Source organism: Pseudaminobacter soli (ex Zhang et al. 2022), assembly GCF_014595955.1.
Taxonomy (GTDB): Bacteria; Pseudomonadota; Alphaproteobacteria; order Rhizobiales; family Rhizobiaceae; genus Kumtagia; species Kumtagia pseudosoli.
Genome location: NZ_JABVCF010000005.1, coordinates 1 through 57,671, shown reverse-complemented (window position 1 = coordinate 57,671; position 57,671 = coordinate 1). Strand labels below are relative to the sequence as shown.

General features: G+C 63.5%; 47 protein-coding genes, 1 pseudogene and 1 riboswitch (1 of these 49 running past the window's edge). Of the genes and pseudogenes, 13 read left to right on the top strand and 35 right to left on the bottom strand.

What is annotated here, in order from left to right; all coding sequences use genetic code 11:
* From HUI96_RS10740 to HUI96_RS10725, 5 genes and pseudogenes are all read right to left on the bottom strand, one after another.
* Positions 1 to 422, bottom strand: the 5' end (the start) of a protein-coding gene (locus HUI96_RS10740; RefSeq protein WP_337918268.1) for an aminotransferase class III-fold pyridoxal phosphate-dependent enzyme. It extends 877 nt beyond the left edge of the window; the window shows 422 of its 1,299 coding nt (coding positions 1-422); it begins with the start codon at positions 420 to 422; the stop codon falls past the left edge of the window.
* An 8-nt stretch (positions 423 to 430) separates the two neighbouring features.
* Positions 431 to 2,551 (bottom strand): ABC transporter permease, encoded by a 2,121-nt coding sequence (locus HUI96_RS10735; RefSeq protein ID WP_188254923.1) that lies wholly within the window; start codon positions 2,549 to 2,551, stop codon positions 431 to 433.
* Positions 2,551 to 2,862 (bottom strand): TOBE domain-containing protein, encoded by a 312-nt coding sequence (locus HUI96_RS29360; RefSeq protein ID WP_237684075.1) that lies wholly within the window; start codon positions 2,860 to 2,862, stop codon positions 2,551 to 2,553. The genes HUI96_RS10735 and HUI96_RS29360 overlap by 1 nt, the downstream gene beginning before the upstream one ends.
* A pseudogene (locus HUI96_RS10730) lies at positions 2,846 to 3,660 on the bottom strand (ABC transporter ATP-binding protein). The gene HUI96_RS29360 and the pseudogene HUI96_RS10730 overlap by 17 nt, the downstream one beginning before the upstream one ends.
* Entirely contained in the window at positions 3,660 to 4,631 is a 972-nt protein-coding gene (locus tag HUI96_RS10725; RefSeq protein ID WP_237684074.1) for an extracellular solute-binding protein, read from the bottom strand. Before HUI96_RS10725 ends, HUI96_RS10730 begins: the two are co-directional and overlap by 1 nt.
* Positions 4,632 to 4,729: 98 nt before the next feature.
* Between HUI96_RS10725 and HUI96_RS10720 the strand changes: the two genes are divergently transcribed.
* Positions 4,730 to 5,596, top strand: coding sequence for a LysR substrate-binding domain-containing protein (locus HUI96_RS10720; protein ID WP_188254651.1), 867 nt, complete (start codon positions 4,730 to 4,732; stop codon positions 5,594 to 5,596).
* Between the two features lie 291 nt (positions 5,597 to 5,887).
* Here HUI96_RS10720 and HUI96_RS10715 read toward each other — a convergent pair whose 3' ends face one another.
* From HUI96_RS10715 to HUI96_RS10680, 8 genes are all read right to left on the bottom strand, one after another.
* On the bottom strand, positions 5,888 to 7,006 hold the full coding sequence (locus HUI96_RS10715) for a redoxin domain-containing protein (protein WP_188254650.1): 1,119 nt from the start codon (positions 7,004 to 7,006) through the stop codon (positions 5,888 to 5,890).
* A 76-nt stretch (positions 7,007 to 7,082) separates the two neighbouring features.
* A complete protein-coding gene (locus HUI96_RS10710; RefSeq protein ID WP_188254649.1) occupies positions 7,083 to 8,372 on the bottom strand; it encodes an epoxide hydrolase family protein in 1,290 nt (429 codons plus the stop codon).
* 982 nt (positions 8,373 to 9,354) lie between these two features.
* Positions 9,355 to 10,650 carry an efflux RND transporter periplasmic adaptor subunit gene (locus tag HUI96_RS10705; RefSeq protein WP_188254648.1) on the bottom strand — a complete coding sequence of 432 codons (1,296 nt, stop codon included), beginning with the start codon at positions 10,648 to 10,650 and terminating at the stop codon, positions 9,355 to 9,357.
* On the bottom strand, positions 10,643 to 13,822 hold the full coding sequence (locus tag HUI96_RS10700; RefSeq protein ID WP_188254647.1) for an efflux RND transporter permease subunit: 3,180 nt from the start codon (positions 13,820 to 13,822) through the stop codon (positions 10,643 to 10,645). Before HUI96_RS10700 ends, HUI96_RS10705 begins: the two co-directional genes overlap by 8 nt.
* Positions 13,823 to 14,535: 713 nt before the next feature.
* Entirely contained in the window at positions 14,536 to 15,573 is a 1,038-nt protein-coding gene (locus HUI96_RS10695) for a Gfo/Idh/MocA family protein (protein ID WP_188254646.1), read from the bottom strand.
* Positions 15,570 to 16,610: a Gfo/Idh/MocA family protein gene (locus tag HUI96_RS10690; protein ID WP_188254645.1), complete on the bottom strand. Its 1,041-nt coding sequence runs from the start codon at positions 16,608 to 16,610 to the stop codon at positions 15,570 to 15,572. Before HUI96_RS10690 ends, HUI96_RS10695 begins: the two co-directional genes overlap by 4 nt.
* Before the next feature lie 36 nt (positions 16,611 to 16,646).
* A complete protein-coding gene (locus HUI96_RS10685) occupies positions 16,647 to 18,524 on the bottom strand; it encodes a TRAP transporter large permease subunit (RefSeq protein ID WP_188254644.1) in 1,878 nt (625 codons plus the stop codon).
* A gap of 13 nt (positions 18,525 to 18,537) precedes the next feature.
* Positions 18,538 to 19,572 carry a TRAP transporter substrate-binding protein gene (locus HUI96_RS10680; protein ID WP_188254643.1) on the bottom strand — a complete coding sequence of 345 codons (1,035 nt, stop codon included), beginning with the start codon at positions 19,570 to 19,572 and terminating at the stop codon, positions 18,538 to 18,540.
* Between the two features lie 114 nt (positions 19,573 to 19,686).
* On the opposite strand from HUI96_RS10680, the gene HUI96_RS10675 reads away from it, so the two are divergent.
* The gene (locus HUI96_RS10675) at positions 19,687 to 20,406 is read left to right on the top strand and encodes a GntR family transcriptional regulator (protein ID WP_188254642.1); all 720 of its coding nucleotides are present in this window, start codon (positions 19,687 to 19,689) and stop codon (positions 20,404 to 20,406) included.
* A 365-nt stretch (positions 20,407 to 20,771) separates the two neighbouring features.
* Here HUI96_RS10675 and HUI96_RS10670 read toward each other — a convergent pair whose 3' ends face one another.
* From HUI96_RS10670 to HUI96_RS10645, 7 genes are all read right to left on the bottom strand, one after another.
* Positions 20,772 to 21,509 (bottom strand): ABC transporter ATP-binding protein, encoded by a 738-nt coding sequence (locus HUI96_RS10670; RefSeq protein WP_188254641.1) that lies wholly within the window; start codon positions 21,507 to 21,509, stop codon positions 20,772 to 20,774.
* A complete protein-coding gene (locus HUI96_RS10665) occupies positions 21,509 to 22,258 on the bottom strand; it encodes an ABC transporter ATP-binding protein (protein WP_188254640.1) in 750 nt (249 codons plus the stop codon). The genes HUI96_RS10670 and HUI96_RS10665 overlap by 1 nt, the downstream gene beginning before the upstream one ends.
* Positions 22,255 to 23,235 carry a branched-chain amino acid ABC transporter permease gene (locus HUI96_RS10660; RefSeq protein ID WP_188254639.1) on the bottom strand — a complete coding sequence of 327 codons (981 nt, stop codon included), beginning with the start codon at positions 23,233 to 23,235 and terminating at the stop codon, positions 22,255 to 22,257. Before HUI96_RS10660 ends, HUI96_RS10665 begins: the two co-directional genes overlap by 4 nt.
* Complete coding sequence (locus tag HUI96_RS10655; protein WP_188254638.1) at positions 23,235 to 24,113, bottom strand: branched-chain amino acid ABC transporter permease; 879 nt, start codon at positions 24,111 to 24,113, stop codon at positions 23,235 to 23,237. Before HUI96_RS10655 ends, HUI96_RS10660 begins: the two co-directional genes overlap by 1 nt.
* A 70-nt stretch (positions 24,114 to 24,183) precedes the next feature.
* Positions 24,184 to 25,320 carry an ABC transporter substrate-binding protein gene (locus tag HUI96_RS10650; RefSeq protein ID WP_188254637.1) on the bottom strand — a complete coding sequence of 379 codons (1,137 nt, stop codon included), beginning with the start codon at positions 25,318 to 25,320 and terminating at the stop codon, positions 24,184 to 24,186.
* Between the two features lie 345 nt (positions 25,321 to 25,665).
* Positions 25,666 to 25,791, bottom strand: coding sequence for a hypothetical protein (locus HUI96_RS29860; protein ID WP_273033170.1), 126 nt, complete (start codon positions 25,789 to 25,791; stop codon positions 25,666 to 25,668).
* A 222-nt stretch (positions 25,792 to 26,013) separates the two neighbouring features.
* On the bottom strand, positions 26,014 to 26,313 hold the full coding sequence (locus HUI96_RS10645; RefSeq protein ID WP_188254636.1) for a hypothetical protein: 300 nt from the start codon (positions 26,311 to 26,313) through the stop codon (positions 26,014 to 26,016).
* A 318-nt stretch (positions 26,314 to 26,631) separates the two neighbouring features.
* Between HUI96_RS10645 and HUI96_RS10640 the strand changes: the two genes are divergently transcribed.
* From HUI96_RS10640 to HUI96_RS30045, 10 genes are all read left to right on the top strand, one after another.
* Positions 26,632 to 27,552: a LysR substrate-binding domain-containing protein gene (locus HUI96_RS10640; protein WP_188254635.1), complete on the top strand. Its 921-nt coding sequence runs from the start codon at positions 26,632 to 26,634 to the stop codon at positions 27,550 to 27,552.
* Between the two features lie 154 nt (positions 27,553 to 27,706).
* Complete coding sequence (locus HUI96_RS10635; RefSeq protein ID WP_188254634.1) at positions 27,707 to 29,869, top strand: acetate--CoA ligase family protein; 2,163 nt, start codon at positions 27,707 to 27,709, stop codon at positions 29,867 to 29,869.
* Entirely contained in the window at positions 29,866 to 31,035 is a 1,170-nt protein-coding gene (locus tag HUI96_RS10630) for an acyl-CoA dehydrogenase family protein (protein ID WP_188254633.1), read from the top strand. The genes HUI96_RS10635 and HUI96_RS10630 overlap by 4 nt, the downstream gene beginning before the upstream one ends.
* A gap of 95 nt (positions 31,036 to 31,130) precedes the next feature.
* The gene (locus HUI96_RS10625; RefSeq protein WP_337918267.1) at positions 31,131 to 31,913 is read left to right on the top strand and encodes an ABC transporter permease; all 783 of its coding nucleotides are present in this window, start codon (positions 31,131 to 31,133) and stop codon (positions 31,911 to 31,913) included.
* Positions 31,910 to 32,710, top strand: a complete 801-nt coding sequence (locus HUI96_RS10620; protein WP_188254632.1) for an ABC transporter permease — start codon at positions 31,910 to 31,912, stop codon at positions 32,708 to 32,710. The genes HUI96_RS10625 and HUI96_RS10620 overlap by 4 nt, the downstream gene beginning before the upstream one ends.
* Positions 32,707 to 33,777, top strand: coding sequence for an ABC transporter ATP-binding protein (locus HUI96_RS10615; RefSeq protein WP_188254631.1), 1,071 nt, complete (start codon positions 32,707 to 32,709; stop codon positions 33,775 to 33,777). Before HUI96_RS10620 ends, HUI96_RS10615 begins: the two co-directional genes overlap by 4 nt.
* A 19-nt stretch (positions 33,778 to 33,796) precedes the next feature.
* Positions 33,797 to 34,852 carry an ABC transporter substrate-binding protein gene (locus HUI96_RS10610; RefSeq protein ID WP_188254630.1) on the top strand — a complete coding sequence of 352 codons (1,056 nt, stop codon included), beginning with the start codon at positions 33,797 to 33,799 and terminating at the stop codon, positions 34,850 to 34,852.
* Between the two features lie 76 nt (positions 34,853 to 34,928).
* The gene (locus HUI96_RS10605; protein ID WP_188254629.1) at positions 34,929 to 36,224 is read left to right on the top strand and encodes an NAD(P)/FAD-dependent oxidoreductase; all 1,296 of its coding nucleotides are present in this window, start codon (positions 34,929 to 34,931) and stop codon (positions 36,222 to 36,224) included.
* Positions 36,225 to 36,244: 20 nt separating this feature from the next.
* Entirely contained in the window at positions 36,245 to 36,604 is a 360-nt protein-coding gene (locus HUI96_RS10600; RefSeq protein ID WP_188254628.1) for a cupin domain-containing protein, read from the top strand.
* Positions 36,605 to 36,610: 6 nt separating this feature from the next.
* A complete protein-coding gene (locus HUI96_RS30045) occupies positions 36,611 to 38,569 on the top strand; it encodes an FAD-dependent oxidoreductase (RefSeq protein WP_188254627.1) in 1,959 nt (652 codons plus the stop codon).
* 302 nt (positions 38,570 to 38,871) lie between these two features.
* On the opposite strand, the gene HUI96_RS10590 is transcribed toward HUI96_RS30045, so the two are convergent.
* Together HUI96_RS10590 and HUI96_RS10585 are read right to left on the bottom strand one after the other, a co-directional pair.
* Positions 38,872 to 39,225 (bottom strand): c-type cytochrome, encoded by a 354-nt coding sequence (locus HUI96_RS10590; protein WP_188254626.1) that lies wholly within the window; start codon positions 39,223 to 39,225, stop codon positions 38,872 to 38,874.
* A gap of 84 nt (positions 39,226 to 39,309) precedes the next feature.
* Positions 39,310 to 40,566, bottom strand: coding sequence for a PQQ-dependent sugar dehydrogenase (locus HUI96_RS10585; protein WP_188254625.1), 1,257 nt, complete (start codon positions 40,564 to 40,566; stop codon positions 39,310 to 39,312).
* A 624-nt stretch (positions 40,567 to 41,190) separates the two neighbouring features.
* Here HUI96_RS10585 and HUI96_RS10580 point away from each other — a divergent pair.
* Complete coding sequence (locus tag HUI96_RS10580) at positions 41,191 to 41,559, top strand: hypothetical protein (RefSeq protein ID WP_188254624.1); 369 nt, start codon at positions 41,191 to 41,193, stop codon at positions 41,557 to 41,559.
* A gap of 107 nt (positions 41,560 to 41,666) precedes the next feature.
* Here the strand turns inward: HUI96_RS10580 and eutH are convergent, their stop codons facing one another.
* The 13 genes from eutH to HUI96_RS10525 all read right to left on the bottom strand — a co-directional run bounded on the left by eutH (position 41,667) and on the right by HUI96_RS10525 (position 56,485).
* Complete coding sequence (eutH, locus tag HUI96_RS10575; protein WP_188254623.1) at positions 41,667 to 42,893, bottom strand: ethanolamine utilization protein EutH; 1,227 nt, start codon at positions 42,891 to 42,893, stop codon at positions 41,667 to 41,669.
* 107 nt (positions 42,894 to 43,000) lie between these two features.
* Positions 43,001 to 45,460: a GcvT family protein gene (locus tag HUI96_RS10570; RefSeq protein ID WP_237684072.1), complete on the bottom strand. Its 2,460-nt coding sequence runs from the start codon at positions 45,458 to 45,460 to the stop codon at positions 43,001 to 43,003.
* Entirely contained in the window at positions 45,457 to 46,368 is a 912-nt protein-coding gene (locus tag HUI96_RS29350) for a phosphotransferase family protein (RefSeq protein WP_237684071.1), read from the bottom strand. Before HUI96_RS29350 ends, HUI96_RS10570 begins: the two co-directional genes overlap by 4 nt.
* A gap of 303 nt (positions 46,369 to 46,671) precedes the next feature.
* Positions 46,672 to 47,895 (bottom strand): NtaA/DmoA family FMN-dependent monooxygenase, encoded by a 1,224-nt coding sequence (locus HUI96_RS10565; RefSeq protein ID WP_188254621.1) that lies wholly within the window; start codon positions 47,893 to 47,895, stop codon positions 46,672 to 46,674.
* Between the two features lie 19 nt (positions 47,896 to 47,914).
* Positions 47,915 to 48,934 carry an ABC transporter substrate-binding protein gene (locus HUI96_RS10560; protein WP_188254620.1) on the bottom strand — a complete coding sequence of 340 codons (1,020 nt, stop codon included), beginning with the start codon at positions 48,932 to 48,934 and terminating at the stop codon, positions 47,915 to 47,917.
* Entirely contained in the window at positions 48,931 to 49,695 is a 765-nt protein-coding gene (locus HUI96_RS10555) for an ABC transporter ATP-binding protein (protein WP_188254619.1), read from the bottom strand. Before HUI96_RS10555 ends, HUI96_RS10560 begins: the two co-directional genes overlap by 4 nt.
* Positions 49,692 to 50,471: an ABC transporter permease gene (locus tag HUI96_RS10550; RefSeq protein ID WP_188254618.1), complete on the bottom strand. Its 780-nt coding sequence runs from the start codon at positions 50,469 to 50,471 to the stop codon at positions 49,692 to 49,694. The genes HUI96_RS10555 and HUI96_RS10550 overlap by 4 nt, the downstream gene beginning before the upstream one ends.
* Before the next feature lie 28 nt (positions 50,472 to 50,499).
* Complete coding sequence (locus HUI96_RS10545) at positions 50,500 to 51,108, bottom strand: YkoF family thiamine/hydroxymethylpyrimidine-binding protein (RefSeq protein WP_188254617.1); 609 nt, start codon at positions 51,106 to 51,108, stop codon at positions 50,500 to 50,502.
* Positions 51,099 to 51,211, bottom strand: a riboswitch (TPP riboswitch). Its footprint overlaps the gene before it by 10 nt.
* A gap of 263 nt (positions 51,212 to 51,474) precedes the next feature.
* Positions 51,475 to 52,863, bottom strand: coding sequence for a peptidase domain-containing ABC transporter (locus HUI96_RS10540; RefSeq protein ID WP_237684070.1), 1,389 nt, complete (start codon positions 52,861 to 52,863; stop codon positions 51,475 to 51,477).
* The gene (locus HUI96_RS29345) at positions 52,832 to 53,350 is read right to left on the bottom strand and encodes a cysteine peptidase family C39 domain-containing protein (RefSeq protein WP_237684069.1); all 519 of its coding nucleotides are present in this window, start codon (positions 53,348 to 53,350) and stop codon (positions 52,832 to 52,834) included. Before HUI96_RS29345 ends, HUI96_RS10540 begins: the two co-directional genes overlap by 32 nt.
* A 41-nt stretch (positions 53,351 to 53,391) precedes the next feature.
* Entirely contained in the window at positions 53,392 to 54,096 is a 705-nt protein-coding gene (locus HUI96_RS10535; protein ID WP_188254616.1) for an HlyD family efflux transporter periplasmic adaptor subunit, read from the bottom strand.
* Between the two features lie 58 nt (positions 54,097 to 54,154).
* Positions 54,155 to 54,412, bottom strand: coding sequence for a hypothetical protein (locus HUI96_RS10530; RefSeq protein WP_188254615.1), 258 nt, complete (start codon positions 54,410 to 54,412; stop codon positions 54,155 to 54,157).
* A gap of 915 nt (positions 54,413 to 55,327) precedes the next feature.
* The gene (locus tag HUI96_RS10525; protein WP_188254614.1) at positions 55,328 to 56,485 is read right to left on the bottom strand and encodes a helix-turn-helix transcriptional regulator; all 1,158 of its coding nucleotides are present in this window, start codon (positions 56,483 to 56,485) and stop codon (positions 55,328 to 55,330) included.
* Positions 56,486 to 57,671: the final 1,186 nt, after the last annotated feature.

Genomic DNA, 57,671 nt, shown 5'->3' with positions numbered 1-57,671 from the left:
GCGCCGAATCCGTGGCCGTGATACGAGCCTTCCAGCGAGATCGTTTCATGGCGGCCGGTGGCGACACGCGCCAGCTTCAGCGCAATTTCGATCGCGTCGGATCCTCCGGTTGCGAAGAGCACCTTGGCCGGGGCGCCGGGCCAGCGCGCCAGCAGCTTCTCGGCCAGCGCGACGGCGGGCTCGTTGGTGAAGCGGCGTGGCGAAAAAGGCAGCGTCTCCAATTGCCGTTTCAGGGCCGCCACCACCTCGGGGTGCCGGTGGCCTATGTGATGGACGGTATTGCCGTGCAGGTCGATGAAGCGCCGGCCGTCCATGTCCTCAAGCCATATGCCTTGGGCCCCACGCAACGCAGAGATACATGGGCTCGAGCTCTCCTGATGAAAGAAGGCTGCGGCATCGCGATCGACGAGGTTGTTTGTCACGGTCTTGCTCACCGATGGTTCATGGAAAAGCGAGGAAGCGGCGACCAGCGCCGCAGGGAAAGGCGGCGGCTGACGAGGCCTTTGCGCTTTTCGATCAGCCAGGCGAGGCCCATGGCCGCGATCGCGAAAGCCAGCAGCACGAGGCTCTTGGCGGCGGCGTAGCCATATTCGCCCGAGTTGGCGTGGTTGAAGATGGCGACCGACGCCAGCTTGTGGTTGCCCGAGACCAGGAAGATCACCGACGACAAGGTGGTTAGTGCGTCGATGAAGACGTAAAGCATTCCGAGCAGCAGAGCCGGCAGCAGCATTGGCAACGTGACGCGCACGAAACGCGTCACCAGCCCGGCGCCCAGGCTTTCGGCCGCCTCATCGACGGATCGGTCCAGGCGCTGCAATGCCGCGCGCGCAGCGAGCACGCCGACGAAGACATTGGCGAACAGGATGTTGAGCACGAGAATGGCTGACGTACCGGTGAGTGAAAGGCTGCCGATGCCCAACGGGAGGTTGAAGGCGACGATATAGCCGATGCCGAAGATGATGCCGGGCAGGATCGCAGGCACCAGCGCCAGAAAGACGATGAGATTGGCGCCCGGCGGCCGCAGGCGCTCCACGACATAGGCGATTACTATGGCGAACAGCCCGCCAAGCGGCCCGGCGATGGCCGCGAGACGCACGCTGTCCCAGACGACGTCCAGCCCGCGCTCCGAACTGCCGTAGCCAGTGCCGGCGAGCCCGACATTGACGCCGGCGTTGGTGAAGTAGCCGAGGGTCAGGCTCCAGTCGACGCCCCAGACGCGGGTGATCGCGCCGAGCGCCATTGTGCCGTAGATCGCGAAGATCAGGGCGACGACCGTTCCGGCGATCGAGGTCAGCGCGATGCGCCAGGACCGCGGCATGGAAAGCTCGGAGCGACTGCTGGCGCTGGTGCTGGAATAGCCCTTGCGGCGGCCAAACATCTCAAGCCCGAGGTAGAGGAGGAAGGAGGGAATGATGAGCCAGACGCACAAGGCGGCCGCCAGCGGCGTGTTCCGATAGGCCGTGATCTCGTCGTAGACAACACCGGCAAGCACTGGTGTGTCCCGGCCGAGGATCAGCGGATTGCCGAAATCCGTCAGGCTCATGATGAAGACGAGCACGACGGCGCGCTTGAAGGCCGGCAGGGCCAGCGGCAGCGTCACATGGCGGAAGGTCAGAAAATGATTGGCGCCAAGGCCGGCGGCGGCCTCATCGATGCGGCCGTCCTGCCTGCGCATGACGTTGTCGAAAATGATCAGCGTCGCCGGGACGAAGGACAGGACCTGCGCGAGAGCGACACCGAAGAAGCCGTAGAGATTGGTTTCGTCAGCGTTGATGAGCCCGAGGCCCTGATCGAGCAAGGTGTGCGTCACCATCCCGCGCCGGCCGAACAGCATGATCGTCGCGGTGGCGATCAGGACCGGCGGTGCGACCAGCGGCATCAGGAACGCTACCCGCATTGCGGACGGCCACGGGATTCCCCCGCAATTGATGCCGTAGGCGAGAGCGAAGGCCAGCGGCACGGTGAAGATCACCGAAAAACCCGCGAGCACCAGGCTGTTTACGGCGGCGTTTCGCAGGTACGAATCCTGAAACGGCTTGAGGTAGTGGTCGAGGTCCCAACGGTCGTCCGTACCGTTGCGCAAGGTGTCGAAGGCTTGCTGGCCAAGCTGATCCTTGACCTTGAACGCCAGCGCGGTCCGCTTGTGAAGCATCACATGCGCGATTGCGTAGTTGTCCTCGATGGCGGCCCGTAGCTCAGCCGGAAGGCCCGCCATAGCGGCCTCCATCGCCTTGGCCTGCTCGGAATAGGCGGCGCCTCGGTCCCATGCGATCGTGACCTCGGCGAGATCGAACGCAGCGGCCGTCGCCTCGACGCGCTCGGCCTCGGTCGCACTATCGACCCATCGTTGAACCGTGCTGTCCCTCTCGCTCGAGGGCAACGCTGCGAGGGCTTCCGTCGTGACCGCCTTGAGGCGCGCTGGCGGCATCGGCCCGGAAATGACGAAGCTCTCCAGGAGAACCATGCCGATCGGAACGGCGATGAAAATCGCCAGAAGCAGCGCAACGACGCCGGTTATGACCGCGCGCGGCAACTGGCGAATCAAGCGCATCACGGCAGGTTCTCGCCGGCGATGATCACGGCGCGCTGCGCGTCGGGCTTGAGCGAGACCGTCATGCCCCGCGCCCAGAGGTGACCGGCCTCGTGCGAGGGCCGGTCCACGATCACGATGCGCCCGGACGCGAGCTTTATGGTCAGGCGGACGACAGGACCGAGAAAGGTGGTCGTCTCAATGCGGCCGGCAAGGCCGCCGACCCCCTGCGCAACCCCGATGTGCTCGGGCCGGTAGAGGATGGTTATGGTCTCACCAGGCGCCAAGTGGGGCTTCAGGACCGGCGGCCAGAACTCACCCGACGCGTCCAATCCCGCCTGCAACCACGCGCCCTTCGACGAGATTGGAGCTCCCTATGAACTGGGCTACGAACCAGGATCGCGGACCATGGTAAATTTCCGCCGGGGTCCCGATCTGTTCGATGCGCCCGTTGCGCATCACAGCCACCCGGTCCGACATCGCCAGGGCTTCCTCCTGGTCGTGCGTCACGTACAGCGTGGTGATGCCGAGTCTGTCGACGATTGCGCGCAGCTCATTGCGGAGCTTTACGCGGATGCGCGCATCCAGTGCCGACATCGGCTCGTCGAGCAAAAGAACTTCCGGATCGCAAGCCAATGCACGCGCCAGCGCCACGCGCTGTTGCTGGCCGCCCGAGAGTTCATGCGGATATCGGTCGAGCAACCCGTCGATCTCGGCGAGTTGCGCAAGCTCGGCCACCCGCCGCCCGCGTTCCTTCCGGTCCCGTGAGCCTATAGTGAGCGCGAAGCCGATGTTGTCGGCGACCGTCTTCGTCGGGAACAGCGCGTAGGACTGGAATACGAAGCCCATGCGGCGGCGCGCCGGCGGCATGTCGGTAACGTCCTGTTCCGCCGCATGACGCGCCCGCCGTCAGGCTGGGCGAAGCCGGCGATGATCCTGAGCAGCGTGGTCTTGCCGCACCCGGAATCGCCGAGCAGGGTGACGAATTCGCCCTTTGCGAGTTCAAGCGTCACGTCATCGACCGCACGACCCTTGCCATAGGCCTTGACGACATTGCGAACCGCCAGATGCGGCCGGCTCTCGACAGGAGCCGGCTGCGACGGTGCAAGTCGAAAAGCAGCGTCCGCCATCACTGCTTCAGGATGCGGATGGCGAACTCGCGCTTGAAGTCCGACATGTCGACCGGCCGGCGCATCTGCCACAGGGTGATCTCCTTGAGATCGACAAGGCCGTAGCCGGGCGCGGCCGTAGCGCCAACGACCTTGCCCAGAACCGCGGCCGCATCCTCGCTGGCCATGAAGTCGAGGAAGATCTTGGCTTCAGCCGGGTTGGGGCCGCCCGCGACCAGGCCGCCGCCTTCCGTCACGTTGGGCGTGATGCGGCCGTAGACGATCTCAACGGGCTTGCCGGAGGATTTGGTCTCGAAACAGGTGGTGTCGAAGGTCAGGCCGATCGACACTTCGCCCGCGCCCGCCATGGCCGCGCCGCCCGAGCCGCCATCCGAATATTGATAGACGTTCTCGTTCAGGTTCTCGACGAACGGCCAGCCGAATGCATCGACGAAGGTCGACAGAATTGCCCCGCCCGTCCCGGACTTGAGGGGCGACGGCAGAGCGACCTCCTTACTGTACACCGGCTTGATCAGGTCTTCCCATGTGGCGGGCATGGGCAATTGCTTCTCCGCCAATCGGTCCTTGTTGACGACCATGCACATGGTGGTGGCGAAATACTTGTTGTAGAAGACGTCGGGATCGCGGAACTCGGGGGCGATCTTGGAGTCCTTGGGCTCGTAGGGCTCGAACACGCCGGCCTGCTTGAGTTGTTCGAGCGCGAAGTTGTTGACGAGATAGACCACGTCCGCCTGCGGCTTGCCCTTCTCCGCAATGGCGCGCTCGGCGGTTGGACCGGTTGAACCGGAGACGAACTTCACTTCGATGTCCGGGTGCTTCTCCTTGAAGGCGGCGACCAGCGCGCTGTTGACGCTGTCGGAGGCGTTGTAGAGGACGACCTCCCCGGCAAGGGAGGTGCCGCTCGCCAATGTGACCGCGGTGGCAGCCAGGACGGCGAGCCGCCCCATGTTAACGATCGAATGGGTAGACATGAAAAACTCCGAGCCTGCGGGAACTTCGATGCTATAAGTTTCGCTAAAGCGTGTGACGCCCGTATGAACGTGAACTTATGCCGTTGCGGAACATCGCCATGAACCTCGCCCAACTCCGCGCCTTCCATGCCGTCGCCAGCCATCGGACCTTCTCTGCCGCCGCGCAGGCGCTGGGGGTGAGCCAGCCGGCCATCACTCAGCACGTGAAATCGCTGGAGGACGCGGTCGGGACCAGGCTTTTCGTTCGCACGGCCGGCGGGGTGGAACTGACGCCCGATGCGCTCGACCTGCTACCGCAGGTCAGGCAGGTCATCCTCATGCTGGACGACATTGCGGCGCGGGTGGACGGGGCGCGCAGCTTGACTGTCGGCCACCTGGCGATCGGGCTATGTGCGCCCTACGTGGCCATGCCCATCCTGGAGCGGTTTACCGCGGCCCATCCGGGTGTGCGGCTCGACGTGCGGCTGGAAAACTCCAGCAGCCTGCTGGACCTCGTCGCGCAAAATCGTGTCGACGTCGCCATCGTGACCATGCCGACGCCACACCCGGATTTCGCCTGCGATCTGCTTGTCTGCCAGCAGGTGCAAATCCTCGTGCACGACGGACACCCATGGTGGGACCGCAGTCACATCAACGCTCACGAGCTTCTCGGCCAGCACCTCGTGACACGCGAGGCCGGTTCGATGACACGTCAACTGTTCGAGACGGCTCTGGCGAGCCATGCAATCGAAGTACCACCGCATCTGGTTCTCGGCAGCCGGGAGGCCGTCAAGGAGGCCGTGGCGGCAAGGATCGGCATCGGGATCGTGCTCGATCAGGAATTGGGACGCGATCCGCGACTGCGTGCCGTCCCCATCTCCGATGTCCGGACTACGGCAGGAGAATATCTCGTCGCCCGGCCGGAAGCTCGGAGCCTGGGTGCCGTGGCCGCGTTTGCCGCAATGGCGCAGGTGGTGTCTCCTTGAATACATCGAGCGGCTGGGCCATCGACGGGGCCTGCCTCGGCATAACCGACATTGAGCACGCCGGCGTTCACCTGCTTCAGCGGCCCAAATGACGCACCGGAACCGGCCGTAGCCGGCTGCGTCGGCTGTCCAGGGGCCGCTTGGGCATTGGCGGATGCTATTCTCGCAAGCTGTACGGCCGCGATTGTCGCTGCAGCATCACCGAAGAAGCGGCGCCGGCGGCGGTCGATCACTTAGGCAGTCTGCGACGTGTCCATTTTGCTGTCCTCCCAACCTCTGCGGACTCGTGACTCAGCCAAAAGTGAAGGCGAATACCTCCACGCCAGGGTCGAGAAACTCGATCTCGAAGTCGCGGTCGCCGATGGGCAACGGCTGACGGACCAACTGATAAAGGCGCTGCTCGCCTGCAGAGCCGACGCCGCGTTCGTCGACGTCCGTTCCGTGCGCCGGACCTGGCGGCTTCCCGTCGATCAGCACGCGGTATCGCACGGGGGCTCCTGACGCTGCCGGGCCCATGACCAGATTGAGATCGCGGGCGTGGAAGCGGTAGGCGATCGTCCCGTCTGGCTTGTTCAGCCGGCCGGCGTCCTTCCTCACCGTCCAGTCACCCGACAGGCCCCAGCCGTTCAGCCGCAGGTGTGAAGGCAGGTCGTAGATGGCCGGCTTGTCCGTGATCGTTCCGCCGGCCGAGGCGAAATTCTCGGCTTTCGCGTAGCCTACATAGCTTTCCGGGGACATCAGGTCGCGCCAGTCGGCGGCTACTTCCGGCCCCTCCGGATCCACCATCACCGGAGCCCGGTCGAAGCCATCGGCCCCGGCCTCCTTCAGCAAAGCCTGGATGACCATCTCGGATTGCTCGTACGCGCCCTCGCCGAGGTAGCTATGCCGCAGACGGCCTTCGGCATCGATGAAGTAGAGCGCCGGCCAGGCTTCGTTGTCGAAGCCGTTCCATACGAGCTGGTCGCTGTCGACGGCGACCGGATAATCAATCCCCATCTCCTTCACGGCGGTGCGGACATTGTCGACGTTCTTCTCGAACTCGAATTCCGGCGAATGCACGCCGATGACCACCAGCCCCTTGTCCCTATACTTGTCAGCCCACGCCCGGACGTAAGGGAGCGTTCGGCGCCAGTTGACGCAGGTCAGAGTCCAGAAATCGACCAGCACGACCTTGCCGCGCAGATCGGATGCGGTCAGGGGCGGCGAGTTGATCCACGCGTTGGCACGATCGAGGGAAGTCAGTTCTGACTGGCTGTCAGCCGGGCCGCCGAACAGCCCGTGCAGGAACGGCACTCGTAGCCATGTGGCCGGCGGCGGCTGCGGAGCCTCGGTCCCGGCCGCGTGGCCCGGGATCGGAGCGCTGACCGCCGCAGCGAGCGTCACGGCGAGAAGGACGTTGTTCAAGTCCATCGAGAAACCCCTTCTGCTAACGAGGTGCTGCGCCTGTGCGGAAGCCCGGCGGTTGAGCTCCCCAGTTGCGGATCGCTCAGTGCAACGGGCGGAAGGCCGTCCGGACCTCCTCCACGAACAACTGCGGTTGCTCCCAGGCCGCGAAATGCCCGCCTTTGGGGAGCCTGTTGTAGTGGATGAGGTTGGGGTAGGCGCGCTCCGTCCAGCTTTTCGGAGCGGCGTAGATCTCGTCCGGGAAGACGCTAACGGCAGTTGGGAGCTTCACCCCCTTGGGCGCGAAGAAGGCCAGCTTGCTTTCCCAGTACAGGCGGGCCGAGGAGAGGGCCGTGTTCGTCAGCCAGTAGAGGGTGACGTTGTCCAGGATGTCGTCGCGCGACAGTCCCTCGGGCTGCCCATCGAAGACGCGGGCGATCATCTCCTGGCTGCGCGCGTCGTGGTCGAGCATCCAGGCGGCCAAGCCGACGGGTGAATCCGTGATCGCGTAGAGCGTCTGTGGCCGGTTCGCCATCTCGCTGGCGTAGCCCAGGCCGTGCTTGTAGAAGAAATCCAACTGGTCCCAGGCATGCCGCTCGTCAGGGGACAGGCCCGAGGGCGGCGGCTCGCCGAATTGAAGCGCCTTGGCGATATCGGCCGGGATCGTCGCCGGCATGTTGGTGTGGATGCCCACCAGTCCCGGAGGCGCCTGCAGGGCCATCTGCTCGGTGACCGCATTCCCCCAGTCGCCGCCTTGCGCGACATAGCGCGAGTAGCCGAGGCGTCTCATCAACTCGGCCCAGGCGCGTGCGACGTGTTGAGGGTCCCAGCCGGTCGCGGTCGGCTTGCCCGAGAACCCGTAGCCCGGCAGGGACGGGATCACCAGATGGAACGCGTCCGAGGCGCTGGCGCCGTGAGCGGTCGGATTGGTCAGCGACTCGACGATCTTCAATTGCTCGAGAACCGAGCCAGGCCACCCATGCGTGACGATGACCGGCAGAGCGTTTTCCTGCCCCGACCGGACGTGGATGAAATGGATGGGCAGGCCGTCGATTTCGGTCATGAACTGCGGAAGCGCGTTCAGTCTCGCCTCGGCCTTGCGCCAGTCGTGATCCGATAGCCAATAGCTCGCAAGCTGCTGCATCGTAGCGAGTTGTACGCCTTGGGATGCGTCCTTCACTGTTTCCCGGTCGGGCCAGCGGGTGGCGGCGACGCGGCGGCGAAGATCGATGAGGTCCTCTTCTGGAAAGCTTATGGTGAATGGCCGGATCGAACTTGCCGCGGTTGCGGAGGATGCCGTACCGGCGACCATCAGACTGGCGGCTCCGGCTCCGGCACCGGCGGCTGCGGCAAGCACTTCGCGCCGCGTGGGTGAAAGGGAGATGGAGGTCATTATGCACTCCTTTCCTGGCGCATCTCCCTCTCTCGCAAGCATAATTCTGAATGGATGGAACTCGCGCGGAGCTACGGTTTCAAGCGCCGTCGGCTCAAGTTTCGAGCGGTTCCTGCACTTCGAAGCTCAGTCAGGCGGTATTGCCGCCAGCATTCCTGACCCTGCCCGCACCATGTCTGCGGCCGTTTTCAATGCAGCGGCCGGGCATATTCGAACCGGCGGGAGCCGACCCAGGAAAGCGGCTTCTGGCGCGGGTTTGGTGCGACACACCGCTCCCGTCAGAGCAGAGGCCGGGGCGTATGGGTCAGCAAGTAAGCCGTTTGGTCAGCAAGGCATGTACATGCCGCGTCCAGTGCCGTCGTCATGTCCGCCCATCCAGCACAGGCGGCGCGGCATTGCCCTACCAACTGCATGGCGTCGGGCCTGGCCTGAGGGTGGTCTCAGGCCGTACGTTCCATTGATACCGCCACCGCGATAGACCCTATATGGACCGCCCTGATAAGGACCTCCCTGCTGATTTTGTACCTGGATGACGACCGCCTGCCCGTCTGACGCAAGCAGGGGATTTGAAGCTTGGCCGTCGGGGGGACCACTCAGTGGTGCAGCAGTTCCGCTGCCTGCAAATGCCGCGAGCACGCCAAGCGCCATAACGCCGGCGCGTGTGAGGTTCGAGTAATGCGTTGCCATGATGGATCTCCAGTAGCAAGGTGAAACCTGCCAGTCCTGGACGCCCCCGCCAGGGAACACTATTGCACCGAATACATCCCCGCGCTTGATCCATGTCATTTCCGGCGGACTCCCGCGTGCACGACAACCCTGTTTACTCGGCTGGGCCTCAGCGTCATCCCAATGTCCGCAGAGAGCCACGTCGAGCGGCCTCAAGACTAGCCCGAGTGCGCGCCCCATGCTTCCACCGCTCCTTCTGAGGTGCGTCTTCGGATCGTAAGGAAATCGCGGTCGCGGATCTGAGCGTGTGCAAGACTCAGCCTTTCTGCGCAGGCGTGTCGGTGCGCAGTTGCACCTTGCCTCCGTCGACGAGCGTCACGGGCGGATTGAGGATCACCTGTTCGCCAGCCTTGACCCCGCTATCCACTTCCACGCGCGTGCCATAGTCGCGGGTCTCGCGCACCTTGCGGAACTCCGCCTTTCCATCACTGACGACCGCGACCTGCAGGCCGTTGCTGTTGAAGATGATGGCCTCGGCCGGCACCAGGAATGTCGGTGCCTTCCGCGGCACCTTGAGCTCGATCACGCAGTAGACTCCCGGAGGAAGCGCTCCGTCCGGGTTGGGAAGATCGATCTCGGTGAGCAGCGTGCGCGTCCCGCTCTGAAGCGCATCGCTGATCCGGGTAACCTTGCCTGAGAAGTCGCGGTCCGGAAGCTCGGGTACGTGCACACTTGCGTCAATGCCCGGGGCCACGCCGAAGGCCGCATCCTGGGGCACGAAAACAAAGACCCGGATGATCGCATTCTGCATGACCTCGAACAGGAACGTGCCGCTGGTGGTATTGCCCTGCACGAAGCTGCCGACGTCGACATTGCGCTGGGTGACAACGCCGTCGAACGGCGCAACCACGCGGGCATATTCTCGATTTTGGCGGAGCACCCTGAGTTGGTTCTCTTGCGCCGCGACATTGGCCTTTGCGACGCCGACCGCGGCCTCCTGCGACTTGAGGTTCTGGGAGTCGATCGTCCCCTGCTGCTGGGTCAACCAGCCCTTTTCGACCAAAGGCTGGTCGCGATTCCAGGTCACCTGGGCGAGATCCCGGTTGGCCTGGACCTGCTCGAGAGCCGCGTTGAGCTGATTGAGCAGCGCCTCGTTCTGCGAGATCTGGTCGTCCAACTCGGGGACGGATAGCTCCGCAAGCAGATCTCCGGCCTTGACGCGATCGCCGATGTCGACATTGCGCTTTGCGATATAGCCGCTCGCCCGGGCATAAATCCCTGTCGTTGCGAAGGCGGCTGTCGTTCCCGGCAAGCTGACCGAAACAATGCCTGGATTAGCTTCTACCGTCGCGACGCGGACGCTCGGTACCAGACCGCGTTGCTGCTCCGCCGTTGCCGTCACCTGCTGCTCCCGCTGATAGTAGCGCCATGCGCCAAAGGCGATCGCGCCCGCGAGCAGCAGGAGCGCAACAAGCGCCAGCAGGCGTCCGCCCCAGCGACGGCGCGCCTTCGGGCGCGATGCCGTCACGAACTCCGCATTCGGGTCGGCGGGTCGATCGTCCTGAAGATCGCGGATGGGAACATCGTCCCGGTGGGCACGCACGTCATTCATCGGGGAGTTCCTTGAAGACGCCGTATGACGTGACGCCATCATTGCGCTTGCGCAGCACGGCGAACAGATAGGGCACGATGAGCAGTGTCGTAGGGGTGGCGAAGAGCAGCCCCCCGATCACCGCGCGCGCCAGAGCCGCATTCTGCTCCTCGCCGGGGCCGCCGATCGCCATCGGGATCATGCCGACGATCATCGCCGCCGCTGTCATCAGCACCGGCCGGATTCGCGTGTAACCCGCGTCGATAGCTGCCCGGGATGCGGGTCTGCCGGCCAGTTGCTGCTCGCGCGCGAACGTGACAAGCAGAATGGAGTTGGCCGAGGCCACCCCGACCGCCATGATCGCCCCCATCAAGGACGGAACGCTCAACGTCGTGCCGGTGACGAACAGCATCGTGAGGATGCCACAAAACGTCGCCGGCAGTGCCAGGATCACCACGAACGGGTCGCCGAAGTTCTGATAATTGACGACCATGAGCAGATAGACGAACACGGCCGCGAACAGGAGGCCGATCCCCAGGTTCCGGAAGGAAGTATTCATGCTCTGGATCTGCCCCAGGACCTGGATCGTATTGCCGGGCTTGAGCTTCGGCTGCAGTTCGGCGACGACTTTGCCGATATCGCTGGACAGCGCGCCGAGGTCCCTGCCCTGCGCGCTGGCATAGATGTCGTAGACCGGCTGAACGTTCGTCTGGTTGAGGTTCGTCGGGACACTCTCGCGCTGCAGGGTTGCCACATTGCTCAAGAGCCCCGGGATCGGCGTGCCGGCGGCTGTGCTGGCCGTCACCGGCGTATTGCGGAGATCATCGAGCGAACTCACCAGGTGCTGCGGCGTCTGTACCGCAATGTAGTAGGGGATGCCCGCGGCCGGATCGGTCCAGAAATTCGGCGCCACCTGCTCCGACGAACTAAGGCTGATGTTGAGGTCGCTGGCGATCGTCTGCGCGTTGAGACCGAGTTGCAGTGCCCGCGCCCGGTCGATCCTGGCCAGGAAGGCGGGGGAATAGAGCTCCTGCTGGACATGGACGTCGCTCAGGCCGCGTATGCCCGCCATGCGCCGTCGCAGTTCCTCAGCGACTCGAACGTTGGTGGCGCGGTCGCGGCCGATAACGCGGACGTCGATCTGGGCCGGGATCCCGAAATTGAGGATTTGGGTCGTCATGTCCGCAGCCTGGAAATAGAATGTGACGGCCGGGAATGCGGCCGGAAGCGCCGCCCGCAAGCGGCGCACATATTCTGACGTCGGGGCGTGGCCCTCCTTCAGCGAGACCAGGATCACGCCGTCGTTGACGTTGATGGTCGAGCCGTCGGTGAATGCAAGATTGTAGACGCGTTGCGGCACGCCGATGTCGTCGACGATGAGATCGCGATCATGAGCCGGAATGACCTCGCCGATCTTGTCCTCGACCTGCTGGAAGATGCGCTCGGTGGCTTCGATGCGGGTGGCCGCCGGCGCTCGTACATGCAGCTTGATCTGGCCGCCATCTATGACGGGAAAGAAGTCGCGGCCGACCAAGGTGAACATCACGCCGCCCAAGGCGAGGATCAGGACAGCGATGATCGGAACGATGAACCGCCGCTTCAGCAGCATCGTGAGCGTTCGCACGTAACCCTGGCGAAAGCGCTCGAAGCCTCGATCGAACCCGCGGTGCCAGTGCTCGAACCAACTGCCCGAGCCGTCTGCGTCGTCGTGGTGCTCGCTCCTGAGCAGCAGTCCGATCACAATGGGCGTCAAAGTTCGCGACAGCACGTAGGAAGCCAGCATCGCAAACACGACCGCCAGACCCAGCGGCGTGAACAGGAACTTCGCCGGGCCTTCCAAAAACACCACCGACGTGAACACGCAGCTGATCGCCAGCGTCGAGACAAGGGTCGGGACCGCGATGCCCGCCGAGCCGTGCAGCGTCGCCGAGGGCAGGCTCATGCCCTCACCCCTGAGCCGATGCGTGTTCTCGATCGTCACCGTGGAATCGTCGACCAATATGCCGACTGCGAGCGCCATTCCCCCCAGCGTCATGGTGTTGAGCGTGTGGCCGAGAAAGTAGAGGACGACGATCGATGTCAGGATGGAGAGCGGGATCGAGATCAGCACGATCAGCGTCGACCGCCATGAGCCTAGAAACAGCAGGATCATCAGGCCGGTGAGTCCTGCGGCGATCGCTCCCTCGCGCACCACGCTCGCAATCGAAGCGGTGACGAGCTTCGACTGATCGAACAGTTCGTCGATCCGAAGACCGGGCGGTGCGGCCACGCGCGCGATCTGCAAGGCGTTGCGCACCCCGTTGACCACGGCCAGCGTCGAGGCGTTGCCGTTCTTGATGACGCTCAGCAGGACCGATCGGCGGCCATTGTCGCGCACGATGTTCTGCTGCACCGCCCAGCCGTCGTGCACCTGCCCGACATCCTTCAGGAGTACGGTCTGGCCGTTCGTGTATTTGATTGGAATAGCGTTGAGGTCGGCGATCGTCGCGGGCATCGCATCGGTGCGCACGGTATATTGGGTGTCGCCGATCTTGGCGAAGCCGGACGGCAAGGTCAGGTTCTGGGCATTGACGGCATTGACCACGTCCGCCGGGGTGAGGCCGCGGGCCTGGAGCTTGGCTGGGTCGATGTCGACCATGATCTGCCGGTACTTGCCGCCGTCGGGAGTCGGAAACGTCACTCCCGGCACCGGCGCCAGCTGCTGGCGCAGATTGTAGATGCCGTAGTCGTAAAGCTGCTGTTCGTTGAGGCGGTCGGAACTAAGGCTGAGCTGCAGCACCGGAACGCTCGAGGCATTGTACTGGACGACTACCGGAGGCTGGATGCCGGGCGGCATGAGCGCGCGGATGGAATTCGCGCCCGCAACGATCTGCGAGATCGCAAGGTCGAGGTTAACGTCCGGCTGGAAATAGACCTTGAGGACGGAGACACCGTTGAGGGTCTGGGCCTCGATGTTCTTGATGCCGGTGACGTTGGAGCTGATCGCGTACTGACTGTAGGTCGAGACACGCTGTTCCATTTCAGGCGTGCTGAGACCAGTGTACTGCCAGATCACCGAGACCACGGGGATGTTGATCTGGGGGAAGATGTCCATCGGCATCACCATGATCGCCGAGACACCGAGGAAGACGATCAGAGCCGCCAGGACGTAGAAGGTGTACGGGAATCGCAAAGCAAATCGAACGATGCCCATCTCGATCTCCAAATTTCCGAGGGAAACCGATCAGTTGCAGAGCGCGACCATCCGGCGTGGGGATGGTGAAGGCGTCAACGGCTCTCCTGCAAGCGCACAGTGTCAGGGAGACCGAGAGCGCAGCCTGGCTGCTCAATGCGTTTCTCCGTCCCTAACCAGCGTCTTCAACTGACAAAGCCGCCAGCGGGACTAGGCCGCCTGGTTTTCAGGACGAAGGCCCACCGCAAGACAATAGACTGCGATCCATTGGCCGTCCACTCACAGGGATAGGCACGCGAGTTGACCTGGGCAAGTCTCTGAAACGGCAGGGAATCCCTGGAGTTTTCCGCTGCGCTGCCGGCGCGAGTGATAGAATCCCCGCTAGATTGCCAACATCGTCTCGGCCTGCAAAGCCAATCCCATCTCCACGTCCGGAGGCTATGATTCAGGGCGCCTCGATCCTACGCAGGCGTGCTTCGTTCTGGTCGTGCGTGACGAAGACCCAAGTGATGCCGAAGCTGCGCAGCAGGATCGCGAATTCGTCGCGCAGCCGTTTGCCTCTATGGCCGACATCGGCGCAATTCAGACGTCTGTAGCAGAGGCCTCGCAGTCATCGCGGGAAACGGTTTTCCCAACCCGCCAATCTGACCATTCCGGCAGTCAATCCTTGAGGTCTACATCGGCCACTAAGGAACGCCGCAGCGCGCTCGCGTTCCGTTGCATTCCCGGGCCTCTCAGACGCTGAGCGACTGCCCTCGACTGGAAAGGCATGTCGCGGCCGCCTGTGCCTCGATGGCGAGGCGAGTGACCGTCAGCGCGTGGCCGTCCGGCATCGCCGTCGAGGTGCGGTTACGCACATCGGCGAGAAAGTTGCGGAAGTAGGTGAGCGGTTCGTCGCTGGCGTCGACATGGCGGGTGCCGGCGCGGTTCGACAGGAACAGATGGTCGGCGCCCTCCCGACCGGCCACGTCGATGTATTTGCGCAGCTCGATGTAGCCCTCGGTGCCGAGCAGGAAGAGCCTGCCGTCGCCCCAGGCGCCGAGCCCGTCGGGCGTGAACCAGTCGACGCGGATGAAGCCCGACGCGCCATTGGCTCGCAGCAGGATCTCGCCGAAATCCTCGAAGTCGGGCACGTCCGGCAGCGCGTGGTTGGCGGTGGCGCTGGCGACGATCTCGGCATCGCGGGCGCCGCTGAAAAACAGGAACTGATCGATCTGGTGCGAGGCGATATCGACGAGAATGCCGCCATAGGCGTCGCGCTCGAAGAACCAGGCGGGACGGATGGCGCGGTTGAGCCTATGCGGGCCGAGCCCCACCGTCTGCACGACGCGGCCGATCTCGCCCGTCGCAACCAGCCGCGCCGCCGCCTCGCAGGCGCGCACGACGAAGCGCTCGGAAAAGCAGATCGAGAAAATGCGACCTGTCTCGCGCGCCACCTGCTCGATCTCGGCGACCTGGCCGAGCGTGGTTGCGCCCGGCTTGTCGACCATCACGTCCTTGCCGGCGTACATGGCGCGGATCGCGATCGCCGGGCGGTCGCGCGGGATGGCGGCGCTGACGACGATGTCGATCGACGGGTCGTCGAACAGGCGGTCGCGCTCGACGGCCTGAAGCTGCGGAAAACGCTCCCGGAAGCCGGCGAGCACACGCGGATCGCTGGTCTCGGGGCAATAGCCGGCGCATTCGGCGCCTGCAGCAATTAGTTCGCCGACCTGATGATAGATGTGGCGGTGGTCGAGGCCGATCGCCGCGAAGCGCAGCTTGCGGCTCATGACCCGGCCGTTCCAGCAACCGCGACAGGCCGGCCCGTTCGCCCTGTCTCGATCAGCGCGTCGATGAGGCGGTGCACCTTCAGCGCCTCCTCGCCCGTAACTTTCGGCTCGCGGCCTGTTCGGATCGCCTCGACGAAATCGACCATGACGGCGCGATGGTAGTCGTGCGGGAAGGCCATCGGGTCGGCGCCGGTGCCGCCGGCCGAGCGGTCCGGCTCGATCGCGATCCTGCGGCCGTCCTGGATCTGGACCATTAGTTCGGTTCCGCGCAGTGCCGCCGTGCCCTTCTCGCAGGTCAGTACGATCTCCTCCAGGAAACCCGGATATGCGGCGGTGGTCGCGTCGATCGTGCCGAAGGCGCCGTTGGCGAAGCGGGCGGCGGCGCAGACCATGTCCTCGGTCTCCATGAAGTGGACCGGCGTGGTCGTCGCAAAGCCGGTCACCTCAGCGATCGGTCCGGCCAGGCTCAGCATCAGGTCGAGCGTGTGGATGCCCTGTGAGATCAGCACGCCGCCGCCGTCGCGCGCGAACGAGCCGCGGCCGGGCTCGTCGTAATAGCTCTGCGGCCGCCAGAGCCGGATCACGGTCGAGCAGCCGACCATGCGGCCGAGTTCGCCCGCGGCAAGGATTTCCGCCAGCTTCATGCCGGCCGGGCGGAAGCGGTGCTGCAGCACGACGCCGAGCTTGACGCCGGCCTTGCCACAGGCGGCCACGAGTTCCTCGGCGCGCGCGGTGGTGATGTCGAGCGGCTTCTCCATCAGCACATGCTTGCCCGCCTCGGCGCAGCGCACCGCGATGTCGCGATGCGTATTGGCCGGCGTGAACACGGCGACCGCCTCGACGCTGTCATCTTTCAGGATCGTGTCGAGGCTGTCGCAGAGCGGGAACGGAAATTTCTCGCCGAAGGTGCGCCGCCGCGTCTCGCTCGGGGCAAAAGCGTGGACGACCTCGACCTTGTCGGCGAGGTCGATCAGCCCGCGCGCATGCGGCGTCACCGCCATTCCGAGGCCCACGATCGCGATGCGCGTCTTCGTCATGTCACCTCGTCCTGTTCGGAACGCTTGTCGAGCGGCTCACGGTCCGAACCACTGGACCGGCAGCAGACTGAGCGCCGGCACATAGGCGATCAGCAGCATGACGGCGATCAGCACCAGCGTGAACGGGATCACCGCCTTGAACGTCGCTGCCTGGTCGGCGCCGCCGACGCGGGCCGTAGTGAAGACCAGCACGCCGAGCGGCGGCGTGAGCGCGCCGATCACCATGTTGAGCACGATGACGATGCCGAAATGGATCGGATCAATACCCGCGGCGACGATGAGCGGCACCAGGATCGGCACCAGGATTACCAGCGAGGCGATCATCTCCATGAACAGGCCGACGGCCAGCAGGAAGATGTTAAGGATCAGCATCAGCAGCCATGGGTTCTCGACCAGCGCGCCCATCGAGGCTGCGATCTTCTGGGGTACCTGCTCGAAGGCGAGCACCCAGGCGAAGGGGGCAGCGGTGGCGATGATGACGACGATCAGCACCGTATCGAAGACCGATTCCCGGATCGCCTCCAGCAGGTTGGCCGGCGTCAGCTTGCGGTAAAGCAGGCTGCCGCAGAGGATCGCGTAGACGAAGGCGACTGCGCCGGCCTCGGTCGCCGTGAACACCCCGAACCGCACGCCCATGACGATGAGCAGCGGCAGGATTAATGCGGGTATCGCCATGGCGAGCGAGTTTAGCCGCTGCCGAGCCGAGGCCTTGGGCACGTCGCCGCCATAGCCACGGAGCCGCGACATTACGTAGACGGTGAGCATCAGCGACAGGGCGACGAGCAGGCCCGGTACAACCGTCGCAACGAACAGTGCGCCAACCGAGACCGAGGCGAGCGCCGCGTAGACGATCAGGCCGAGACTCGGCGGGATCATGTTGGCGAGCGTAGCCGCAGATGCGGTGAGCGCGGCGCTGAACGGCCGGTCGTAGCCGCGCTTGGCCATCTCGGGCACCATCAGCTTGGCGATGGTCGAAGCGTCGGCCGTCGACGAGCCGGAAATGCCGGCGAGCATCGTGTTGGTGACGACGTTGGCCTGGCCCAGCCCGCCGCGCATGTGGCCGACCATCTGGACGGCGAGTTCGACAAGCCGCCGCGTGATGCCACCGGCGTTCATCGCCGCAGCCGCCAGGATGAAGAAGGGGATCGCCAGCAGCGTGAAGGAATCGAGCGACGCCGCCATATTCTGCGAGATCGTCACAAGCAGGATGTCGCGGAACGGCGCGAAGGCGGCAAAGGCGCCGAAGGCCATCGCGAAGGCGACCGGGGTGCCCAGAACGATCAGCACCAGTCCGACAATATTGAGTACGATGGCGCTGCCGCTCTCGCCGTAGACGCTGCCGGCGCCGTAGCGGATGGCGAGGTAAACGGCGAGGCCGAGCGCCAGCACCGTAAGCCCGCGGAGGAGGCTGCGCCCAGGGCGGGGCCAGGCGAGGAAGAACAGGTTGAGCATTCCGCCGACCGGCACGGCGAGAAAGAAATACTTCATCGGCCACTGCAGCGCCGGCGAGGCGGCGATGGCACGCGAGAAATATTCGAAGCCGTGGAAGACGAGCATGTAGCTCGACGCGGCGATGATGACACGGTTGAAGACTGCGAGCGCCGCCTGGCCGCGCGGAGGCAAGATCCGCGAGAAACTGTCGATGGCGATGTGCGCGTCGCGGCCGGTGGCGAGGCCCATGCCGAGGAAGACGGCCCAGCAGAAGCACCATATTGCAAGCTCTTCCGGCCACGGCAGGCCGGAATGGAAGCCGTAGCGAAGCGTGACCTGCAGGCAGGAGACGGCAAGCGCGACGAGCATCAGGACGACGCAGATCGTCTCCAGCACACGGTCGACGATCAGCGCGAATCCCGTCTGGACCGTGTCGGACGCCGCGCCGGGAAGCGCGGCGTTCATTTCGGCATGAACGCCCATGACGACGCCGACCTCAGCCGAGCGCGCGGATCTGCTTGATCATCTCAGCCGTCTCCTGGCTCTTCGAGCCGAACTGCTCGTAGAGTGGAGCGGTGATCTCCTCCATCTTGGCAAGCTCTTCCTTCGACAGTTCGTGCACTTCGACCCCGAGCCTCTTCAGATCCTCCAGCGTCTCCGCCGCCTTAGCGCGGTTGATCTGACGCTGCTCGGCGAAGATCTCGCTGGCTGAATCGCGCACCAGCGTGCGAAGGTCCTCCGGCAGTCCGTCGAGCCAGGCGGCGTTGACGCGCACCGCCTTCGGAAGGAACCAGTGGCCGGTCAGGGTGAGGTGTTTCGCCTGCTCATAGAACTTGAAGCCCGCCACCGAGAAGACGTCGGAATCGATGGCGTCGATGATGCCGGTTGACAGTGCCGAATATTGCTCCGAATAGGGCAGCGGCGTCGGCGCGGCGCCGAGCAAGGTCCAGAAATCGACCCAGATGCGGAGCTGCGGCACGCGGATCTTCAGGCCCTTCAGATCGTCGAGCGAGGTCACCGGGTTCTTCGAGAGGATGTGGCGGAAGCCGGTCTCGCCATAGGCGACGAACTCGACGCCGGTCTTGGCGCGGGCGATATCGGAGCACTGCTGCCCGAGCGGCCCCTGCAACACGGCGTCGACATGCGCTTCGTTCTTGTAGATGAAGCCCGGCGCGCCACCGAAAGCGGCGATCTCCGGTGCTATCGCTTCTTCCGAGTCGGGGCCGGCGGTGGTCGCCTGGATGGTGCCGATGCGGCTGCCCTCCAGCGCCTCGGCGAGCCCCCCGAGTTGCGCTGCCGGGAAGTGCTGCGCGTCGATGCGGCCGCCGCTCTTCTCGTTCAGCACCTTTGTCCATTTCTCGAAGGCGTTGGTGATCGGCGTGCCGATGCCCTCGGTGTGGGCGATCTTGAAGACGAATTTTTCCTGCGCGAAGGCGCGGCTGGCGAGCGCCGGCAGGGCGAGCGCAGCGGCGCCGGCCTTGACGAGGGCGCGCCGGGTCAAGACGAATTGAGATGTAGACGCGGATTTCATGCTTATTCCCCTCCCGTTGAAACCAGCCTGCCACAAGCTCTCCTTCCCAAGCTTGCGGTATGGCACCATACCGGTAGGATACAAACTGTGATCCTGAAGACAAGAGCGGATGCGATGGACGTTGCAATTCGTCTGAGAGACCCGATCGCCCCCCAGCTCTTCGCCGCGCTGCGTCAGGGCATTGCCGAACTGCGGCTACGGCCGGGAGAGGCGCTGTCGGAAAAGGACATTGCCGCGCGCTTCGGCGTCTCGCGCCAACCGGTGCGCGAGGCCTTCATCAAGCTCTCCGAGGCCGGCCTCGTGGAGGTCAGGCCTAGCCGAGGCACTTTCGTGATGAAGATCTCGGTGCGTGAGGTCGCCAATGCGCGATTCGTGCGTGAGGCGATCGAATGCGACATCGCCCGCGACGCGGCGCGGCTGGCGACGGCTGCCGACAAGGCGCGGCTGCGCGGCCTGCTGGCGGCTCAGCGTGCAGCGGCCGCGAGTAACGATTACTGGCTGTTCAATGAACACGACGAGGCGTTCCATCGCGTTCTAGCCGACATCGTCCAGTGCGACTACGCTTGGCGCGTGGTCGAGGGCGCCCGCTTCCAGACCGACCGCGTGCGATACCTCAGCCTGCCCGACGCTTCGCCGATGCCGCTTCTGATGGGTCAGCACGAGCAGATCCTCGACCGGCTGGAGGCGGGTGATGCCGACGGCGCGGAAGCGGCGATGCGCCGCCATTTGCGCGAGATACTCGTCGCGCTGCCGCGTATCGCCACAGCCAATCCGGACCTCTTTGCAGACGTCGATTTGCCCGCTCACGCCGCAGATTTGGTTCCTGTCGATTGACCGCCGGTTTGCCTGCGCCCGACGAGAGTCCGAGATCACGCGAAACCTTGAGGGAGCCGCGCATCTGACGTGAGTGCGCCAAAAGCAGCTATGACTTTCCGTCCATGAAGGCAGTCATCGACCGTGACGATCTCGACGTCGATGACGTCCTAGCCCTTCGCAACGCAGGGCCCCTCGGCGGGGGCCCCCTGGCGCAGCGCGATCGAGCCCAGCCGCCGCGCCTTCATCGGATGCTGCGCGCCCCCGCCTGTCGCCGGATCGTGGCTCCACAGGGCAGCCTCCAGCACATCGACCCACCATAGGCGCTGCTGCGGTCACATCAGACAGGGCATTCGCTCAAGCGATTGGCAGGCGCCGAAAGTGCCTCAATCCGCGCCTGCCAAAGCAGCATTTTCGACATGCCCTCCCAGAAAGAGCTGCCCCACGCGTGGGTCGGCCAGAAGTTTTGCCGCCTGATCATGCATGCGCGTCTGGCCGAGTTCGAGAACGAGTCCATAGTCCGACATGGCAAGCGCGGCCTTTGCGTTCTGCTCCACCATGAGGATAGTCACGCCCTGGTCGCGCAGGCGCTGCAGCGTCGCGAAGACCTCCTGCACCAGATTGGGCGACAGGCCGATTGACGGCTCGTCGATCAGGATCAGCTTCGGGTCGAGCAGCAGGGAGCGGGCCACCTCGAGCTGCTTCTGCTGACCGCCGGAGAGCTCGATCGCCTTGCGATTCCTGAACTCGCGTAGCATCGGGAACTGGTCCATCACCGCCTCGATTCGCTGGCGCACCTTTGCCTGATCGGGCGAGGCGATGCCGCCCAACTCGAGGTTGTGATAGACCGAGAGCTGCGGCACCACGTTGCGGCCCTGCGGCACATAGGTGACGCCGTGCGCGATCATCTGGCGTGGCGTCTGCCGGGTCACGTCGCGGCCTTCCAGAAGGATCTGCCCGGAATCGATGTGGAGCAGGCCGAAGATTGCCTTGAACACGGTCGACTTGCCGGCGCCGTTCGGCCCGATGACGGTGGTGATCGATGCCTTCGGAATCGAGAACGAAATGCCATTCAGTATCGTGATCTTGCCGTAGCCGCCGTGGAGATCCTTCACTTCGAGCATCATCCTCCTCCGAGATACGCGTCGATGACGGTCTGGTTGGAACGAATGTCTTCGGGCGTGCCTTCCGCAATGATAGCGCCTTCGGCCAACACGATGATGCGCGTGCACAGGCTCATCACGAACTCCATGTTGTGCTCGATGACCACAAAGGTCGTGCCGTGTTCGGCATTGTAGGCGGTGAGCCGCTCCTTGAGGCTGCCGAGCATGGTCAAGTTCACGCCGCCGGCCGGCTCGTCGAGCAGTACCAAGCTCGGACCGGCCATGAAGGCCATGGCCGCGTCGACCAGCTTCTGCTGTCCGAAGGAGAGCGAGCCGGCGATCGTGTCGCGCAGATGCGTCAGCCGGAAAAAGGCGATCATCTGGTCGGCCGCTTCGGTCAGACCCGCATCGGAGGGTCCGAACAGGCGCGAGGCCATGGTGCCGTGGTGCTCCTGCCCGGCAAGGATGATGTTGTCCAGCACCGTCATTTGCGGGAAGACCGAGAGTTGCTGGAAGGTGCGGCCCACGCCCAGCCTGTTGAGGCTGCTGGCGCGCATGCCGGTCACCGTCTTGCCGTTCACCTCGACCCTGCCGGCATCCGGCGGAAGCTGGCCGAGGATGCAGTTGAACAGCGTTGACTTGCCCGATCCATTGGGGCCGATCAGACCGAGTATCTCGCCCTTCTGTACGTCGAAGGACACGTCGCGCACGGCGCGGATGCCGCCAAAGCTCCTGGAGATGTTGCGGACGGAAAGGACCGGCGCGCTCATTTCAGTTGCGCTCCCTGTTTTAGATCACCTCGCGCCACTCGCTTGCCCCAGAAACGGTCGCGCAGCAGCGCACCGAGCCCGATCAGCCCTTTGGGCGTGAAGACGAGCATGACGATGACGAGGGCGGCGTAGATGATGAGGTAGTAGCCCTCGGTGAAGCGCAGAAATTCGGGAAGGATAATCACTACGCCCGCGCCAAGGAACGGCCCGAAGAAGAAGCCGGCGCCGCCAACAACCACCATCAGCAGGATGCGAAGGGAATGAGCGACGCCGAACGAGGCAGGTTCGATGAATTGAACCAGCGGCGTAACCAGGGCGCCGGCCAGCCCGCCATAAGTGGAGCCGATGGCGAAAGCCAATAGCGTCAGCCTGCGAGTATCGACGCCGAGGCTTTCGGCACGGATCGGGTTTTCGCGCAGCGCCTTGAAGGCGCGGCCCCAAGGTGAACGCACGATCCACCACATAATGACGGCGGCGACGATCGTGATCGTCAGCGTGAAATAATAGAAGTGATGTTGCTTCATGGTGGAGAAGAGGCCAAAGTCCGGCCGCGGCATGCCCACTAGTCCGTAGTTCCCGCCGGTTAGCCATTCCTCATTGCGCAGGATCAGGAAGACCAGGGTGTTGAAGGCGAGCGTGACAAACGCAAGGAAATGCCCCTTCACACGCAGCGCTGGATAGCCGAGCATCAAACCGACGACGAAGCAGAACGACAGCGCGACGGGCAGCGCCAGCATCCAGTGCCAGCCGGCCAGCGTCAGCAGCGCCGTCGTATAGCCGCCGATTGCCATGAAGGAGGCCTGCGCCAGCGAGATCTGGCCGGCATAACCGAGCGTGAGGTTGAGGCCCATCGCAGCGATCGAAAAGATCAGCCAGGAGGTGAGCACGTAGGTGATGTAGTTGCCTTGGCCGACTGGCGCGAGGATCGCGAGGATGATCGCCAGACCGATCAGCGCGGGACGAATCCAGCGGCGCATCAGACCGTCCTCCCCTCGGAAGTGCCCATGATGCCCTGTGGGCGCACGAGGATGACGATGATGAGCAGCACCAGCGGCAACGCGGCGCGATACTCGGCGGTGATGTAGGTCGCCGTGATGTTGTCGAGCACGCCAATCAGCAGACCGCCGACAAGGGCGCCGCGGATCTGGTTGAAGCCGCCGACTATGGCCGCGATGAAGGCGATGAGGCCGAGTGTCTCGCCGTTGGAGAACTTCGCCAAATAGACCGGCGTGATGAGGAAGGAGGCGAGTGCGGCGAGCGCGGCGTTGATCAGGAAGGTGTACATCACCATCCGCTTGACGTTCACGCCGAGGATTTCGGCAACCGCCGGGTTCTGGGCGGCCGCCTGCATTGAGCGACCGGTGCGCGTTCGGTTAAGGAACAGCGTCAGCAGCACCACAACGCCCAGCGAGATGATCAGATTCAGGATGTCCTGCATCGATACCACCGCGCCGAAGATGTTGATCGGGTCGGTCGGGAACATGGCGGGGAAGGGCTGCGCCTCCGCCCCGTAGAATTCCTTCGCGCTCTCCTTGAGCAGGATGCCCAGCGCCATGGTGGCGATAATCAGCGATATGCCGCCCGATGGCAGGATCGGCTCGACGACCAGCTTCTTAAACAACGCACCAATCAGCACCACCGACACAACCAGCGCCAAGGCGAGCGCCAGCCACAGCGGTAGGCCGACCACATGCGTGCCAACCAGCACGAAGAATGCGGGCACCATGACGAATTCGCCCTGCGCGAAGTTGACCGTCTGCGCGGCCTGCCAGACCAGTGTGAAGCCGACCGCGACGAGCGCGTAGATGGAGCCGGTCGCCAGACCGGAGAGCAGGACTTGCAGGAACTGGGACATGTCGTGTCCTTGTTTGAGTGCACACGGCTGCCCGGCGAGCCGGGCAGCCGCGTCTCGCGTGGTGAAGGGATCAGTTTGCCGCAGCCGTGCCGATCACGACGGGCTTGCCATCCTTGACCTGCACCATGAAGCTCGGGCGCGACATCTCGCCAGCTTCGTCCCAGCAGGTGTCGAGCAACATTCGGGGATGCTCGGCGACGTTCAGGCAGAGGTTCTTCATCTTCTCAGCGAACTTGGCGCCGCTGAACTCGCCAACCATCTCGGTCACGTATTTCGTGGCCCACGTGCCGACATAACCCTTGATGGCGTCGTGCGTCGGGTTGCGGTTGAATTTCGCCACGAACTTCTCGTTGAACTCCGCAATTCCGGGTATGTCGGTCGCCGTAGCCGTCACGCCGACATGCGCGATTGCGCCTTCGGCAGCGTTACCTGCAAGTTCGATCACCTTGGCCTCGGTCAGCGTCACCTCGCCGACGAGCGGAATGGAAAGACCCTGCTTCTTGGCTTCGATCAGGAAGCGCGCCGACTCCTCCTGATTCATGTAGACGAACACCGCGTCGGCCCCGGACTCCTTCAGCTTGGAGACGTCGGCGGCGTAGTCGGTCGCACCCTGCTCGGACGGCACATCGGCGACGACCTCGACGCCGGCCTTCTCCATTTCGGCGGCGAAGACGTCGCGGCCGCCCTTGCCGAACTCGTTGTTGACCCAGGCGATGCCGACCTTCTTCGCCTTCAGCGTGTCGATGAAATATGGGACCAGTGCGGGAACGCCCTTTTGCGCGCCGGACGAGGTGCGGAATACGAACGGATTGCCCTTCTGCACGATGGTCGGGGCCTCTGATCCGACGAACTGGGGGATCTCGTTTTGCTGCGCGACCAGCATGTTGACCAGCGTCGAACCCGAGTAGATCGTGCCAAGGATGGCGTATGCTCCCTCGTCGATCGCTTTCTGGACCATCGCGCGCGAAACCTGCGGATCGGTCTGGGTGTCGTACTCGTGAACATCGACCTGCTTGCCGAGGATGCCGCCATCGGCGTTGATCTCCTCCACGGCGATCTTGATGCCGTCACGCCAGTTGGTGCCCGCAGGTGCTCCGGCGCCGGAAAGCTCGGCCACCATGCCGATCTTCACAGCCTGCTGCGCCTGCGCGGCGCCCATCGCCGCGAAGATCGCGGTCGTCACTGCAAGGATAGTTCTGCGATACATAAGGGTCCCCCTCTGCTGACTGGACAAGGCTGGTCCGGCGCCGTCTCCCCCTTGCGCCGCCCGTCCGGTAATCTCTCAAGGAGACGAATGCTGTGGCGAACCGCCCGGTACGCAGACCCCGCATCGTTCGAGCCGAGCAGGAAGTCAACTAGCGTTTCGGCCTGCGCGTCGAACATGCCCGCGCCAGTTATGATACGGCAGGCTCGACGGCGCGTATCCTGAATCAGCCGTGAAACCTCCGGCTTGGTGATCACGCAAGCCACAATGGCGAGGCGTCTAGCCTCGATACATGGACCGGCAGGAGCACCTCCCCGCCCTGCACCTCAATAGACCACGGTGTCCCGGTCAGACGAGCGCCGGGATTTCGCCCGGTGCCGGCGTGTAGGTGAAGCCCTTGATCTGGCGCACGGCCTCTCGGCCGCCGAGCGCATTGATGCGCCGTTCCTGATCAGCGAAAGCTTCCGCCGTCACCGAGGCCGTGTCGCAGATCGCGGCCAGCCGTCGCGCCCCTTCTTCCCACCGTGATCACGGAACAGATCCGTGCGGATGTGGAGAAGCTGCGCCTGTGCCGAGAAGACTAGGTTGTTCAGCGGCGGACCCTTCACCACATTCGTGGTGGCGATGCAGCCCTTCGCCCAGTCACCTGGATAAACGTAGTAGGCCGGCGTGAGCGCCGGATTCTTGAGATAGGGATCAAGGTCCGCCAGATAGCCAGCTACGGTATAGGCGCGCGCCGCGTTCGTACATATCCTTGCCTGAAAGCAGAATGTCGAGCTTCTGATGTACCTGCTGGTCGGTGAGCTTCTCCACCTGAACCTTGATGCCGGTCAGTTCTTCGAACTCGGCGATCTGAGGCAGCACATACGCATCCACCAGCGGGCCAACGTTCATCAGCCCATTGATCATCTGGCCTTCGAATTGCCGCCAGTCGAACTTATGCGCCTTCACCTGCGGCGTGCCGCCGAGAGAAAGCGAGAGCAAGGTCCCGGCCACTAGTTTCGTACAAATCGCATCGTTCTTCCCTCCAACGAATCTCTACAAATTCTATGGGATTAGGAGCATTAGGAAGGAACGAAATTCCAAGCGCTCGGGGGATAATGAAATTTTGACAGGCTGCCACGGACGGCGAGGACGTCCACTCTTCCAGCGAACGGAAAAGCTAGGATCTATGACCGACATGGGGCAAAGCTGCCCCCCACCTTGCGGAGGTCGCAAGTCGGCTATGGGTCCCCTAACGCCTTCCACATCCGGCAAGGACTCCGATCCGCCACGAGCGACATCCAGGCGCGCTACGTGCTAAGGACCTCACTTATGAGTTTGCGCAAATTGCTCCCCTCGCCCAACGCGATCTTCATGTTCGAGGCGGCAGCACGTCATCTCAATTTCACCAGCGCCGCGCGGGAGTTCAATGTCACGCAATCTGCCGTCAGTCGCATGATCGCGCGCCTGGAGAACCACCTCGACGCTCGTCTCTTTCATCGCATCTCCACGGGTATAGAGCTCACCGACGACGGCCGGATCCTGTTCGAGGCCGTCGGCGGCGGCTTCCAGCAGATCCAGGCAGCACTCGACGACATCCGCACGCGCGCCGGCGGTGCGGGCACCGTGACGCTTTCAGCCTCCTCGGCCTTCTCCATGCATTGGTTCATGCCGCGCTTCGACCGTTTCCATGAGAGCCTTCCAGGAATCGACCTGCGCTTCCAACTCGTTCGCGGCGAGCCAACCGGCCCCGTGGAGGATGTCGATTTTGCGATCAGATACAATCAACCGGGCAATGTCGAACTGCACAGTTGGCCGCTCATGGAGGAAGTCGTGCTGCCCGTCTGCAGCCCATCCTACCTCGCCGAGTTCGGCGGCCTGGATGGATGCGCCGACCTGCGGCATCACACCTTCGCTCACCTTCAGGATTCGCCACGGCTGCCCTGGCACCGTTATCTTTCAATTCACGGCTACCCCTCGCCCACCGGCAGCCGCAGCCTGACATTTACGGACTACACCCTCGTGATCCAGACGGCCATCAAGGGGCGCGGTGTCGCGCTCGGCTGGTGGCATGTCGTTGCCCATGAATTGCTGCAAAAAGGGCTGGTTCCTGCCGGCAAAGAGTTCAGGTCGGGAGACTATTACCATCTCGTCGCGACAAAGCGCAGACCGCTCCGCAAATCAGCAATCCTGGTGCGGGATTGGCTGCTGGAGGAAATGACGATGCTGCGGAGGCAGATTCTGGATACCTGAAATCTCGCAAGCTGCGATTTCGATATGACTACAGGTCATGGCCGTCCGACTATTTTGAGCGGTCACAGAGTGCGGCTTCCCGCCTAACCTAGGCAGTGACCTTGCGGTGGTGGGCCGCGGGGCGCAATCGGTTGGGGGGAGAGCCGTAGCGCGCATGACTGCCAGTGCCAGCATCAGAGACACGTCACAATCGGGCGCGGAGCCATCCAAGCCGCATCTGTTGGACGCTCTCCTGAAGCCCGCCTCGATTGCATTCGTGGGGGCATCCGCCAAGGTGAACACACCCGGCAACACCATGCTGCGCGCCGTGACGGCGGACGGCTATTCGGGACGCGTCTATCCCGTGAACCCGAAATACGACCTGATCGAGGGCATGCCCTGCTTCGCCAGCCTGGCGGCTTTGCCTGAGACGGTCGATCACGTCGTTCTCGGCCTCGCCAACGAGTATCTCGAGGAAGGCCTGAAACAGGCGGTTCAGCACGGCGCCAAGGCGGTCACGATCTTCGCCAGCTGCGATCTGACCGATAGGAATGACGACGGGCTTGCGGAGCGTCTCGCGCAGATCGCCCGTGAAGCTGGCGTCATGATCTGTGGCGGGAACGGTATGGGCTTCTGCAACCCACAGATCGGGCTGCGCGTGACCGGCTATGCCTCTCCGCTTCCCATGAAGCCCGGTGGCGTTGCCTTCATTACGCAATCGGGATCGGCATTCAGCGCGTTGGCCTACAATGACCAGCGCCTCAAATTTTCCGTCTGCATCTCCAGCGGGCGCGAACTGACCACCACCGCCGACGACTACATGGACTGGGCGCTCGATCAGCCGAGCACGAAGGTCATCGGCCTCTTCCTGGAAACGGCGCGCGAGCCGGAGCAATTTGCCCGCGCGCTCGCAAAGGCCGATCGTCTCGGCATACCGGTGATCGTCCTGAAGGTGGGGCGTACGGAGATGAGCGCCGCCTTTGCCGCCAGCCACAGCGGCGCGATCGCCGGCGATGACGCGGCCTATGAGGCGCTATTTGCCAGACACGGCGTCATGACAGTCGAGACCCTCGACGATCTCGCAGCCAATCTCCTGCTTTTCTCGGCCGGCAAGCCTGCCGCACCCGGGGGACTCGCTAGCCTTCACGATTCCGGCGGCGAGCGCGAGATGGTCGCCGATCTTGCCATGGCGGCCGGTGTGCGCTTCGCCGATGTCTCGACGGAGACCTTGGAAAGACTGCGGCCGCATCTCGACAGCGGTCTGCAGCCCGCGAACCCGCTCGATGTCTGGGGCTCCGGACGCGACTTCGAGAAGCATGTCGAGGCCTGCATGGACGCGATGCTCGCCGACCCCGACACGGCGATCGGCGTCCTCTTCCAGGATATCCGGGATGGGTCCTACGTTGCCGAAGGTTTTACGCGGGCCCTGATCGCATCCAGCCGCAAGAGCGAGAAGCCGGTCACGGTCGTCTCCAACTATGCCTCGGTCAATCATCGCTCGCTGGCCCTCGCCACGACCGAATCCGGTGTTCCCGTCATAGACGGCACCAACGAAGGCCTGAGCGCGATCAGCAATCTCTTCGCATTCCGCGACAGGCGTCAGCGTAGCCGGACCCTCGTGGATCCGGTCGCCGCCGAGGTGCGTGACCGCTGGCGCCTGAGACTCACCAATGGGGCGCCTTTGGACGAGCTCGAGGGACTAAGGCTGCTCTCGGACTATGGATTGAGCACTGCACGAGCCACGAAGTGCAGCACCGCCGAGGCCGCAACTCACGCCGCAGCCGAACTCGGCTATCCCGTCGCGGTCAAGACGGGCATGCCGGGAATCCAGCACAAGTCCGACGTCGGCGGCGTCAAGCTGGGACTGTCCGACGCCCAGGCGGTCCAGGCGGCCTACGACGATCTCGCGGCGAGACTTGGCCCCGACGTCGTCGTTGCCGAAATGGCGCCCAAGGGTGTCGAGATCGCTCTGGGCCTCGTTCGTGATCCGCAATTCGGCCCCTACATCGTCGTGGCTTCCGGCGGGATATGGATCGAGATCCTCAGAGATCGGGCAGTAGCGCTCCCGCCGCTCTCCCTGGAAGAGGCGCAGGAAATCACCCAGCGCCTGCGGATCCATCCGCTCCTCGAAGGCAGCCGCGGCATGCCGCCGGCCGACATGGCGGCGCTTCATGACGCGATCGTGCGGTTCTCGATGCTCGCCGCCGATCTCGGCGACCTGATCGACGAAATGGACGTCAATCCGATGCTCGTCTCGCACCGCGGGTGCGTCGCCGTCGACGCCCTTGTGGTTGCTCGAAATGCAAACAGCCAACAGCTTAAGGGGGATTTGAAGTGAATTTTGAACTGAGCGCGCGCGAGAAGGAGCTTTCCGCCAAGGCGCGCGAATTCTGCGATCAAGTTCTCGTCCCGCTCGAAATCATCACGGACGAGCATGGCGAGCTGCCGATGGATCGCCGCGAAGCCGTCAAACAAGCGGTTCGCGATTGGGGATTCGCTGGCATCAACCACAGCAAGGAAAATGGTGGGCTCGGCCTCACCATGGTTGAGCAGACTGCGATCGAAGAGCAGCTCGGCCGGGTCACGAATGGACTGTGGAGCTGCGTCTGGCGCCCGCCCGTCAGCCTGAAGTTCGGAACGCAGGCGCAGAAGGACGCGTATCTCAAGCCAGCAAATCAGGGCTATCGGCGCGGTGCCTTCGCCATCTCCGAGGAAGGTGCCGGTTCCGATCCCCGCCAGGTCAAGACCACTGCACATCTGAGGGGCGGGAAGTGGCACATCAACGGCGAGAAGTGGTTCGTCACCTCCTACAACGCCAGCGACTTCGTCATCGTCCATGCACATGTGGACGACGACCCGAACAAGCCGACCCTGTTCCTTGTCGACAAGCCTGCCGAGAAGATGGTGCATCTTCGTTCGCCGACGTTCATGCACAACTTTGCCTTCGATCATGCCGAGCTTCGATTCGACGACCTCGAACTCGATGAAGACAAGATGTTGGGCGAGATCGGCCAGGGTTTTGAACTCACGAAAGACTGGTTCGTGGAGGCGCGGTTGCAGATTGCGTCTCACTCAATCGGTGCGGCCACGCGCGCGGCCGAACTTGCCAACGACTATGCGACCAACCGGCATCAGTTTGATCGCCCGATACGGGATTTCCAGGGAATCGAATTCATGTTGGCCGACATGGCGGTCGAGATTTTTGCGGCGAAATCCGCTCTCTATCGGGTAGCCTGGGAAATCGACAGCGGTGTGGATCGCAAGCAGGTCCATGCCCATGCAAGCGCGCTGAAACTGCATTGCTCCGAAGTTGCCGGTCGGGTCATCGACAAGGCACTGCAGGTGCTGGGCGGTCGCGGCTACATGCGCGAGAACCCGGTCGAGCGGCTTTATCGCGACATTCGCGTGGATCGCATCTGGGAAGGCACCTCGGAAATCCAGCGCGTCGTTATAGGCGGGCAAATCCGCAAACGTGGCCTTAGTGTCTACACGGACGTCACCTAAGAGCCGGTCGACCAACTAGCGGGTAGAGGATGCGGAGCGCTGTGACATCACGCTACAATATGCAAACGGTTCTTCTGCTAGCGCCGGCATTGCTGGTGCTGGCGGCCGTTTTCGTGATCCCGCTCGGCCGCCTCTTCTCCCTTGCATTCACGGATCCCGCGGGCACTTGGGTGCCCTTCCAGACACTCCTGACGAGCCCGGTCTACCGCCAGGTCGTCGCCAATACCCTCGTGGTGGCGCTCGCCGTCACCGCGATCTGCGCCGTCCTGGCCTGGCCGGTGGCCTACGTCCTCAGCCGGCTCAAGGGCGTGTGGTTTGTCATCGCCCTTTATGGTGTCTTGTTTCCGTTCTGGATTTCCGTGCTCGTCCGCACCTTTTCGTGGATGCTGCTTCTCGAGAGGAACGGTCCGCTCAACAGGATGCTGGCCGGGTCCGGCATGACAGACGGGCCGATCGCGCTGCTGTTCAACAACACCGGCGTCATGATCGGCATGGTCCACGTGCTGCTGCCTTACATGATCCTCCCGCTCTACAGCGCAATGACTCGCATAGACCGTCGCCTCTTGCTGGCCAGCGACGGGCTCGGGGCTGGATTGCTGGATACGTTCCGGCGCATTTATCTGCCGCTTTGCCTGCCTGGGCTGGCTGGCGGGGCGACATTCGTGTTCCTGCTTTCGCTCGGCTTCTTCATCACTCCCGCCCTGCTGGGGGGAGCCAATGCGATCACTCTTTCGATGCTCATCGCGAGTTTCGTCAATGATCGGCTCGCGTGGTCGCTCGCCGCGGCCGGTTCGCTGGCCCTGCTGCTGATCGTCCTGCTGATCATGGGTCTGACGGCGAAGATGTTACCGCTTGAGAAGGGGATGTTTGCGAAATGAGCAAATTGCCCCTGTGGCTGCGCATTGGCGGCAACTCGGCCGCCAGCCTCGTCCTCGGCTTCCTCGTCCTGCCGATTCTCGCGGTCGTGCCGGCATCGTTCAACAAGGCGAGTTTCATCTACCTGCCGCCACGCGCCTATTCGGGAGTGTGGTACGAACGCTTCCTGGAGGATGCGGAGTGGCGGACCTCTCTGCTCAACAGTCTGCAGGTGGCAGTCCTCGCAACGGCCATTGCGGTCGTCCTCGGGACGCTCGCCGCCATCGGCCTACGCCGACTCGAAGGTCGCTGGCGGGCGGGCATCACTGCCCTATTCCTTGCACCGATGATCGTGCCTGTCGTGGTGACTGCGGTCGCCCTCTATCGCAGCGCGCTCGACGTCGGACTAAGCGGCTCTATCCTCGGCATGAGTCTGGGGCACATGATCCTGGCCCTGCCCTTCGTCGTCATCAATGTCGGCATTGCGCTTCGGGGCGTCGACGAAAACTGGCTGAAAGCCGCGTCGGGCCTGGGCGGTGGCCCATGGACGGTGTTCCGCACCATCACCTTGCCGAATATCACGCCCGGCATTGTCGGCGGTGCCGTTTTCTCTTTCATCACCTCCTTCGACGAGGTGGTCGTGGCCGTCTTTCTCGCCGGCTACTCAAACAAAACCCTGCCCGTGAAGATCTGGGAGTCGATCCGGCTAGAGTTCACTCCTGTGATCGCCGTGGCAGCAACGATGATGATTGTTCTGGCAATCGTCCTGTTTGCAGTGGCCCAACTTGTCAGCAGCGGGAGGGAGACCCCGACAAAATGAAGAATACAGGACTGCCCCTTCGGCTAGAGGGCGTTTCAAAGCGCTATGGAAAATATACCGCGCTGACGCCGACGGATCTCACCGTCGCCGCCGGGGAATTCCTGACGCTGCTCGGTCCCTCGGGCTCCGGCAAGACGACCCTGCTGAACTTGATCGCCGGTTATCTCGAACCGATGTCGGGCACGATCGAGATCGGCTCGCGCGACGTGACACGTCTTCCCGCGCGGCAGCGAAACATCGGCATGGTCTTCCAGAGCTACGCCTTGTTTCCTCACATGACGGTTGGCCAGAACATCGGATATGGCCTTGCCGTGCGAGGTGTCTCAAAGGCAGAAAGCACGCGCCGCGTGTCGGAGGTTCTCTCGCTCATGCGGCTCGAAGGATACGCAGATCGGCCGATCCAAAAGATGTCCGGCGGCCAGCAGCAGCGGGTTGCGCTCGCCAGGGCCTTGGTCATAGAGCCCGACGTTCTGCTTATGGACGAGCCACTCAGTGCTCTGGACAAGCAGTTGCGCCGTACCGTCCAACTTGAATTGCGCCGACTGCATCAGGAGCACGGCCGCACGACGATTTATGTCACGCACGATCAGGAGGAAGCGCTCGTCCTCTCCGACCGGATCGCTGTGATGGACCAGGGCCGCATACAGCAGCTCGGGACCGTCGACGATATCTATGACAGGCCGGCGAATGCGTTTGTTGCCGGCTTCATCGGAGAATCGAACCTACTCCCGGTCAAAGTAAACGCCGTGGCAGAAGGCAAGGCGACGACTGAGGTCGAAGCCTTCCGACGAACGATTGTGGCTCCCGCCGCACCCGGGGTGGAAGCTGGCCAAACTGCCCGGTTGCTGCTGCGCCCCGAACATTTGCTTCTCAACGAAACCGATGACGGCGTTCCGGCCGAAATCATCGAGGCAGTCTATCTCGGAGAACTGAGCCAGTACGGCCTTGCGCTGGAAAGCGGCCAGGTTCTTACGGCGCGACGGATAACGGATCGTTCGCTTCGAACGGGAATGAAGGTGTCCCTTTCCTGGGATCCAGGTCATGCCCGTGTGGTTCCGGAAAACTAAAGAAGGAGGAAGAAGACCTATGCACAGACGTACATTTCTATTATCAGTTGCGGCCGGAGCGCTGGTCGCGGGCGTGAGCGCGTTTCCCCGCCTAGGGCGCGCGCAGAACCGTCCTTTCACGTTCACATCTTTCGGCGGAGCTCTTTCCGACGCGGAGAAATCCGCCTTCACGGACCCGTTCGCGGAGCTGAAGGGCATTCAGATCGTCAACACTTCCCCGACCGAGACGGCCAAGATCAAGGCCATGGTCGAGGCTGGTGCGGTCGAATGGGATCTCGTCGACGTCGGCGGCCGTACGGTCCGGCAGGGCGATGAAGAAGGCTTTCTCGAGAAACTCGATCTCTCGAAGATTCCGAATGCCGCCAATCTGGAGAAAGGCTGGGTCGCACCCTACGGAATTGCCACATCAACCGGCGCCACGGTCATGGCCTGGTCGACGTCCTCATTCCCTGACGGCGGCCCGGAAAGCTGGGCCGATTTCTGGGACGTCAAGCGCTTCCCTGGACCGCGCGGCCTCTACAAGTATTTCTATTACAACTACGAAGCAGCCCTGCTCGCTGCCGGCGTGAAGCGCGAGGAAATCTATCCGCTGACCCCGGAGAAGGCAGAGATGGCGCTCGGCAAGATCAAGGAGATCAAATCCAGCGTCACGGTCTGGTGGGGAAGCGGAGCGCAGCCACCCCAGCTCCTGTCCTCAGGAGAGCTCGCCCTTTCGTCGGCGTGGAGCGGTCGCGTCCTTGCCGCGAGCCAGGAAGGCGCTCCGGTCGGATACACCTTCAAGGACGGCATCGCCTGGGCGAACTGGTTCGTGATTCCGAAGGGCTCGCCCTATGCCGAACTCGCACATGAGCTGATCGATTTCAGCCTCGCACCCGAGCAACAGGCCAAGCTCCTCGATCTGAAGACCTATGGGCCAGTGCTCGGCTCGGTCACCTCGGACGCCGATGCCGAAACCAGGAAGATCCTGGTCATGACGCCGGAGAATCTGAAGGAAATGCTGATCATTAGCGAGAGTGACGCTCGCAAATATATGCTCGAATACGAAGAGCAGTGGAATCAGCTGATGCTGCAATAAACCGTTGAGCGGTCTCCCGCGCACTCCGACGCGGGAGACCGCTTTCGCGAAGATTACAAGCTGAGAAGCGAACAAGATGGTTCAGCCCCTGCCGGCGAGTCTGTGGGCCGCCACAGCGATTCCTTCACCTTCCAATTCCTCTCTCAATGGCGACCGCGCCGCTGATGTCGCAGTTGTGGGCGCGGGGTATACCGGCCTGAGCGCGGCCCTGCATCTCGCCCAGGCGGGCCAAAAAGTCGTTGTGCTTGAAGCCTCAGAACCAGGCTGGGGCGCATCCGGCCGCAACGGCGGACAGATAATCGCGGGTCTCAAGCACGATCCGGAAAAGCTGAATGCGGCCTTGGGTCAGGATCTCGGATCGCGGATGGCGGACGAGTTCGGCGGCAGCGCTGATCTCGTGTTCTCGCTGATTGAGCGATATGGCATCGACTGTCACGCACGACGCGGCGGCTGGATCCAGGGCGCCCACGGCAAGAAGGTATTTGAGGAGATCGTCATGCCCCGCTGCCGTCAATGGGCGGCACATGGCGTAGGGGCCCGGCTTCTTGATCAAACAGAAATGGCCGCTCTGATCGGATCGAGCAACGACGCCTACTATGGCGGCTGGTTCGACCCGCGCGGCGGCGTGCTCCAGCCGCTCTCCTATGCGCGTGGGCTGGCGAAAGCCGCAATCCAGGAAGGTGCGGAGATAGTCTCCCGGTCCCCCGTCCAGGCGCTGCGACGTAGCGGCGACTCTTGGGAAATCGAGGCTGCTGGCGGCCGCGTTCGCGCAGCCCGCGTCATCCTGGCGACGAATGCCTACACGGACAAGCTGTGGCCCGGTTTGCGACGCACGGTGATCCCGGTCGCCAGTTTCCAGACGGCGACCAGGCCGTTGCCCGTATCCATCCGCGATACGATCCTGCCCGGAGAACAGGGCGTCGCCGACACTAGGCGCCTTCTTCTTTATTTCCGGCTCGATCATGAAGGTCGGCTGGTGATGGGCGGGCGCTCTCCAGTGGATGACGCTCCACGATTCGAGGATGCTCGCACGCTGAAGGCCGCGATCGCGCGCATTTTCCCGCAGGCTGCAGGGATGCCCCTGGAATTCGTGTGGAGCGGAAAGGTCGCCATCACCAAGGATACGATGCCGCACATGCATGTGCTCGCGCCGAATCTTTATGCTGCACTCGGATGCAATGGCCGCGGCGTTGCGGCCTGCACTGTGATTGGCAGGCTTCTGGCGCGGCTCGCGTCTGGCGCGCAACCGGAGGAGATCCCCTTCCCCGTTACGGCGCCGCAGCCCATTCCGCTTCATGCATTTCGCAAGCTAGCCGTATTCACGCTCAGCCAATGGTATCGAGTACTGGACGGCCTTGAGGCGAGAACATGAACCCAAATCGGAGCATCATCATGTCAGGCGCAAAGCACTTTCCGTCCCGCGAGATGCAGTTCGAGCCCTATGGCGGCCCTCCCGGTGAGGCAAAGATCGCGCGGCTCGTCGGACCCGAACTGTCGTCCAGCATGGGTGGCGGGGTGGCGACCTTCGACAAGTGCTCGATTGAGTGGACGGTGCTTTACGACGAACTGATCGTCGTCCTGGAAGGGACCTTCCGCCTGCGCCTCGGCGGCAGCGAGAACAGGACGATCGAGGCCGGCCCCGGTGATGTGATCTGGCTACCCGAAGGCACGCCGCTGCGCTACGAGGGCGACGGCGCGAAGGTATTCTATGCGCTCAGCCCCGTCGACTGGAAATCCCGCCATCAGCTGTGAGGCCCCGTGACCGTCTTCCCGCATCTCTTCTCGCCGCTCCGGATCGGCGGCATGGAAGTCAAGAACCGCATCCTGTCGACCGGCCATGACACGGTCATGGCCCATGACGGGCATGTGACGGAGCGGCTGATCGCCTATCAGGAGGCGCGGGCCAAGGGCGGCGCGGGGCTGATCGTCGTCCAGGTGTCGGGCGTGCACGAGACCGCGCGCTACACCTCGCATGTGTTGATGGCGACGTCGGACGATGCGATCCCCGGCTACCGGGCGCTGGCGGACGCCGTTCACCGGCACGGCGCAAAGATCTGCGGCCAGTTGTTCCACCCGGGGCGCGAGATCATGGAGACGCAGGACGGGACCGCGCCCGTCGCCTATGCGCCCTCGGCCGTGCCGAATTCGCGCTTCCATGTGATGCCGGTGCCGATGTCGCTGAGGATGATCCGCGAGATCGTCTCCGGCTATGGCGATGCGGCTGCAAGGCTGATGCAGGCCGGGTTCGACGGCTGCGAGATCGTCGCCAGCCACGGCTATCTGCCCGCCCAGTTCCTCAACCCCAACGTCAATCGCCGGGACGACGAGTATGGCGGCAGCGTCGAGAACCGGCTGCGCTTCCTGCGTGAGATCGCCGACGACATCCGTAGCAAAACCTCGCCGGAATTCGTGGTCGGCCTCAGGATCACCGGCGAGGAGCACGACAGCCAGACGCTCGACACCGGCGAGGCGCTGACCTTCTGCCAGATGCTCGATCAGGACGGCGTCATCGACTACTTCAACGTGGTTGCAGGCACCTCGGCATCGCTGAAGGGCGCCGTGCACATCGTGCCGCCGATGTATTTTCCCAACGGCTATTCGGCCCCCTTTTCCGCCGCGCTGAAGCAAATCGTCACCAAACCGGTCTTCGTCGCCGGGCGCATCAACCAGCCGCAGACCGCCGAACAGGTGCTCGCCTCCGGACAGGCGGACATGTGCGGCATGACCCGCGCCATGATCTGCGATCCCGAGATGCCCGCCAAGGCGGCCGCGGGCCGGGTCGACGACATCCGCGCCTGCATCGCCTGCAACCAGGCATGCATCGGGCACTTCCACAAAGGCTATCCGATCTCTTGCATCCAGCATCCGGAGACCGGCCGCGAGCTGACGCTTGGCATCAAGACGCCGGCGGCACGGCGCAAGCGCATCATCGTCGCCGGCGGAGGCCCGGCTGGCATGAAGGCTGCCGCGGTATTGGCCGCGCGCGGCCATGAAGTCGTCCTGCATGAGGCTGCGGCCCAACTCGGCGGTCAGGCGAAGCTGGCGCAACTGCTGCCAGGACGGGCCGAGTTCGGCGGCATCGTCACCAATCTTGCCCGCGAAATGGAGCTTGCCGGGGTCACCGTGAAGCGCAATTCGCCGGTGACGCGCGCGCTGGTGGAGGCCGAAGGCGCCGAGGCAGTGGTCATCGCCACCGGCGGCAAGCCGCGCCGACCGCTCATCGAGGGCGGCGAGGACACCCATGTCGTCGATGCGTGGCAGGTGCTGGCCGGGCAGGCGAATGTCGGCGCGAACGTTCTGATCGCCGACTGGAAGGCCGACTGGATCGGCCTCGGCGTCGCCGAGAAGCTGGCACGCGACGGCTGCAACGTCACACTCTGCGTGGAAGGCCTCTTCGCCGGCGAGACCATCCACGGCTATGTGCGCGACACGATGATGGCCAACCTCCATCGCCTGGGCGTCCACGTCGTCGCCTATGCGCGCCTCTACGGCGCTGACGGCTCGACCATCTACATGGAGCACTGCGCCTCGGGCGAGCCAATCATCTTCGAGGGAATCGAGACGCTGGTCGTCTCCCAGGGACACGACCGCGTGGCCGAACTCGAAGCGGAACTGGAGGGATTTGCGGGCGAGGTTCACGTCATCGGCGATGCGCTGACCCCGCGCACGGCCGAGGAAGCCGTGCTCGACGGCCTCAAAGTCGGACGCCTGATCTGAGGTCAAGGGGACATCGAAGTCAGGCAAGGCCCTGTGGACTCTGGGATTCTCCGTGATGACAGAAGGGACCGAGAATTGCAGAAGCTCGCCGAGATTGGCTGCCGGAATTCTTGGAATGGCCGTTAACGAGCCCCGACCCACAAGCTTTGCATAATTTCGGGTTCTCCGAGTCGGTTAAAAAGCCTGGCCCGGTCGGTGAGTAGCGGTGCCTCAAGCCGGATCATCTGCATGTTCCGGAAAGTCTAAAGCATGTCGCGTTTGCCCCCAACTTGCATCGCGCAAGCGGCCGAACTCCGTCATTCCTATTGGCCCGGGATCTTGCCGACCTTGATCTCGATGGCGGCGTAGTAGGCGGCAAGATCCTCAATGTCGCTCTCCGACAGTGCCTGCGCGACGATCGACATCATTTCGCTCTTGAGCGCGCCGGATTTGAACGCCAGAAGCTGCTTGATCAAATATTGCTCGTTCTGGCCGGCGATGTTCGGAGCCTCCGCGATTTTCGCCAGCCCGTCGAGCCCGTGGCAAGTTTCACACTGCTGCGCCTTCTTTCGTCCCGCCAGCACGCCGCCGGCCGCGCCGACGGGAGCAGACGATACCAAGAGGAGCGCCAGGGGAGCCGCGACAAGGATCGCTGGACGTGCCCGTAGAGAAATCATTGAAATCTCCCCGGATCGCAGATGGGCTGACAGAAACGGTTCCGGCCAAGGCCGGAACCGTTTCTCGAAATCACGCCTCGGATATCACTTGCCATCGTACCAGATCCGATAGACGGCCCCAACCAGATCGTCCGAAACAAGCAGGGAACCGTCCCAATATTGCTCGACGTCCACCGGCCGCCCGAGATAGTGGCCATTGTCGTTCCATCCCTCGGCGAAGGGCTTCGAGGGTCCCGCCGCGTGGCCGTCTTCCTTGAGGAACGTCACCATCACACGCGCGCCAACCGGCACGGTGCGGTTCCAGGAACCGTGTTGGGTGGAGAAGATCGCGCCCTTATATTCGGCCGGGAACATGTCGCCCGTATAGAACGTCAATCCGAGGTCGGCCGCATGCGCAACCTGCTCGACTTCGGGGAAAACAACGTCCGCCGGCGGTTCCTCGTCCTTGTACTCATTCGTCCGCACATGGCCGCCGCCATACCACGGGAAGCCGAAATTCTCGCCCTTCTTCTCGACGCGGTTCATTTCGCCCGGAGGAATGTCCTCGCCCATGCCGTCGACCTGATTGTCATTCGACCAAAGCGAATTGTCCTTCGGATTGAAGTCCATTCCGGTGGGATTGCGCATGCCCATTGCATAGACCTCGCGCTCCTTTCCGTCCTGGTTCATTCGGATGATGCCGCCCATCCCGAACTTTTCATAGAGCGCCAACTTCTCCTTGGGCGGCACGTTATAGGGTTGGCCGAGTTCGACATAAAGCTTGTTGTCCGGCCCTACGCGGCACTGGCGGGCCGTGTGATTGAAGCTCTCTTCCTCCTTCGGGATCAGTTGCCCCTCCGGCACGACCTCGCCCACCGCGACGTCCGGGCTCTCATAGAAGAACTCGGCTGCCGGATAACTCAGAATACGGTTCTGCTCGACAATGTAGAGAAATCCGTCCTTCGAGAAGCAGGGCCCGTTCGGGAGCCGTTTGGGCAATGTCGGCGCGAATTCCTTCACCTCGTCGCCGACGCCGCTGCGGGTGCGGTCCGTGACGGCATAAACCTTCGACTTTCGCGTGCCGACAATCGTCACAACCCCCTGCGGCCCGACAGCCATGTGCCGCGCATCCGGCACGAGCGCATAGAGTTCAATGTGAAATCCTTGCGGAACCTTGATCTTCTTCAGGATTTGCCTGACCTTGTCGGCCTGCGGTCCGGTTTGGGGGACTGTCGGCCATTCTCCAGGTGGGGTTATGTGAAATTCTTTCAGCGTCTTCAGATTGTCTGACTGTGCATATGTCGCTGCCGGACACGTCAAGATCGCGGTTGTGGCCAAAGCAGCAAAGAGCGGAACTTTCATCGTTTCCTCCCTTATTCGTGTGACCACCTTCCTTTTTCGGCGCCTGCTCCAAAGGAAGTGAGTGATTTCAGGGAGGGTAATTCTATCGTATTCACGATCCGACAGAGGACACGATGCCTTGAACTGAAATCGCTCCGCCGATTACGAAGCGGTGCAGCCGCTACGCAAGCGATCTGCGGGATGCGGAATGGGGGTCGCGCCGACGATGCCGGCACCAAACCACATCGGCCGCCTGCGTGAGACCGACCTGGGCGAGATCGTCAACGTCCTGCTCTGCATCGCCTGCACCTGTCCGGGATCGTACGCGCGACGGGGAAGTCCTTCGAGGGGCCGTTCGCGCTGCACCTCGCCGTCGAGAACGGCCGGATCACCCGGCACCGACTTTACGAGAACAGCCTATCGATCGCCAAGGCTTGCGCCCCGTGAGGCGTCCCGAATGGCTGCGGCGGCAGGACGACAGAACCACCGCTGAGATGAAACCTAAGACCGTTCATACGGCGGGGCCCAGCTTTGGCCATCATTTCACCTCCAAAAAGCCCCCTCGGGGGCAGGCTTCCGGCTCATTGGTCATATGACTTAGCCAAGTCATCCAGAATGACTATTGAAGGCATGGAAGGACCAGGAATGCGCAAGATAACGATTCCGATAGCTGCCGCCGCCCTTATGTTTGCCGCTGGAGCCAGCGCACAGGAACAGCCGACCCAACCCCCTGCAAGCACCCCCGCCGCCCCGGAAGCGCCGTCCGCCGCACCTAGCATCCAGAGCGTCACGGTTGTCGACGTTACGGAACTGCCGGAAAGCACACAGAGGCAGGTCGACCAGGTGGTGGCGCAAGGCGGAGAGACAGAGCTCCAGAATCTGCGCAGTTCGGTAGACTCGTCACCGCAGGCCAAATCGGCGCTTGAAGCCAAGGGCCTCACATCTGCACATGTCATTGCCGCCAGTATGAGCCAAGACGGCGCACTGACGCTTGTGACCAAGAAGCCCAGCTAAGCGGAAGCCGAGAGCATAGGCCGATCCGATAGACGGCCAAGCGGCGGGAGCATGCCCGCCGCTTCGCTCTTCAGTCCAGCCTCGAGATCGGGCACAGCAGGTGTGCCCTATTCCGCCGGGATCGGGTTCGCCGCAGCATTCGTCTTTGCCACCGCCAGTTCCTGGGCCTTGGGCACTGACAGCCACAGCGCCAGCATGAAGCCCGCAACTCCGCCGAGGAGTTTGCCGATCATCAGTGGCAGGATGACGGTCGGCTGGAAATTGGCCGTGAAGGCGAGATGGTCGCCGAAGGTGAAGGCAGCGCAAACCGCAAAGGCAATTGCCAGCACCTTGTCCTTCGCCCGCATCCTGCCGACCAGCCGGTACATTGCGAGGATGTTGGCACTCGCCGCCAGCAATCCCGCCGCGCCTTCTGGCGATACGCCGATGCGCGAGCCCAGCGCCTGCATCGGCCCGGCAAGATATTTGGTCAGCAGGTAGACCATAGGGAATGCGCCGGCCAGCATGATGCCGATGTAGCCCGCGATCTCCAGCGCCCGGAACTGGTCCTCGGCGTCGGCGATGATCGGATCGAAACCCCAGGAGCCGAACACAGTGCTGAAGAAGCCGGTGAAGTACTCGACGATCGACGTGACCAGAACCAGCGTGATGCCAGCATACATGACGCGGCCGAACCACAGGAAACCCTTGATCATCGCATCGGGCACGAAGCGCAGACCGAGCGCGATCGCCACGCAGAAGACGATCAGCGGGAAGAGGTTGCGCAGGATCTCTCCGATACCCATTGCCACCTGATGGGTGGCCTCGGCCGTGGTCGACACTTCGGCGCGCACTTCCAGCCCGGTTAGGGAAATCAGGGAAGCGGCGATGAACACACCGATGGGTATGCTCAGTATGCCGGACATGATGCCAAGCGCCATGTACTTGTGGTCCGACTTGTCGAGCATCGCCAGGCCGACCGGGATCGAGAAGATTATGGTGGCGCCGGACATGAAGCTGACGATGGCGGCGATCATCCAGGCGTCGCGCGAGCCGGCAAGCGCCTCGGCCAACTGATATCCGCCCATATCGCCGGCGATCAGCGTCGTTGCCGCTATCGACGGATCGGCTCCCACCATCGCAAACACCGGCCCGATGGCGAAGCGGATGAACTCCGAAAGATAGGGTATCGAGGCCATGATGCCGGCCACCGGAATGAAGATCGGGCCGATGGCGTGCAGCCCTTCGATGAATTCCTTGCCGAGCCCTTTTTCGGGATCCCGGATCGAGGCGATGGCCCCCGCGACCGCGCAGGCCATGATGATGTAGATGATAAACGTACCGATAGAAGCCATTTCCTGTCCCTCCCACTTGCGCGCAAGCAGCGCCTGGCATTCCCCTTTTGTCGTCCGGCAGGTCCTCCTCCTGGCCGGCTAACGGCATTTCACGATACGCGCTCCGATCAGGCTTTGACGCGATCTCCCTTCGGATCGTAGAGCGGCTCCATGTGGATCGTCGCCGCCACAGGATCGTTGGCGACGATCAGTTCGTAGTGTCCGGATGCAAGGAAGGCATCGTCGACGCCATCCGCATTGCGCACATAGCCAAAGCCGATCGGCTTGCTGGCGGTGTAGCCGAAGCCGCCGCTGGTGAGATATCCGACTGGCTCGCCATTGCGCAGGATCGTCTCGCGCCCGAGCAGCACCACATCCGGGTTGCTGGTCGTGAAGCCGGCGAGCCGTTTGGCGAGCGGCTTGCCCGCTGCGGCAAGGCAGGCCTCGCGGCCGATGAAGCCGGTGTCGCGCCCGAGCTTCACCGCCCAGCCGAGCCCGGCCTCGAGTGGATTGTCATTCGGGGTGATGTCGGAGCCCCAAGCCCGGTAGCCCTTTTCCAGCCGAAGCGACTCGATCGCGCGATAGCCCGTCGGCCGGATGCCGTGTGGCCTTCCCGCCTCCATCAGGGCATCGAACACATCCCCGGTGCCGGCGATCGGGACATGCAGTTCCCAGCCGAGTTCGCCGACATAGGTGACGCGCAGCGCACGCACCTTGTGCCCGGCGATCTCGATCTCGCGGACATGGCCGAAGGGGAACGCCTCATTGCCGACATCGGCATTGGTGACAGCGGTCAGCACGTCACGCGATCTTGGCCCCATCAGCGACAGCGTGCCGAACTCCTCAGTCACGTCCACAAGGCGCGTGTCGCCGCCGGCCGGCAGGTGCTCCTCGATCCAGGCGAAGTCGTGGGTGCGCGAGCCGGTGCCGGTGACGATGTAGAAGCGGTCCTCGGCAACGCGCGCGACCGTCAGGTCGCATTCGATGCCGCCGCGCGTGTTGAGGATCTGTGTGTAAGTCAGCCTGCCGACCGGCTTCGCGACGTGGTTGGCGCAAATCAGTTCCAGCGCGGCGGCGGCATCGCTCCCGGCAAGCTCGTATTTCGCGAAGGAGGATTGGTCGAACACGCCGACCTTTTCGCGCACGGCGGCATGCTCGTCGCCCACAGGCTCGAACCAGTTCTGCCGGCCCATGGAATAGGCGTCCTTCGGCACCATGCCCTGCGGCGCGAACCAGTTGGGTCGCTCCCAACCGAGCTTGGAGCCGAACACGGCGCGGTGTTTCTTCAGCCGCTCATAGAGCGGCGAGACGATGCGCGGCCGCCCGCTCTCATATTCCTCATGCGGGAAGGCGACGGTGTAGTGCTTGCCATAGGCTTCGAGCGTCCTCTCCTTCACCCATGCGCGGTCGCGGTGCAGCCCGGAGAAGCGGCGGATATCGACCACCCACAGGTCGAGCGGCGCCTCGCCCCGCGTCACCCATTCGGCCAGCACCCAGCCGGCCCCGCCGCCCGAAGCGATGCCGAAGGCGTTGAAGCCGGCGCCGACGAACATGTTGGGGCATTCGGGCGCGCGACCCAGAATGAAATTGCCGTCCGGGGTGAAGCTCTCCGGCCCATTGATCATCTGCTTGACGCCGACCTCGGCGAGTGCCGGCACGCGGGCGATTGCCTGCGTCAGATGCTGCTCGAAATGATCGTAGTCGTCGTCGAAGAGCTGGAACTCCCACTCGTCCGGCACGTCGCCGCCCACGAGCCCTGTGGCCCAGGACTGGGGGTTCGGCTCGTAGCCGCCCATGACCAGCCCGCCGACCTCCTCTTTGAAGTAAGTGCGTCTGTCGGGGTCGCGGATGGTCGGGGCATCGGACGAAAGCCCTTTCATCGTCTCGGTGACGATGTACTGGTGCTTGACGGGGTGCAACGGCACCGAGACGCCGGCCTTCGCGCCGATCTGGCGCGCCCACTGGCCGCCGCAGTTCACCACCTTCTCACAGGCGATGCGCCCCTGGTCTGTCTCGACCGCGGTGATGCGGCTGCCGTCCATGACGAAGCCTGTGACGCGCACCTTCTCGAACAGGCGCGCCCCATGGATGCGGGCGCCCTTGGCGAGCGACTGGGTGATGTCGGAAGGGCTCGCCTGCCCGTCGGTCGGCAGCCATGAGGCGCCGACCAGATCCGACGTATCCATCAGCGGCCACATGCGCTTCACCTCGTCGGGGCTGACGAGATGCATCTCCATGCCGAAGCTGCGCGCGGTGGTAGCGAGCCGGCGGAACTCGGTCCAGCGATCCTCGGTGGTGGCGAGGCGCAGGCAGCCGGTCATCTTCCAGCCGGTTTCCAGGCCGGTCTCCTCATGCAGCCGCTTGTAGAGGTCGACCGAATATTTCAGCACCCGCGTGATCGAAGCCGACGAACGAAGCTGGCCGATCAGCCCGGCGGCGTGCCATGTCGAGCCCGACGTGATCTGACCCTGCTCCAGCAGCACGACGTCGGCCTTGTGGTCGCGCGCAAGGTGGTAGGCCGTGGAGCAGCCGATGATGCCGCCGCCGATGACGACGATCTCGGCATGGGAAGGCAGGGTCTGGCTCATCGGCGGGCGTTTCCGTATCGGGAGCGGTAGGCATCGAGCGCCGTTTCGAGCCGGCGCAGGTTCTCGTGCGTGTAGGCGACGTAATCGGTGCCGGGCGCGTCGAGGTAGAGTTCCGACACCATGCTCCACATCGCCTCGCGCAGCAGCGAGGCGCATTGCATGGCGGCCAGCGAGCGCTGCAGCGCCTCGTCCGGGCTGCGGCCGAAATAGGCGGCAAGCAGCGCCTCCGATTCTTCGGCCGAAAAGCCTGCGTTGGAGGAAAGGCCGGCCAGATCGAACATCGCGGTCGAGAAGCCCGCATATTCGAAGTCGATCAGCCAGAGACGCTCGCCGTCGTCGAGGAAGTTCGCTGGCAGCAGGTCGTTGTGGCCGAAGACGATGGGAAGCGGCGTCTGCGCGGCCTCGAGTTCGTCTGCCATTTCGAGATAGGCAGGCAGATGCTCGACCATCCGGCTTCCGCCCTGGCGCAACGTCCGGGCATAGTCGCGGACGACGTGGAACGGCCAGAACATGAAGCCGGGGCCGGACACATGATGCGGCATCTGGTGGTGGAACGCGCGCACGATCGCCGCAATCCGCTGGATGTTGGCGCGCACATCAGCTTCCGCATAGGTCCGCGCATTCAGGTACCGACAGACCATGACGCCGGGTTCCGCATACTCCACCGCCGGCGCGAACGACGCCTTCTCAGCGGCCTGCGCCGTCATCAGCTCACGGTCACGCAGCACGTGATGGAATGGATAGTCTTCGCCAAGGCGAACGACGTGGCCTCCCGCGCCGTCGACGACCAGCCAGCTTTCGTTGCTGATGCCGCCCATCAGCGGGCTGATCTCGATCGGGCCGCTCCAGATCGGCAGAGCCTCGATCTGCGCGGCACGCTCCGCCGTTATCTTGCGGACCTCCGACATGTTTCCCCCCGTAGCGTCACGCCTGCTACTACAAGTGGCAGGATCAGGTCGATGCGGCGACGAGTCAACTGGTCATGTGACCGTTTTTGCGGTGTCGAGAGCAGAAAACAGGCAAGAGCAGTCAAAGATCGGCGACGTCCGCTTTCAGGCGGCAGCAGATGCGGGCTCAACGACCGACATCGGGCGCAAAGTTCCCGAAAGTCTCACGGCCCGGAACTGTATTTGGCATCCTGTTGCTCGCAGCATTCCAAACGATGTGCACACTGGTGCCTGCGCCCCTCCGATCCCGGTTTGCTTTCAGACCTATATTTTCAATACAGGCATCACGTGTTCGATGAAGCGCTTCATATCGCCGGGCAGAACCGGAAACATCACGTTGAAGCCGTCCGCCGCACCTGTTTCGAACCATTCCTGGATGCGGTTGGCGATGTCGGCGCCAGTGCCCACAGCCAGCAGGTGTCCGCGCCCGCATGCAAGTCGCGCTAGCAATTGGCGTACGCTTAGATCCTCGCGCTGGGCGATGGCGGTCAGAACTGCCACGCGGCTCTGGCTCGCCTGATTGCCAGCGTCATGCCTAATGCCAGCGGGCAGTGGCGCATCCAGATCGACCTGTGCAAGGTCGATGCTGAGGAATTCCGATCCTTTGGCGATCAGATGATCGAGCACGGCAAAGCTGTTGAGCTCCGCCAGACGCGCTTCCGCCTCCGCCCGTGTCGCAGCCGCGACGGGTACAATGCCCGGCAGTACGCGGATACTGGCTGGATCGCGCCCCGCATGGGATGCGCGTGCCTTGATGTCGTTGTAGAAGTCGCGGGCATCGCTCAGATTGGACTGCACGGTGAAAACGATGTCCGCACGGGCTGCCGCAAAGGCGCGGCCAGCTTCCGATGAGCCGGCCTGCGCCAGCACCGGACGCCCTCGCGGTGGACGCGGGACATTGAGCGGGCCAGCCGTGCGCACGTAAGGTCCTGCGTGACCGACACGCCGGATCTTCGATGGGTCGAGGTACTGGCCGCTCTTCTGGTCTGCGATCTTCGCATCGGCATCCCAACTGTCCCACAGCGCGAGCACGGCATCCACGACATCGGCAGCGCGGGCATAGCGCTCAGCATGATCGGGCATCGAATCGAGGCCGAAGTTCAGAGCTTCAAGGAGGTTGGAGGACGTGACGATATTCCATCCCGCCCGGCCGCCGCTGATATGATCAAGGGAGGCGAAGCGCCGCGCGAGGTGGAAGGGATGATCGAAGGTGGTCGAGGCCGTCGCGATCAGGCCGATCCGTGACGTCACCGATGCCAGGGCCGACATGATCACGATCGGATCCAGCGCGTCCGACAAGTGCTTGTCGGCACCGCCTTGCAAAGCCAGCACATCGCCCAGAAACAGAGCATCGAAACCGGCTTCCTCCGCCCGCGTCGCCAGGTCCGTCCAGAACGACAGCTTGGTTAGCGCATGCGGGTCACTTTCAGGCATGCGCCAGGCGGCCTCGTGGCTGCCCAGCCCATAGATGACCGCGTTGAGCTGCATCCGAGAAGGGGCCGCCCGATCAGCCATCGCCAAGGAATTCGTTGGAGAACCAGTTAGTGAAATCCGGCCGTGCCTCGAGCGGCGCGCCGTCGCTGTCGCGCAGAATCCCGGCTGAGAACAGGAAGCCGCCGATGGCCTCGACCTTGGCCGGATCGATGGTCCCGACGTTGCCGTCATTGCGCGCCAGATAGTTTCCGTCCACCAGCGCCTTCAGCGAGGCGCGGATAAGCGCCGGATCGGTGAGCATGTCCTTGTTGGCGTCGACCAGGACGCGAGCGGCTTCGTCCTGGTTCTCGACGGCAAAGGCATAGCCGCGTCGCGTCGCCTGCACGAAGGCTCGCGCGGTTTGCGGGTGAGCGGCGAGATAGGCCTTGCTGGACGCCAGGAAGGTGGTGTGCTGGTCCGGCACGCCATGATCCGCGTAGCGGAAGGCACGCTGCGGCCTGTTCTCCAGTTCCGCCTTGACGCCCTCCCAGGTGTAGACTTCGAGCGTGAAGTCTACGGCACCGCTGGCGAGCGCCTCATAGGCGGAGGTGCCGAGCGTCAAGGTCTCGAACGTTCCCTCCCCGCCGTCATTGCGGATCAGCGTGCTGATCAGCGTCTTTTCCCAATCGCTGCCGAAGCCGCCATAGATCAGCCCGTCCAGATCCCGGGGGCGCATTATGTCGTCGCGGTCGGCATTGAAGACGAGCCGGCCCGTTTCGGTCTGAACGACGGCGTAGATCGCCTTGAGGTCTGCCCCGGCCGCCTTTTGCGTGAAGAAGCCGAGTGCCCCGGCAATGCCGAAATCCGCGACCCGACTGCTGATCAGCGTGCCGGCGCTGGTGTCGCCATAAGGAAGGATGTCGACGTCGAGACCTGCCTCGGCATAGAAGCCTTTGTCGCGCGCGACATAGAGGCCGATATGGTTGGTGTTGGGCGTCCAGTCGAGCGCGACCGTGACCTTGGTCGATGGCTTCTGCGCGCTGGCCTTGGTGGCCCAGGCAGTGCCGGCGGCCAGGCCCAGCAGCAGCGCGCCACGGCGATCGATCCGAATCATGGTTTGTCTCCTGCGAAAGTCTGGCCTGTGAACAGCATGTCCAGAAGGTTCGCCTCGATAGCGCTGGCCTCCTGAAAGCCTGCGGCGCGGGGGCGCGGCAGCGGTACCCGGATTTCGTGCAGCACCTGCGCAGGCCGCGCTGACAGGACATAGATGCGGTCCGACAGGTACACGGCCTCGCGCACGTCATGGGTGATCAGCAAGGCGGTCCAGCGATGGCGCTTCCACATTGCTTCGAGCCAGCGCTGCATGCTGGTGCGGGTGAGCGCATCGAGCGCACCGAACGGCTCGTCGAGAAGCAGCATCTCGCGATCCTGCACCACCGTGCGCAGGAGGGCGGCGCGCTGCCGCATGCCGCCCGAAAGTTGTGCCGGATAGTGCCTCTCGAAGCCCTGCAGCCCGAAATCGGCGAGCAATGGCAATACCCTGCCGCGCGCCTTGGCGCGGCTCATGCCCTGCACTTCGAGGCCGAGCGTCGCATTGTCCAGGATGTTTCGCCACGGCATCAGCGCGTCGCGCTGCGGCATGAAGGCGAAGCGGCCTTCGCCTGCGGCAAGCGGCGTGCCGTCGAAGCGGATCGTTCCGCGATCGGGCCGGATCCCGCCGATCAAGAGCTGGAAGAGCGTCGACTTGCCGGCGCCGGAGGGACCGAGAATGGAGACGAACTCGCCCTCGCGCACATGCAAGTCGATGCCGTCCAGCACCTGTGTCTGGCCGAAAGCCTTGGTGATGCCCTCGAGTTGCAGGCGCGGCGGGCTCATCGCGCCGCCGCCTGTTCGAAACGTATCCAGGGCATGGCCAAGCGCTGGATGAGCGCTGTCATACCAAACAGGATCAGCGTCAGCGTTGCGCTGACAGCGACGGCGGCCAGCACGAGATCTGGCCGGAAGTTGTTCTTGGCGTTAAGGATATAGATGCCGAGGCCGCGTGCTGCGCCGGAATATTCGGCGAAGATTGCACCCACCACCGCATAGGTAATGGAAATCCTCAAACCCGCGAAGAACAAGGGGAGCGCTGACGGCAGCCGTGCAAGCCGGAAGGCACGCCAACGGCTTGCCCCCATCGCATGCAGGAGCAACGCGATCTCCTGTTCCGTTGCCTGATAGCCCTGAACCAGAGCCACCAGCATGGGGAAGAAGGTGACCAGCGCGACCAGCATGATCTTGGGCATGAGGCCGAAGCCGAACCACAGCACCACCAGGGGTGCGATCGCGACCAGCGGCAGAGTCTGGCTGATGATGAACACGGGAAACAGGGCGCGCCGCAACGGCCGCGAGAAATCCATGACGATCGACAGAAGGAACGCGGCCGTCAGCGAACAGGAAAAGCCGAGGAGCGTTGCGCGTATGGTCGGCACGGAATTGTCGAGCAAGGCTTGGCGGTGAATCCAGGCCTGTTGTGCAATGCGCGCCGGTGAAGGCAGCAGGGTCGGACTCAGGCCTGACAGATCGACATAGAGCTGCCACGCAGCGAGCAGGAATCCAATGGCAAGCGCCGCTGGCCATACCCTGGCAAAAAACGAGGATTGTTTCGGCATGGAAAACTCCGCGCGACGACAGCGCGGATCAGCGAGCGGTGGGGCTGTTTGCCGAAACGGTGAGATCGAGCGCCAGATGGCCTTCAGGTGAGCCGAAGCGCAAAAAGGCTTCGCTCAAGGTGGCAAAGACCGGCCCGGCATCTCCTCGCAGGGTGGTGCAGAAGTTCTTCGACTTGCCGAAGACGCCCGAGCGCTTCAGGAAGTCGATGCAGCCATAGATCTCGTCCATGTGGTGGCCAGCGCCGAGCGGGTAGAGCGAAAGCTGGGCTGCGACGTCCTGACCGATCCGGGTTGCGCCGGTCGCCGCCCGTAGGGCCCCATCGATCCGTCGGCCAAGCGGCATCTCGGTACTGCGGTTCCCGATCGGCGTGCAGATCGGATCGTCCGGCTCGCCGGGACAGCCCCGAGACACGGTGGCATGCAGCACACAGTGGACGCTGTTGCGGGAGGCGGCGACATGAAGATCGCGCATGGCCGGGAAGAGCTCTTCCGGCGGGCCAACCAGCAGTGTCGAGATGTCGTCGGTCTCGATGCGGAAGCGTTCCCGGTAAGGATCAAGAGCCGACAGACTGCCAAGGATGATGCGGACAAAGTCGTCCGCCATCGGATACAAGGAAACTTGCGCGCCAGAAAACATGATCCGCCTCGCTCCGCTGGTATTACCCAGATCAGCTTAAGGGTTTCGCGGCTTCGCGCTGCGCTCTCAGCCCCGGCGATACGGAGCACCCCTGTGGTGAGCGGGCGTAGAGCACGATTCGGAAGGACCCGCAAGCGGCGAACTTTGTCTGCCGGCATCGGCGCAGACAGGGACCGACAAGCTCGGAGCCGCATTGCCTGCTTTCAAGTTGAGGCAAAGTTTGCCTCATGACTGCGGCGCGTTGCCGATTGGCAAGCTTTCGGCCGCAAGCAGAACGGCAGCTTCTTTTGCCGGAACTGTAGAAGCAGGCGTCCGTCATTGCACAGTCTTACTGCTGAAGACGCAGGCGTCCCGGAGGGGAACCCGTCAGTGCGGCGGCGTGAAGGGGACAGCTTCCCGTTCCCCGCCGCCGAACCCGTTATTCGTCCGCCCGCATCCTTCGCCTGTCCTCCACTCGGGCCGGACGGAGCCAGACACTGCGATCTCCCCCGGCGTTCCGCGGAGGCTCACGGTCTGCCCGACATGCAAGATCCCGTCGATGCCCGCCATCGTCTCCAGCCGATGGGTCACGCTGATCCTCGTGATACGGAGCCCTTTCAAGCTCTCGTTGATGTGTCTCTCGTTGTCCATGTCGAGGTGGGCCGTACCCTCGTCCAGGAGTAGGATCCTTGGCCGCCTGTACAGGGCGCGGGCCAGCAGCACACGCTGCTTCTGGCCGCCGGAGAGCGAGCTTCCCATGTCGCCGATGAGGGTGTTGTAGGCCATCGGCATCGCCATGATCTCCTCGTGGATGCGGGCGGTCCTCGCGCATTCGATCATCCGCTCACGGTCGAACTCCGGATCGAAGAAACAGAGGTTGTCCGCGACCGAGCCGGACAGGAGTTGATCCTCCTGCATCACGGCGCCAACCTGCTCGCGATATGCCCGTGGCCCGATCACCGGGAGGGGGATGCCGTCGATCAGGACCTCCCCGCTGGTCGGCTCGAACAGCCCGAGCATGATCTTGGCGAGGGTCGTCTTGCCGCCGCCCGACGGCCCCATCATTGCAATGAACTGGCCAGGTTCGACCGCTATGTTGACGTTCTCCAGGATGAGCGGCTCGGTGTCGGCATAGCGGAAGCACACGTTTCGCAACTCAATGCGGCCCTCGATCGCACGCGCGTAGGCAAGAGGCCTGTCCTGCCCGCGCTCAGGCGCGGCAAGCGCGATGTCGGCGAGGCGCTCGAGGTGCAGGCCGAGAATCCGGAACTCGAGCGCCTTTTCGACCAGCGTTATCGCCTTGACTGAGAAGTGCCCCTTATAGCTCATGAAGGCGAAAATCATCCCAACCGTGAGGGCGTTGTCGAGCGCGAGGCCGGCTGCGAGATAGATGACGATGATGTTCTCGAGCCCGAAGATGATGTCGTTGAGGGTCCTGAACGTCACCCAAGCGCGTCCAAGTCGCACGTTGGCATTCACCAGGTCGGCGTATCGGTTGAGCCACTGGCCCTCGCGCTCGTCCTCCCGGTTGAACAGCTTCAGGGTCTGGATCGCCCGGATTGTCTCGATGAAGGTCGAGTTCTCCAGCGCCTTGCTCCGGATCGCCGCATCGGTGCGTTCCCATAGCAGCGAAAACAGGGCGAGGCGCACGGCCGCATACAGAGCGACCGCGAGCAGGACGATGGTCGCGAGCATCCTGCTGTAGACGAAGATCATCGTCAGCGTCGCGACCGCCATCACCCCGTCAATGATGCCCGTGATTGCCCAGGAGCTCAAGGACGAACGACAGTGCTAGGATCTGCACCAACGCATGAGGGGCACCCCGTAGGTGCCCCCAAAAAGTCCGGAGCGGCAGCCGCGTCCGCTCGTCCTTGGCCGTGAAGGCTGCCGTCGGCCACAGCTCGACGGCGACGCCGGTGAGGTGCTTCGATGCCGCGTCAAGGGAATAGCGCCTCTCGCCCGAGCCGGGATCGTGGATCACGATTCCCTTTTGCGTGACCGCCTTGAGCACCACGAAGTGGTCAAGGTCCCAATGCGCGATCGCAGGCAGGCGAAGTTGCGGCAGGTGGCCGAGTTCGAAGCGCACCGACCGACAGGCGAGGTGCAACTGCGCGGCGATCTGAGTGAGACCGAGCAGGGTCACGCCCTTTAACGAGACAGGGAAGCGGCGGCGGAGCGTGTTCAGGTCGATCCTGTGGCCATGGTACGACGCGACCATAGCTAGGCAGGCGATGCCGCATTCCGTGGCTTCCGTCTGAATCATGACCGGAAGGCGCCGTCGGCCAGTGAAGTTGAGGAGCGGGTTCATGTGCGTGCGCTGAGAAGCGGATCGAGCAGCCACTTCATGAGTGAGCGCTTCTCCAGGATGATGTCTGCCTTGAGTAGCATCCCGGGCTGGAGCGGCACCTTTTGCCCATAGGCGTCGATGTCCGGTCGATCGAGGGCCGCCGTAACCCGGTACACGGATTCCTTTAGCGGGATCGGCACGGCAAGATCGGAGGGGATCAGGATCGTCCGCGAGACCTGGACGGTGTGCCCGCTGTACGTCCCGAAGCTCTGGTAGGGGAACGCATCGTAAAGGAGGCGGACAGGCTGGCCGATACGGACGAAGCCGATCGCGCGGGTCGGCACGAACAGCTCGGCCTGGAGCTGGGCATCCGTCGGCATGATGGCGAGCAACAGCAAGCGGGGGTCCGCGGTTTCGCCGGGTGTTGCGTGAAGCGATGCGACGCGGCCGGCCGTCGGGGAACGGATCACGTAGGCGCGGCGGCCGTTGATCTCGGCAATGTGCTGCTCCGTAGCAGAGAACTCGTTGCGCAGGAGTTGGACCTTGTCGGCGATGGTGGCCGGGACCTCCTCAAGGGAGTACCGCGTCTCGGCAAGCTGGCCCTGGCGGGCGGCGATCTGCTGGCGGAGGGCGGTCAGGCCCTGCCTCTGCTCCACAAGCGTCTCCTGCCGCCGCTTGAGTTCGAGTTCGGACATGATGCCCTTGGCGCTGAGCTTGGCCACGGGCGCGACCATGGCTTCGGAGAGGCGGATTCGCTCCGCCTGGAACTCAACCTGCTCGTCAAGCCCGGACCGCGCCCTGCCGCGGCGCGACGATCCGCACGGTGCCGGTGGCCGGGGTCAAATATCCGCTGACGGTCTCCTTGCGGGAGTACTGCGCAAGAGCGAGGAACACAACGATGAGTGCGACGAGCGCCACCGCCGACCACGCCATGATCCTGGTCGAGACCGGTTGAAGCAGGACGACCTCGCCCCATTGCCGGCCGTTCTGCTCGAACTCGATGACTTCTGGCCGGAAGAGCTGACGCACTAGTGTCACGGCAATGCTCCAGGGCTGGGCGGGGTGCGATGCGGCGATCCCTGAAAACCTCAAACGCCACCCGAGCCTCTTTCCGTTCGGAGACAGGTCTTTTTGACCGAGGACTCATTGCCGAAGATGTCGGTTGAGTCCATTTGGTACCGTGATCGACAGGTACGCACCTGATTAGTGGGCAGCGGCGAGTTCGAGACTCCTGACGTTGCGGCAACATCAGGCCTGTTAGGCTGGGGCGTGTGGCTTCTCGCGGCGCTAGTCCCGCGAGCCACCTGCTATCACCTCACGAAGTTCGTTGTTCGAATCCGATCACCTCAATTCATGGGGGGCGAGCGCTTTGGCTCCGTTACCTCGATCCGATCACCGATACGTGTGATTTCAAAGGTTAGGGCCTCGACACCTGCCACTTGCGGGGCGGAAAGAATCACCCGCTGGCCGGGGAGCAGTGTCGACATCAAGCGGACTGGGGTCGCGTCTGGACCAGAGGCTAAAGTGGCAACCAGACTGTAGCCATCGCTCTCGACTGTGTAGTACGCGGTTCCCGAGACCCTACCCAGATCGATGCTTGCGCCTTCGATTGGTTGCAGGTCGGCAGCGAGAGCGCCACCGGGGAGGAAGACGGCCGTCCCAATGATCGCGCCAGAAAACCAGTGCATGGCAGACCTCTTTTTTCAGGGCTCGCAACAGGGCACGTGCCCGACGCAGGTGCGCGCGGCTCGGCCTAAAGCCGGCATCGACTGGAATGTGCCAGTTCGTGTTTCGGCCTTTGCCTCCATGCCCGCAAGATTTCGCGTATTACGGCTGATTATCCGGCGCGGGACCGGCGCTGGCATTTCCCAAATGGGAACAGAATGGAAATATTGTCCGGTCTGGTTTGATCGAACTATTGCCTGGGCCGGTCTGTCGCCCTCAGCGGGCTCCTCATCCGGATTGCGGCCCAGGTGAGGAGGGTCTGTTTCGGGGAGGTGCGAACATCTGGAGCTTCGTGACCAGCACCGACAGCTCACTCTGGCGTGCAATGTTGAGCTTGGAGAAGGCGCGCTTCAATACGGTGCGCGCACTGCCTTCGGTGATGCCGATGCGCTCGGCTGCATCCCTGGGGGGCAGGCCGCTGCCCACGAGTTCGGACAGGCGCGCCTCGCCCTGCGTGAGGCCCAGTAGCACCAGACTATCCAGGACACTCTTGGCGGAGGTCGCCCCGACTTCGTTCAGGAGCAGCATGGCCCCTCCCGAGCCGACGGTGAGGCCCTGCGGGCAATTGGTCTCACCCAAGCGCACTGGGACCCCTTGCACGAACAGGGCCGAGCGCCCAGGCTGTCCGGAGAGGGTCACAGGACCGGGCAGCGAGCCCACTCCGGGTAGCAGGCAGGCGGCGATTAGACGATCAAGAGCGACTTGCTCCGAGGCCCTGGTGGCGAGGAGGCGGCCGCGCTGGATGGTGATGCCATCCCCGAGAAGCCTCCGCGCCGCCTCGTTGACGAAGGTGGATCCGCCCCGCTGGTCGAGGAAGATCACGCCGCAGTCCAGTCGCTCCATGCCCAAGGTCAACTCAGTATTCATCAATTTCGCTTCGGCGAGCCTTGCGGTGATCGCCAGCGCTCGTTCGGCATGCCCCGCCAGGAGCGCAAAGCGCTCCATCTCAATGGCTTCGAAGGTGCCTTTCCGGTGATCACCCTGCACGCTGATCGCGACGCGACAACCAGGGTGGGGATCGAACACACAGGCCAGGAAGCCGCCGAGCCGGTGTTGGCGACGGAATTCCTGATAGAAGGGGTCGCGAGCCATCTCCTCGGGCGTAAAGACATCGGCGTCGGTCCAGACCCGCGTCGGACCGAGCCTCCCGATGCGGGCAGCCCCGGCATCGAGTTGCCACCATTCGCGTTCGTATTCCTCGGCAGCCTCCCGCAGGTTGGGCGAAACGCCAATGGCCATCGTTCGAACATCCGCCAGCGGGACCATGACCGTCCCAAGCCCGCCGACTGCTCGCGCGATATGATGGAGCGCTTCAGGCCACCGTTCCAACTCCAGGGACGCGGCATAGAGGCAATCGATGGCAGCGAAAAGCTCTGCCTCGGTCATCCTGCTCTCCAATGCGCTTGCGCGGCATCCCTCGCTCAGGCCGGGTACACCCCTGCCTTCACGAATGCTTAGCCGCATCGGGCCGCGCCGTCGGCGGGCCTGCGTCCTTGGTATCGTCCTCGAAGAAGCGCGGGAACGTGGCCTGCGCTACGAAACGCCTTCGCCTGTTGGAAAAAGGGATGTACGCGCGTCCAAGAGGCGGATCCCGCAAATGGATTAGCGGAAGCGAGAGTGCGCACGCTACAGACTTTAGTCTGTCCATCGGCTCCTCCCTCGGGGTACGCAACCACTCGGTTCAGGAGCGAACTCGGCAAAGGTGCCGATCAAAAGCGGCTCGTCGGGAGCCAGAGATCAACGCAAGGACGTGGCTTCAGTGAAGAGGATAAGCCGCGTCGCTGGGCTGTCAAGCGGCGGCGGCGTGCCTCCATGATCGTTGATCGTGAGGTATGTTCAAAACTCGGCGGTAACGGGTCGCCCAGTCCGAGTGGGTGCCACGCTGCCCACACAGAACAAGCCGATGATGCCCGTGGGCGGCTGTCAGGCATTGGCCTTGCCGTTCCCCAGTTCCTGCACAGAACCGCGCAGCAGGCGATAGAGGCCGAATACGGGACGGCAACCTTTGCAAGCGTGATCGAGGTACTCCGTGGTCCAGCAGAGAGGAACTGAATTGCCATGGCTTATGATTAAAGGGTCGGAGCGAGCGGTCCGCCGATGACTGCGGAGGCTGGCTTCTGGCGCGACTATGACCGCTCGCGAGATCGCCCGGCGATGTCTGCTTCCAGGAAGCGGTGAAGCTGATCTCTACGGCAGAAATTCGGGCGCAAAGCTGCCTTCCCCTCCACCTTGCGGCGGGCGCAACAACCCTCACCTCCAGAAGGATAGGTCCACAAGGGCGTCAGTTCCTCTTAGCCCAAGGATTCGACGATGCGGTCGTCACCACGGGGCGGTCTCCTCCCGCTAAAGGGCTTGCCGACGGATGCAACCCGAGGGCGAATGACCGCGTGGCTGCACGAACAGCGCTCCGTTCGGCGCGCGAAGACCTCGTCGCCTTCCTGAAGGGCTGAAAGGCCAGTGAAGCCGTTTCGCAATCCCTATATATTGGCGGACAACCCAGACTGAGGAGGTACGGATGAGTATCGCCAACGAACGCGCAGTGCTTGCCGGCGGCTGCTTTTGGGGGATGCAG

Coding starts and splice junctions, on each gene's coding strand:
- HUI96_RS10705 (WP_188254648.1), bottom strand. CDS start 10,650: ATGAATGACGTGCGTGCCCACCGGGACGATGTTCCCATCCGCGATCTT.
- HUI96_RS10580 (WP_188254624.1), top strand. CDS start 41,191: ATGCGCAAGATAACGATTCCGATAGCTGCCGCCGCCCTTATGTTTGCC.
- HUI96_RS10735 (WP_188254923.1), bottom strand. CDS start 2,551: ATGCGCTTGATTCGCCAGTTGCCGCGCGCGGTCATAACCGGCGTCGTT.
- HUI96_RS10690 (WP_188254645.1), bottom strand. CDS start 16,610: ATGACGAAGACGCGCATCGCGATCGTGGGCCTCGGAATGGCGGTGACG.
- HUI96_RS10660 (WP_188254639.1), bottom strand. CDS start 23,235: ATGCGCCGCTGGATTCGTCCCGCGCTGATCGGTCTGGCGATCATCCTC.
- HUI96_RS10610 (WP_188254630.1), top strand. CDS start 33,797: ATGCACAGACGTACATTTCTATTATCAGTTGCGGCCGGAGCGCTGGTC.
- HUI96_RS10650 (WP_188254637.1), bottom strand. CDS start 25,320: ATGTATCGCAGAACTATCCTTGCAGTGACGACCGCGATCTTCGCGGCG.
- HUI96_RS10700 (WP_188254647.1), bottom strand. CDS start 13,822: ATGGGCATCGTTCGATTTGCTTTGCGATTCCCGTACACCTTCTACGTC.
- HUI96_RS29345 (WP_237684069.1), bottom strand. CDS start 53,350: ATGATTCAGACGGAAGCCACGGAATGCGGCATCGCCTGCCTAGCTATG.
- HUI96_RS10655 (WP_188254638.1), bottom strand. CDS start 24,113: ATGTCCCAGTTCCTGCAAGTCCTGCTCTCCGGTCTGGCGACCGGCTCC.
- HUI96_RS10680 (WP_188254643.1), bottom strand. CDS start 19,572: ATGAAATCCGCGTCTACATCTCAATTCGTCTTGACCCGGCGCGCCCTC.
- HUI96_RS10565 (WP_188254621.1), bottom strand. CDS start 47,895: ATGCAGCTCAACGCGGTCATCTATGGGCTGGGCAGCCACGAGGCCGCC.
- HUI96_RS10685 (WP_188254644.1), bottom strand. CDS start 18,524: ATGGGCGTTCATGCCGAAATGAACGCCGCGCTTCCCGGCGCGGCGTCC.
- HUI96_RS10670 (WP_188254641.1), bottom strand. CDS start 21,509: ATGCTCGAAGTGAAGGATCTCCACGGCGGCTACGGCAAGATCACGATA.
- HUI96_RS10585 (WP_188254625.1), bottom strand. CDS start 40,566: ATGAAAGTTCCGCTCTTTGCTGCTTTGGCCACAACCGCGATCTTGACG.
- HUI96_RS29350 (WP_237684071.1), bottom strand. CDS start 46,368: ATGTCGGAGGTCCGCAAGATAACGGCGGAGCGTGCCGCGCAGATCGAG.
- HUI96_RS10665 (WP_188254640.1), bottom strand. CDS start 22,258: ATGAGCGCGCCGGTCCTTTCCGTCCGCAACATCTCCAGGAGCTTTGGC.
- eutH (WP_188254623.1), bottom strand. CDS start 42,893: ATGGCTTCTATCGGTACGTTTATCATCTACATCATCATGGCCTGCGCG.
- HUI96_RS10675 (WP_188254642.1), top strand. CDS start 19,687: ATGGACGTTGCAATTCGTCTGAGAGACCCGATCGCCCCCCAGCTCTTC.
- HUI96_RS10715 (WP_188254650.1), bottom strand. CDS start 7,006: ATGGACTTGAACAACGTCCTTCTCGCCGTGACGCTCGCTGCGGCGGTC.
- HUI96_RS10620 (WP_188254632.1), top strand. CDS start 31,910: ATGAGCAAATTGCCCCTGTGGCTGCGCATTGGCGGCAACTCGGCCGCC.
- HUI96_RS10720 (WP_188254651.1), top strand. CDS start 4,730: ATGAACCTCGCCCAACTCCGCGCCTTCCATGCCGTCGCCAGCCATCGG.
- HUI96_RS10695 (WP_188254646.1), bottom strand. CDS start 15,573: ATGAGCCGCAAGCTGCGCTTCGCGGCGATCGGCCTCGACCACCGCCAC.
- HUI96_RS10545 (WP_188254617.1), bottom strand. CDS start 51,108: ATGTTTTCTGGCGCGCAAGTTTCCTTGTATCCGATGGCGGACGACTTT.
- HUI96_RS10590 (WP_188254626.1), bottom strand. CDS start 39,225: ATGATTTCTCTACGGGCACGTCCAGCGATCCTTGTCGCGGCTCCCCTG.
- HUI96_RS10615 (WP_188254631.1), top strand. CDS start 32,707: ATGAAGAATACAGGACTGCCCCTTCGGCTAGAGGGCGTTTCAAAGCGC.
- HUI96_RS10640 (WP_188254635.1), top strand. CDS start 26,632: ATGAGTTTGCGCAAATTGCTCCCCTCGCCCAACGCGATCTTCATGTTC.
- HUI96_RS10525 (WP_188254614.1), bottom strand. CDS start 56,485: ATGACCGAGGCAGAGCTTTTCGCTGCCATCGATTGCCTCTATGCCGCG.
- HUI96_RS10635 (WP_188254634.1), top strand. CDS start 27,707: ATGACTGCCAGTGCCAGCATCAGAGACACGTCACAATCGGGCGCGGAG.
- HUI96_RS10725 (WP_237684074.1), bottom strand. CDS start 4,631: ATGTCTACCCATTCGATCGTTAACATGGGGCGGCTCGCCGTCCTGGCT.
- HUI96_RS10570 (WP_237684072.1), bottom strand. CDS start 45,460: ATGAGCCAGACCCTGCCTTCCCATGCCGAGATCGTCGTCATCGGCGGC.
- HUI96_RS10555 (WP_188254619.1), bottom strand. CDS start 49,695: ATGAGCCCGCCGCGCCTGCAACTCGAGGGCATCACCAAGGCTTTCGGC.
- HUI96_RS10550 (WP_188254618.1), bottom strand. CDS start 50,471: ATGCCGAAACAATCCTCGTTTTTTGCCAGGGTATGGCCAGCGGCGCTT.
- HUI96_RS10710 (WP_188254649.1), bottom strand. CDS start 8,372: ATGACCTCCATCTCCCTTTCACCCACGCGGCGCGAAGTGCTTGCCGCA.
- HUI96_RS10605 (WP_188254629.1), top strand. CDS start 34,929: ATGGTTCAGCCCCTGCCGGCGAGTCTGTGGGCCGCCACAGCGATTCCT.
- HUI96_RS10560 (WP_188254620.1), bottom strand. CDS start 48,934: ATGATTCGGATCGATCGCCGTGGCGCGCTGCTGCTGGGCCTGGCCGCC.
- HUI96_RS10600 (WP_188254628.1), top strand. CDS start 36,245: ATGTCAGGCGCAAAGCACTTTCCGTCCCGCGAGATGCAGTTCGAGCCC.